Origin of the sequence: Tardiphaga sp. 841_E9_N1_2 (assembly GCF_051811065.1) — a bacterium.
Lineage (GTDB): Bacteria > Pseudomonadota > Alphaproteobacteria > Rhizobiales > Xanthobacteraceae > Tardiphaga > Tardiphaga robiniae.
This window is the reverse complement of sequence record NZ_JBPWQC010000001.1, coordinates 5861257-5915655: the sequence shown is the minus strand read 5'-3', so window position 1 is coordinate 5915655 and position 54399 is coordinate 5861257. Positions and strand designations below refer to the sequence as shown.

At 60.2% G+C, this 54399-nt stretch carries 58 protein-coding genes, 1 tRNA gene and 1 pseudogene (1 of these 60 only partly in view); 27 read left to right on the top strand and 33 right to left on the bottom strand.

From position 1 onward, the window contains the following. Nucleotides 1-105: 105 nt before the first annotated feature. Together AB8A50_RS28400 and AB8A50_RS28395 are read left to right on the top strand one after the other, a co-directional pair. Complete coding sequence (locus AB8A50_RS28400; RefSeq protein WP_439079675.1) at nt 106-891, top strand: outer membrane protein; 786 nt, start codon at nt 106-108, stop codon at nt 889-891. 521 nt (nt 892-1412) lie between these two features. Continuing rightward, nucleotides 1413-1604, top strand: a complete 192-nt coding sequence (locus AB8A50_RS28395; protein WP_439079674.1) for a hypothetical protein — start codon at nt 1413-1415, stop codon at nt 1602-1604. A 354-nt stretch (nt 1605-1958) separates the two neighbouring features. Here AB8A50_RS28395 and AB8A50_RS28390 read toward each other — a convergent pair whose 3' ends face one another. Then, nucleotides 1959-2213 carry a hypothetical protein gene (locus AB8A50_RS28390; protein WP_439079673.1) on the bottom strand — a complete coding sequence of 85 codons (255 nt, stop codon included), beginning with the start codon at nt 2211-2213 and terminating at the stop codon, nt 1959-1961. 403 nt (nt 2214-2616) lie between these two features. Between AB8A50_RS28390 and AB8A50_RS28385 the strand changes: the two are divergent. Continuing rightward, nucleotides 2617-2712 (top strand): annotated as a pseudogene (locus AB8A50_RS28385) (IS5/IS1182 family transposase); the annotation flags it as partial. 295 nt (nt 2713-3007) lie between these two features. Beyond that, nucleotides 3008-3184 (top strand): hypothetical protein, encoded by a 177-nt coding sequence (locus tag AB8A50_RS28380; protein WP_439079672.1) that lies wholly within the window; start codon nt 3008-3010, stop codon nt 3182-3184. A 96-nt stretch (nt 3185-3280) separates the two neighbouring features. Here the strand turns inward: AB8A50_RS28380 and AB8A50_RS28375 are convergent, their stop codons facing one another. From AB8A50_RS28375 to AB8A50_RS28365, 3 genes are all read right to left on the bottom strand, one after another. Continuing rightward, nucleotides 3281-4951: an adenylate/guanylate cyclase domain-containing protein gene (locus AB8A50_RS28375; RefSeq protein ID WP_439079671.1), complete on the bottom strand. Its 1671-nt coding sequence runs from the start codon at nt 4949-4951 to the stop codon at nt 3281-3283. A gap of 153 nt (nt 4952-5104) precedes the next feature. Next, nucleotides 5105-6508, bottom strand: coding sequence for an invasion associated locus B family protein (locus tag AB8A50_RS28370; RefSeq protein WP_439079670.1), 1404 nt, complete (start codon nt 6506-6508; stop codon nt 5105-5107). 71 nt (nt 6509-6579) lie between these two features. Continuing rightward, nucleotides 6580-7293, bottom strand: a complete 714-nt coding sequence (locus tag AB8A50_RS28365) for a hypothetical protein (protein ID WP_439079669.1) — start codon at nt 7291-7293, stop codon at nt 6580-6582. A 321-nt stretch (nt 7294-7614) separates the two neighbouring features. Here AB8A50_RS28365 and AB8A50_RS28360 point away from each other — a divergent pair, with 321 nt between their 5' ends. Next, complete coding sequence (locus AB8A50_RS28360) at nt 7615-8223, top strand: hypothetical protein (RefSeq protein ID WP_439079668.1); 609 nt, start codon at nt 7615-7617, stop codon at nt 8221-8223. A 549-nt stretch (nt 8224-8772) separates the two neighbouring features. Here AB8A50_RS28360 and AB8A50_RS28355 read toward each other — a convergent pair. After that, entirely contained in the window at nt 8773-8949 is a 177-nt protein-coding gene (locus AB8A50_RS28355; protein ID WP_439079667.1) for a hypothetical protein, read from the bottom strand. Nucleotides 8950-9387: 438 nt separating this feature from the next. Between AB8A50_RS28355 and AB8A50_RS28350 the strand changes: the two genes are divergently transcribed. Together AB8A50_RS28350 and AB8A50_RS28345 are read left to right on the top strand one after the other, a co-directional pair. Continuing rightward, on the top strand, nt 9388-10875 hold the full coding sequence (locus tag AB8A50_RS28350; RefSeq protein ID WP_439079666.1) for a DUF1254 domain-containing protein: 1488 nt from the start codon (nt 9388-9390) through the stop codon (nt 10873-10875). Between the two features lie 126 nt (nt 10876-11001). Beyond that, nucleotides 11002-11223 (top strand): PepSY domain-containing protein, encoded by a 222-nt coding sequence (locus AB8A50_RS28345; protein WP_439079665.1) that lies wholly within the window; start codon nt 11002-11004, stop codon nt 11221-11223. A 27-nt stretch (nt 11224-11250) separates the two neighbouring features. On the opposite strand, the gene AB8A50_RS28340 is transcribed toward AB8A50_RS28345, so the two are convergent. From AB8A50_RS28340 to AB8A50_RS28315, 6 genes are all read right to left on the bottom strand, one after another. Continuing rightward, the gene (locus tag AB8A50_RS28340; protein WP_439079664.1) at nt 11251-11418 is read right to left on the bottom strand and encodes a hypothetical protein; all 168 of its coding nucleotides are present in this window, start codon (nt 11416-11418) and stop codon (nt 11251-11253) included. After that, on the bottom strand, nt 11415-11684 hold the full coding sequence (locus AB8A50_RS28335) for a hypothetical protein (RefSeq protein ID WP_439079663.1): 270 nt from the start codon (nt 11682-11684) through the stop codon (nt 11415-11417). The genes AB8A50_RS28340 and AB8A50_RS28335 overlap by 4 nt, the downstream gene beginning before the upstream one ends. Nucleotides 11685-11695: 11 nt before the next feature. Further along, complete coding sequence (locus tag AB8A50_RS28330; RefSeq protein ID WP_439079662.1) at nt 11696-11941, bottom strand: hypothetical protein; 246 nt, start codon at nt 11939-11941, stop codon at nt 11696-11698. A 278-nt stretch (nt 11942-12219) separates the two neighbouring features. Beyond that, entirely contained in the window at nt 12220-14667 is a 2448-nt protein-coding gene (locus AB8A50_RS28325; protein ID WP_439079661.1) for an AAA family ATPase, read from the bottom strand. After that, nucleotides 14664-15251: a hypothetical protein gene (locus tag AB8A50_RS28320; RefSeq protein ID WP_439079660.1), complete on the bottom strand. Its 588-nt coding sequence runs from the start codon at nt 15249-15251 to the stop codon at nt 14664-14666. Before AB8A50_RS28320 ends, AB8A50_RS28325 begins: the two co-directional genes overlap by 4 nt. Beyond that, nucleotides 15248-16396, bottom strand: a complete 1149-nt coding sequence (locus AB8A50_RS28315; RefSeq protein ID WP_439079659.1) for a hypothetical protein — start codon at nt 16394-16396, stop codon at nt 15248-15250. The genes AB8A50_RS28320 and AB8A50_RS28315 overlap by 4 nt, the downstream gene beginning before the upstream one ends. 56 nt (nt 16397-16452) lie before the next feature. Here AB8A50_RS28315 and AB8A50_RS28310 point away from each other — a divergent pair, with 56 nt between their 5' ends. The 3 genes from AB8A50_RS28310 to AB8A50_RS28300 all read left to right on the top strand — a co-directional run bounded on the left by AB8A50_RS28310 (nt 16453) and on the right by AB8A50_RS28300 (nt 17884). Further along, a complete protein-coding gene (locus tag AB8A50_RS28310; protein ID WP_439079658.1) occupies nt 16453-16710 on the top strand; it encodes a BrnT family toxin in 258 nt (85 codons plus the stop codon). Continuing rightward, nucleotides 16700-17047 carry a BrnA antitoxin family protein gene (locus AB8A50_RS28305; protein WP_439079657.1) on the top strand — a complete coding sequence of 116 codons (348 nt, stop codon included), beginning with the start codon at nt 16700-16702 and terminating at the stop codon, nt 17045-17047. Before AB8A50_RS28310 ends, AB8A50_RS28305 begins: the two co-directional genes overlap by 11 nt. Before the next feature lie 300 nt (nt 17048-17347). Then, on the top strand, nt 17348-17884 hold the full coding sequence (locus AB8A50_RS28300; protein WP_439079656.1) for a hypothetical protein: 537 nt from the start codon (nt 17348-17350) through the stop codon (nt 17882-17884). Nucleotides 17885-17932: 48 nt separating this feature from the next. On the opposite strand, the gene AB8A50_RS28295 is transcribed toward AB8A50_RS28300, so the two are convergent. The 3 genes from AB8A50_RS28295 to AB8A50_RS28285 all read right to left on the bottom strand — a co-directional run bounded on the left by AB8A50_RS28295 (nt 17933) and on the right by AB8A50_RS28285 (nt 19920). Beyond that, nucleotides 17933-19264 (bottom strand): molecular chaperone, encoded by a 1332-nt coding sequence (locus AB8A50_RS28295; protein ID WP_439079655.1) that lies wholly within the window; start codon nt 19262-19264, stop codon nt 17933-17935. Between the two features lie 109 nt (nt 19265-19373). Beyond that, nucleotides 19374-19448 (bottom strand) — tRNA-Glu (locus AB8A50_RS28290). A 130-nt stretch (nt 19449-19578) separates the two neighbouring features. Beyond that, complete coding sequence (locus AB8A50_RS28285; protein WP_089261503.1) at nt 19579-19920, bottom strand: hypothetical protein; 342 nt, start codon at nt 19918-19920, stop codon at nt 19579-19581. Nucleotides 19921-19987: 67 nt separating this feature from the next. Between AB8A50_RS28285 and AB8A50_RS28280 the strand changes: the two genes are divergently transcribed. Together AB8A50_RS28280 and rpoH are read left to right on the top strand one after the other, a co-directional pair. Continuing rightward, a complete protein-coding gene (locus AB8A50_RS28280) occupies nt 19988-20998 on the top strand; it encodes an RluA family pseudouridine synthase (RefSeq protein ID WP_439079654.1) in 1011 nt (336 codons plus the stop codon). Nucleotides 20999-21211: 213 nt separating this feature from the next. Next, nucleotides 21212-22111: an RNA polymerase sigma factor RpoH gene (gene rpoH, locus AB8A50_RS28275; RefSeq protein ID WP_089261507.1), complete on the top strand. Its 900-nt coding sequence runs from the start codon at nt 21212-21214 to the stop codon at nt 22109-22111. A 64-nt stretch (nt 22112-22175) separates the two neighbouring features. Here the strand turns inward: rpoH and AB8A50_RS28270 are convergent, their stop codons facing one another. The 6 genes from AB8A50_RS28270 to ureC all read right to left on the bottom strand — a co-directional run bounded on the left by AB8A50_RS28270 (nt 22176) and on the right by ureC (nt 28583). Next, the gene (locus tag AB8A50_RS28270) at nt 22176-23825 is read right to left on the bottom strand and encodes a CHASE domain-containing protein (protein WP_089261509.1); all 1650 of its coding nucleotides are present in this window, start codon (nt 23823-23825) and stop codon (nt 22176-22178) included. A 257-nt stretch (nt 23826-24082) separates the two neighbouring features. Beyond that, nucleotides 24083-24712: an urease accessory protein UreG gene (ureG, locus tag AB8A50_RS28265; protein ID WP_068733948.1), complete on the bottom strand. Its 630-nt coding sequence runs from the start codon at nt 24710-24712 to the stop codon at nt 24083-24085. A 192-nt stretch (nt 24713-24904) separates the two neighbouring features. Beyond that, nucleotides 24905-25651: an urease accessory protein UreF gene (locus tag AB8A50_RS28260; protein ID WP_439080050.1), complete on the bottom strand. Its 747-nt coding sequence runs from the start codon at nt 25649-25651 to the stop codon at nt 24905-24907. Beyond that, nucleotides 25632-26291 (bottom strand): urease accessory protein UreE, encoded by a 660-nt coding sequence (locus tag AB8A50_RS28255; protein WP_439079653.1) that lies wholly within the window; start codon nt 26289-26291, stop codon nt 25632-25634. The genes AB8A50_RS28260 and AB8A50_RS28255 overlap by 20 nt, the downstream gene beginning before the upstream one ends. A gap of 17 nt (nt 26292-26308) precedes the next feature. Beyond that, entirely contained in the window at nt 26309-26608 is a 300-nt protein-coding gene (locus AB8A50_RS28250; protein WP_068733944.1) for a putative quinol monooxygenase, read from the bottom strand. A 262-nt stretch (nt 26609-26870) separates the two neighbouring features. After that, entirely contained in the window at nt 26871-28583 is a 1713-nt protein-coding gene (gene ureC, locus AB8A50_RS28245) for an urease subunit alpha (protein WP_439079652.1), read from the bottom strand. A gap of 190 nt (nt 28584-28773) precedes the next feature. Here ureC and AB8A50_RS28240 point away from each other — a divergent pair, with 190 nt between their 5' ends. Continuing rightward, nucleotides 28774-29103, top strand: coding sequence for a hypothetical protein (locus tag AB8A50_RS28240; protein ID WP_439079651.1), 330 nt, complete (start codon nt 28774-28776; stop codon nt 29101-29103). A gap of 4 nt (nt 29104-29107) precedes the next feature. On the opposite strand, the gene AB8A50_RS28235 is transcribed toward AB8A50_RS28240, so the two are convergent. The 8 genes from AB8A50_RS28235 to urtA form a co-directional block, all read right to left on the bottom strand. Beyond that, nucleotides 29108-29413 carry an urease subunit beta gene (locus AB8A50_RS28235; protein ID WP_116663917.1) on the bottom strand — a complete coding sequence of 102 codons (306 nt, stop codon included), beginning with the start codon at nt 29411-29413 and terminating at the stop codon, nt 29108-29110. Between the two features lie 109 nt (nt 29414-29522). Next, entirely contained in the window at nt 29523-29825 is a 303-nt protein-coding gene (locus AB8A50_RS28230) for an urease subunit gamma (protein WP_068733936.1), read from the bottom strand. 19 nt (nt 29826-29844) lie between these two features. Continuing rightward, nucleotides 29845-30699, bottom strand: a complete 855-nt coding sequence (locus tag AB8A50_RS28225) for an urease accessory protein UreD (protein WP_439079650.1) — start codon at nt 30697-30699, stop codon at nt 29845-29847. A gap of 23 nt (nt 30700-30722) precedes the next feature. Further along, complete coding sequence (gene urtE, locus AB8A50_RS28220; protein WP_068733931.1) at nt 30723-31418, bottom strand: urea ABC transporter ATP-binding subunit UrtE; 696 nt, start codon at nt 31416-31418, stop codon at nt 30723-30725. 142 nt (nt 31419-31560) lie between these two features. After that, nucleotides 31561-32409 carry an urea ABC transporter ATP-binding protein UrtD gene (gene urtD, locus AB8A50_RS28215; RefSeq protein WP_439079649.1) on the bottom strand — a complete coding sequence of 283 codons (849 nt, stop codon included), beginning with the start codon at nt 32407-32409 and terminating at the stop codon, nt 31561-31563. After that, on the bottom strand, nt 32409-33581 hold the full coding sequence (gene urtC, locus AB8A50_RS28210; protein ID WP_439079648.1) for an urea ABC transporter permease subunit UrtC: 1173 nt from the start codon (nt 33579-33581) through the stop codon (nt 32409-32411). Before urtC ends, urtD begins: the two co-directional genes overlap by 1 nt. Nucleotides 33582-33789: 208 nt before the next feature. Next, the gene (urtB, locus tag AB8A50_RS28205; protein WP_439079647.1) at nt 33790-35400 is read right to left on the bottom strand and encodes an urea ABC transporter permease subunit UrtB; all 1611 of its coding nucleotides are present in this window, start codon (nt 35398-35400) and stop codon (nt 33790-33792) included. A gap of 151 nt (nt 35401-35551) precedes the next feature. Next, a complete protein-coding gene (gene urtA, locus AB8A50_RS28200; protein ID WP_092149862.1) occupies nt 35552-36874 on the bottom strand; it encodes an urea ABC transporter substrate-binding protein in 1323 nt (440 codons plus the stop codon). A gap of 490 nt (nt 36875-37364) precedes the next feature. Here urtA and AB8A50_RS28195 point away from each other — a divergent pair, with 490 nt between their 5' ends. The 3 genes from AB8A50_RS28195 (at nt 37365) to AB8A50_RS28185 (ending at nt 39705) form a co-directional block, all read left to right on the top strand. Beyond that, nucleotides 37365-38882, top strand: coding sequence for a DEAD/DEAH box helicase (locus AB8A50_RS28195; protein ID WP_089261529.1), 1518 nt, complete (start codon nt 37365-37367; stop codon nt 38880-38882). Between the two features lie 24 nt (nt 38883-38906). Continuing rightward, on the top strand, nt 38907-39185 hold the full coding sequence (gene infA, locus AB8A50_RS28190) for a translation initiation factor IF-1 (protein ID WP_068733922.1): 279 nt from the start codon (nt 38907-38909) through the stop codon (nt 39183-39185). A gap of 307 nt (nt 39186-39492) precedes the next feature. Beyond that, on the top strand, nt 39493-39705 hold the full coding sequence (locus tag AB8A50_RS28185; RefSeq protein ID WP_011474122.1) for a cold-shock protein: 213 nt from the start codon (nt 39493-39495) through the stop codon (nt 39703-39705). Between the two features lie 149 nt (nt 39706-39854). Here AB8A50_RS28185 and AB8A50_RS28180 read toward each other — a convergent pair whose 3' ends face one another. The 4 genes from AB8A50_RS28180 to AB8A50_RS28165 all read right to left on the bottom strand — a co-directional run bounded on the left by AB8A50_RS28180 (nt 39855) and on the right by AB8A50_RS28165 (nt 43532). After that, nucleotides 39855-40484, bottom strand: coding sequence for a TadE/TadG family type IV pilus assembly protein (locus AB8A50_RS28180; protein ID WP_170849735.1), 630 nt, complete (start codon nt 40482-40484; stop codon nt 39855-39857). 17 nt (nt 40485-40501) lie between these two features. Further along, nucleotides 40502-41050, bottom strand: coding sequence for a TadE/TadG family type IV pilus assembly protein (locus AB8A50_RS28175; protein WP_439079646.1), 549 nt, complete (start codon nt 41048-41050; stop codon nt 40502-40504). 178 nt (nt 41051-41228) lie between these two features. Then, a complete protein-coding gene (locus AB8A50_RS28170; protein ID WP_089263570.1) occupies nt 41229-41726 on the bottom strand; it encodes a pilus assembly protein N-terminal domain-containing protein in 498 nt (165 codons plus the stop codon). A 978-nt stretch (nt 41727-42704) separates the two neighbouring features. After that, nucleotides 42705-43532 carry a sterol desaturase family protein gene (locus tag AB8A50_RS28165; protein WP_093759952.1) on the bottom strand — a complete coding sequence of 276 codons (828 nt, stop codon included), beginning with the start codon at nt 43530-43532 and terminating at the stop codon, nt 42705-42707. Nucleotides 43533-43817: 285 nt separating this feature from the next. Between AB8A50_RS28165 and AB8A50_RS28160 the strand changes: the two genes are divergently transcribed. The 10 genes from AB8A50_RS28160 to AB8A50_RS28115 all read left to right on the top strand — a co-directional run bounded on the left by AB8A50_RS28160 (nt 43818) and on the right by AB8A50_RS28115 (nt 52657). After that, complete coding sequence (locus AB8A50_RS28160; RefSeq protein ID WP_093759224.1) at nt 43818-43982, top strand: Flp family type IVb pilin; 165 nt, start codon at nt 43818-43820, stop codon at nt 43980-43982. Nucleotides 43983-44072: 90 nt separating this feature from the next. After that, nucleotides 44073-44207, top strand: coding sequence for a hypothetical protein (locus AB8A50_RS28155; RefSeq protein ID WP_283805505.1), 135 nt, complete (start codon nt 44073-44075; stop codon nt 44205-44207). 75 nt (nt 44208-44282) lie between these two features. Then, the gene (locus AB8A50_RS28150; protein WP_093759225.1) at nt 44283-44807 is read left to right on the top strand and encodes an A24 family peptidase; all 525 of its coding nucleotides are present in this window, start codon (nt 44283-44285) and stop codon (nt 44805-44807) included. A 120-nt stretch (nt 44808-44927) separates the two neighbouring features. Further along, the gene (gene cpaB / locus AB8A50_RS28145) at nt 44928-45713 is read left to right on the top strand and encodes a Flp pilus assembly protein CpaB (RefSeq protein ID WP_439079645.1); all 786 of its coding nucleotides are present in this window, start codon (nt 44928-44930) and stop codon (nt 45711-45713) included. A gap of 17 nt (nt 45714-45730) precedes the next feature. After that, nucleotides 45731-47185, top strand: coding sequence for a type II and III secretion system protein family protein (locus tag AB8A50_RS28140; RefSeq protein WP_439079644.1), 1455 nt, complete (start codon nt 45731-45733; stop codon nt 47183-47185). A gap of 23 nt (nt 47186-47208) precedes the next feature. Beyond that, nucleotides 47209-47943, top strand: a complete 735-nt coding sequence (locus tag AB8A50_RS28135) for a CpaD family pilus assembly protein (protein WP_439080049.1) — start codon at nt 47209-47211, stop codon at nt 47941-47943. Continuing rightward, entirely contained in the window at nt 47940-49208 is a 1269-nt protein-coding gene (locus AB8A50_RS28130) for an AAA family ATPase (protein ID WP_439079643.1), read from the top strand. The genes AB8A50_RS28135 and AB8A50_RS28130 overlap by 4 nt, the downstream gene beginning before the upstream one ends. A 21-nt stretch (nt 49209-49229) precedes the next feature. Beyond that, a complete protein-coding gene (locus AB8A50_RS28125) occupies nt 49230-50687 on the top strand; it encodes a CpaF family protein (RefSeq protein WP_120288696.1) in 1458 nt (485 codons plus the stop codon). A gap of 10 nt (nt 50688-50697) precedes the next feature. Next, complete coding sequence (locus tag AB8A50_RS28120) at nt 50698-51672, top strand: type II secretion system F family protein (RefSeq protein ID WP_439079642.1); 975 nt, start codon at nt 50698-50700, stop codon at nt 51670-51672. 10 nt (nt 51673-51682) lie between these two features. Further along, a complete protein-coding gene (locus tag AB8A50_RS28115; RefSeq protein ID WP_089261544.1) occupies nt 51683-52657 on the top strand; it encodes a type II secretion system F family protein in 975 nt (324 codons plus the stop codon). A gap of 54 nt (nt 52658-52711) precedes the next feature. Here the strand turns inward: AB8A50_RS28115 and AB8A50_RS28110 are convergent, their stop codons facing one another. Continuing rightward, complete coding sequence (locus tag AB8A50_RS28110) at nt 52712-53515, bottom strand: tetratricopeptide repeat protein (protein WP_089261546.1); 804 nt, start codon at nt 53513-53515, stop codon at nt 52712-52714. Nucleotides 53516-53688: 173 nt separating this feature from the next. Here AB8A50_RS28110 and AB8A50_RS28105 point away from each other — a divergent pair, with 173 nt between their 5' ends. Then, nucleotides 53689-54399: the 5' portion of a leucyl aminopeptidase family protein gene (locus tag AB8A50_RS28105; protein ID WP_439079641.1), read on the top strand. It continues 672 nt past the right edge of the window; only the first 711 of its 1383 coding nucleotides appear in the window; the start codon lies at nt 53689-53691; the stop codon falls past the right edge of the window.

Below are 54399 nucleotides of genomic sequence, written 5' to 3'. Positions count from 1 at the left end.
TGGCAGGACGAGCAGCAATTCAAAATCATCCACCGGAATAATAGTCTCGAGTGTTGCCATTCTGGCACGGGTCATCCAGCCCGCGGCGCCTATGTTGCGCGAACAATGACCCGTTCTTCTGAAGAAGTAAGGATGCAGATCATGAAAAGGCACTTACTAGCTACGATCGGTCTTATTGCGATGTCAGCACCTGCTATGGCCGCTGATCTTCCTGCGCGTGCGTACAAAGCACCACCGGTTCTCGTTGCCACCGTTTATGACTGGACCGGTTTTTATATCGGCATCAATGGCGGCTGGGGATCCAGTCGTAATTGCTGGGGTATCGTCCCATTGGCCGGTGCAACGATCGCAGACGGCTGTGCCGACCGCTCGGGAGGCGTTTTTGGTGGTCAGGTTGGCTATCGTTGGCAGTCCGGCCAGTTTGTCTTCGGCCTGGAAGGTCAGGGCGACTGGGCAGATCTCACCGGCTCCAGCGTTAGTAGGCTCAATCCTGTCTATTCAACCGGCGTCAAAGTGGATGCCCTCGGGCTCATTACAGGCCAGATCGGTTATGCTTGGAATGCCTCCCTCTTCTACCTGAAGGGCGGCGCTGCGACCGCAAGGAGCAGACTGGACGTATGGAATACGGCGAGCGGCATTAACGTGGCGTCGGCTAGCGCAACTCGATGGGGCGGCGTCGTTGGCGTCGGATGGGAATACGGCTTCGCGCCGAACTGGTCGTTCGGTATCGAATACGATCGTCTCTTCATGGGGGATGCAAATAACTCCTTCTCAGTGCCCAATCCCATTCTCGCCGGTGCAGCCAACCGAATCGGACAAGATATCGATCTGGTTACGCTCCGTATAAATTATCGCTTTGGCGGCCCCGGTAGTGTGGTTGCCAAATACTGAAGAACCGACACACAGATGCGCGGAGGGCCGGCCACACTCCGGCCCTCCATAACGTGAGCGTTGGACCGACGTATTCACGGCGATGAGTTACCCAGTTCCTTCTTGCCACAGAGCTGTGCCCATCTTTCAGATCAAAAGCTCTTGAGATTGGCCTATGCGTTGGGAAGAAGGCTCGGCCCGGCTCCGGTCTGTTACTTCTGCTGCGCAAGCTTACTGGCCAGTGCTGACACTAACCTGCTCGCCTCGCCATCCAACGAACCCACTGCAATGGTGAGGGTTTTAGGCCAGGTTTGCCAGTGCCAGGCGAACAAGCCAGCGCTCGCAATAAGAACGGCAGCGCCTGAGACCAAGATCATTCGTAACCAGATGGGCAGCCTAATCGCGTCCATGCTGCGTGTCTCGCCCCAAGAAATCTTCCGCTGCGGCAGAACAGAGAAATTGTGGCCGCCGATCGCTCGCAGGAGAGCGCGGGCCTGCGCCTAGCGGAGTCGCCGCCCAATTATAGTGCTTGAGGTGCCCTGATGTGCGACATCGAGATTGTTACCAAGGCGATGGAAGACGCTCAACTCGTGCTGCGAGATTATGCTCAGCTTGGACCGCGTGAAAAGCACGCCGTTCTGCAGCGTATGCTTGAGATAATGGAACACGAGCATGTCGTCGCGGCTCAGGCGAGGCTTCTGAAAGGCTACGGCCGGCTGAAGGCCGTTAGTTGACACTTGATGAGCTGCCCTCGCGTTACTCTCGACGAGAAAGCTCTGCGTCTAGCATCGGCGCGCTCGATAAATTCGCCAGCAGAGCCGACCTTGCTTTAAGAAAACGAGAGCTAAAACTATTGCGACTGGGACTAGCCCCCCACGATGACGAAGGCACTATGAAGGTGTTCTTTTGACATGGTGGTCCCGCCAGCTGAGACAGCATTTTATATGCCTGCCCACCGGGGAAGTCCTGTGCACTTTGTGCCAAAAATAAATCAGGCATGCTGCTTTCAAACCGGGCCACTAGGGGTTAACAGCCGGTACCAAATCTTACGGACCTCGCCATAATAGGAACGAGGCGAATGTCAGGGGCTATCGACGCACGCCTACGCGATTAACGCCGCCATTTAAATTGCCGCCGGCGTTATGACGGACTGCAGCGCGCGCCACCGGACGAGGCCTGAGCGCGACGCCGGCCCTCGCAACGCAGCTCGGCGGATAGCCAACGTACTGACAATACACGACCGCGGTGGCCGGCGCCGGACTAAGAGCGACACCAGCAAGCCCTAAAAAGGCACTGGCAGCAAACCCGGTAACGGTTGCAGACTTGATCGAAAGACCCTGCATGTCAGACTCCTCTTCGTGCTTGCGGACTGAAAGATGGCCGGAGCCGCCTTAGACGCGGCCGAGACCAACATGAGCGCGAAAGGATCAATTCCGTTGACCCACATCAACGGAATGTCTCCAAGCGACAAGCCGAGGGCCGTACGTCACCCTCGTCCCCTACCGGCCCGTTTCCAGCCTCAGAGGGTTATATTGAGAACGGCATTGGCTATGAATTATGTCGACTCCCGTACATGGGCTGGATTACGTTATGACCATCGCCGGCCATTCCTGGGCTCTTCCGGTGCCTAAGAGTGACGCTCCCGCCGCTAAGGGGGCCATGCCATGACAAAAGAGCACGTTTATAGCGCGTTCGTTATCCGCCATAAGCGGAACTAAATCCAGAGATTTAGCGGGTTCGCAATCAGCGACCCGATACGACAAACTCGCAGCTACCTATCTGGCGTTCATCAAACTCGCATCAGTCCGGATTTGGATGCGTGCTAATGAGTCCGCACCCTAGCCTTCATCAATCTGGGAGAAGTCGCGTGTTGCTCTGTACTAACGAGTCTACGCCCTAGACACATCGTCGCAGCTCATTTGCAGCAGGAGCAAAAGCTCCTGACTATGTCAACTATCAGGGCCTTCATTTCAACCGTCGGTCATCACCGCCAACGCGCAACACGCCGACGCATCGCGCTCCGCACGAACGATGGAATTTTCGTTCGCGAAATAAAATATAAAGCGCTGGCATTCGCACACGCAGAGCGCGAAAGTTCACAGCTGAAAAACTACAAGAAAATCACAGGTAAGACTTGATGAACTCTCTCGATCAGGCATCTTTGCTCCGAACCGAAGCTCGCATCATCGCTGAAGACGACACGCACGCGGTCGTCGCCCTACGTATCTCGAAAAAATGGATGGGCCGAAATCTACCGTTTTTAGCAGCGCTGGCTGAACTGACCGCAAACTTAAAGCAAAAGACCAAGGCTTGAAACGAAGTCACAAAGCCCGTGGCAGGAGAACAGCCGTCGCGGCCCTTACGCTGCTGTGCGCGCCGCGATCCAAATTGGAACAGTTTGGCTCATGGCTCACTTTTCGATGTGCCACGACCCATCCCAGTCGCGGGGAGGTGGGGTTGCTTTGAGACGCTCGATCCGCAGAAGAAAAGTCTGTGCTGGCCCGTCGCCGGGGGCTGCCTCAAGCGACATATTCATGGCAGCAACGGCATCGTCCCATCGCTGTTCCCGGTAGGCTGAAAGCCCTTTAACAAACTCGTCCCTCGACCCCAGTGACCGCGGCGTGGCATCAGCATTGCTGCCAACGATCTCGAACACCGTTTCGAAACGAGTATGGCCAGCCGCCACAATGCGGTCGATCTCGCGAACCTCAAACGATGGTCCCGCGGCCGCAATTGTTCTCTCAGAAACGAGGTTGCGGGTGCCATACACCTTGTTCGCGCCCTCGAGACGAGAAGCGAGGTTTACCACATCTCCCATGACGGTGTAGCTCATCATAACTTCGGATCCGATGCTGCCTACCAATGCCTCTCCCGTCGCAATACCGATTCTGAGGTCGCATTTTTCCATGGGAGTTGCGCGTACGCCGAGCAGCTCAGGAATCTCTCGGCGCAACATGTCGATCCGTTCGATCATTTCTAGGGCGGCGGAACATGCAAGCCGAGCATGATCGGCCTCATCGACGAAAGGAGGTCCCCAGTAGGCCATGATGCCGTCGCCGATATACTTGTCGATGATCCCTCGGTTATTTCGGATCGGTTCGGACATGACAGAAAGGTAACGGTTCATGACCTTCACTAAGCCTTGCGGCGTCATGCCTTCGCTGAGGCTTGTGAACCCCTTCAAATCGCAGAACAACACAGTCATCACCCGGCGCTGGCCTTCGGCGGCAGTTAAATTAGGGCGTTCGATCAATCCTTCAACGACACGAGGATCTATATACCTGCCAAAGGTTTCCTTGATGCGTTGGTTAGTGCGCAACTGCACGACCATTCGGTTGAAAGCGGCTGCCAATTGTCCGATTTCGTCGGCCGCCCTCACATCGATTGATTGATCGAGTTGGCCCGCTTCCACCGCCCGCGCCCCCTCTAGCAACTGACGGACAGAGCGAATGATGCCGCCGCTGACGAGGTTGGCGAAGATCAATCCTACGATCGCAGCCAGCAGCGTCACGACAGCCGAAATCGAAGCGACCTGACTCTGTTCCGACCTGATTTTTGCGATGGCCTCATCGCTGACGGTCATCATAGCCAGCCTGATAGCGTTGACCTTATCGTCCAATTCGTCGCGAGTTCCATCCGCCCGCGCGAGACTGCGTCTCACCGCTGCAAAGTCTCTGGCTTCGAGTTCCGAAATGAGCTCTCCCGTCTGCTGCTTCAATTGACGACGAGTATCGCTTAAATTCTCAATCCGGGTTTCGATGCGTGCGAGAGCGGCATTGTCCGAAGGTGTACTTGTGTCCACGATGATCGCATTGATCAGGTCGCGCGCAGCTTGTGCTTCACTTTCGACCTCGACCCCTTTCGCATTATACAACTCCAATCGGGACGTGTACCCGAGTATATCCGGCGGCTCCTGCATCTTCGCGATTACCATACGGCGAAGCGCGAGACCTCGTTCAAGGGATAGTGTATTGATTTGCGTGAGATGCGCGTTGATCGGCGAATACCGGGTAGAGAGCTCTTCCAGCAAATGGCCGACCCGTCGAACCATTACGATTGATAGGATGGATGTCGCAAGCATAAGGATGATCAATCCGACGGCGGTCGCAACAATCCGCCGACGTATCGACCGCTTAATCATCGATCCCGAAATTCTCTTCCATCTATTGAGTGCGCGAGTGTCTGAAATGTCTCGTGCTCCGGCCGGCCGAGTTAAGCGGTGAAAGAGCAACCTTCATTCATCATTCAAGCTAAAGTCAAAGGTTTGGGCGGGCGAGCCTTGGTGAACAACCATAAACTGGCTAAGGGGGACATTAAACACCACCGAAGAGGAATAAAGGTCAGTGAGTTCGAGTTTGAGCATTTGACCAGTTTCCATCTTCGAAGCGACAGTTGGCTCGATTCCGCGTGCCGCGATGCAGATATTAGTCAGACACCAATTAAAGGGAATCTGGACAAGGCTGCTATCATCTACCGTCAATTTTACGCCCTGCTGCAGATTTGCTCCTTGCGGAAGAAATAGCTGCAAGCGAGCCGGTCCGTCGGCTCGCTTGATAAGATCGACACGCACCACCACCTGACTGACGTCGTCCGTGCCGGTTGATGTCGTTCGGCATATCGTCGTTCTGTCGGATGAAGCGAAACAAAGTTTTTGCCAAGGTGAGTAGTGAATATTCTCAGGCAGACGTAGTCGCCGCGGGCTCGCCTGAAGCTCCTGCCGGGATGAAGAGTTGCTCACTTGTAGCTCTGGTGGCGTATCCCAATACTTCTCGAGAAATTGGGCTACCAAGGGCGACCAAATCGGCACTGCGTCCCCCGAGTCGATCATGAAGTGACCGTCACTTCCAAAGGGCGGCAGCATTCGATATTCAGCGTTGCCGCCCGCTTCGATAAACGCTCGATGCATTCGCTTCGTCAGGTCCGGTCCAAAATAGGAATCGTTTTCCGAATAGATCCAGAGCATCGGCACACGAGCAGTGCGTCCGAATTCGCCGGTAGCGGCAATAAGTTTCTCGGGAGCGCAATTGTTGTTCGCCTTGCCATCAATTCGCCCTCCACGACCAGCCGCAAAGGTAATGATGGCCTGAACGGATGATGGGTTCCGGCTTGCAAGAGCAATAGACCCCCATCCGCCACCCGACTGACCAACCACAATAACTTTACCCGGCTGGACCATCTTCCTCTTGCTCATGTATTCGATGACCCACTCATTCAGAGTGGCGATAGCTAGTCCGGGACCACGAAAGTTCGGATTGTCGCAGCTACCAACGTGACCAAAGACAGCACCGTAGAGCCCTAAATCTCTGTCATCGAGACTACTGGCCCCGTACCTGATAGGGGAGATGACCACATAACCACGCCGCGCAAACCAGCGTGCCGCATCCCGATATTCGATCATCGGAAACATCGTCCGCTGATCAGCGTCGAGCGAAATTCCGTGGTTCATGACCACCAGAGGGAACGGACCGTCTCCGACTGGCCGCACCAGGAAGGCAAGCACCGGTAGTGGAAATGGCAATGCCCATATTTCCTCCTGGATTGCATGTCCCCCACTTCGGTCATCTGCGATGGCATCAGAACGGAATGCCAACACAACACCGCCCAGCAATAGGACATATATCAGCAAGCCCTTCAGCATCTTTCGTCTCCGCCCTGCTCTAGTCTGACGCTAGGTCTGCGAGATAAGAAAGGGTTGATCTGGATCAATGATCAATCGGCAGTGCGTGTCCTAGCTAGGGACGCGGAAGCTGATTGCCCGGTGTCGATAGGCTTGCTCTTGCCATCCATTCCCCCGCGGCAATGGATTCCAAACATAGACACGGCCGCCCTCGACGCGACTGACGATGGCAACACGCGTTCGCGCTCCAAGCGATCAAGATACTTAAGCACATCGTCGTGGAACTCGCTGGTGCCTTTGCGGACAAACTCCTTGAGCACAATACGAACGATCCGCTCGTCCCAGCCGTATTTCAGCGATGCAGACGCGGCCTCGCCATCGACCGCACGATCGAAAGCGCTCTTCATCAACGCGACGGCTTCACGGCCGGCCTTGTCCACCTCGGACACCAGAGTCAGCTCCCGGCGGCGCTGCGCAAGATCCATTTCTCGCATCGCCGCATCGGCATTCGCCTTACGAGCGACGCCATCGGACTGCGAACCCGGAAAGCTACGCTGCGGCTTTGCCGCCAGCGGTAACCCAGGCGAAGCCGGCACCGCCTTCCGAAGCCGGACGTTCTCGGCGCGGTGAGCGGCAAGCGCGTTGTACTCAACCAGCTTGGATTTGCCGTCCGGCTTGGTCGCGATCGCTTCGGAATGCTGGCTCAAATAGCGCGAGAGCGTAGAACGATCGACGACATCGCCAGCGGCAGTGAGCTTCTCCGCAGCTACCGTGATCGAAATCCACTCCTCGCTACCGTCATCCATCCCGTGCTGATCCGTGCAACGACGCGTGCAGCACACGCGTTCGCGTGTACCGCTTTCACATCGATCTACTGGCGAAATTCCAGGGGCTGCGACCCCGTGTAAGGCGAAACACCTGGTTTACGGTCCCTAGACCGGGGGTCGCTGCGGACCAATAGGTCGACCACGCGGACATGGTCGCCGATCTTGTAGCCACTCACCATCACTCTGAGTTCCCTCGTCTGCTGTCCAGGTGCCGTCACGCCGCGGCGGCCAAGGCGCGGGCACACGCAAGACCTGTTTCCACTTGCGGAATGCGAAATTCGGACTGATCGCGGGGATGTCATGGCGCAACGGATCATGCGGCTCGGTCCAGACACGCTGCCCCTTGACCTCATCGCCGCCGAACACTTGCTGCAACCAGCCGCTCCACGCGGCAAACTGCGCCGATCCCTGCTCGACCTCGATCCATTCGCTCGCCCGCTGCCCTTGGAACGCAGCGAGCGCGACAAGGTCCGCCCGATGAGCCATCTGCGCCCAGAAGCCCGCGCCGCGTTCGGGGTCGATCGGAAATCTGCCCCGGCGATCCGCCATCACGCCGGCTACTTCCATGCCGACCAGTTCGTCACCGCACAGCCATCGTCGCACTGGCGGCGCCTGCGACTCGACGATCTTGGCGGTCGGGAATTCATCGAAACCGCGCCGCCGAGCCCACAAATGGAAATTCTCGCGGTGCTTGGTGCGTTGGCTTTTTTCGAGCGCGGTCTGATACGGAAAGATCGCTGCCCGGCAGAGACGCTGATCGCTGGCGGCCAATCGTCGGAACTCGTGAAGTGCGAGATCTCGCCGCATGACCTCATGGCCTCGCCACGCTGCCCAGGCGGGCGCAAAGTGCTCCGGTTCGCTTTCGACCCGATCAACTTCGCTGCTCTCTCGCCCCCTGGAAGGGGGTAAGGGGGAAGATTCAGGTTCAGGTTCAGAGATTAGGCCCTTGCTACAGTGCGAGGGCTGGCCGAGTCCTGGCCGAGGGCTAACGGTCTCTGGCTCCGAATTTAGCCCTTGTTGGCAGCTAGGGCTAAATGCCGTTGCTTCTGCCGCAGTGTCATCGTCGAAATCACCCACAGCGCGGGCTTCAATGATGGCAGTGTCTGCCTCGTATAGCAGCCGAATCAGGTCCGTCGTCCGCTTGCCTTTGCCGAGACTGTTGCGGTTGCCGTTCTCGTCAAGAAGCCGCTCTATTCTGTCTTCTTCTCGGCTGAAGACGTTAATCTTGATCTGCTTTGCAACGTTCCTCACCGCAATTATCGCGGTGAGGATCACACCGCCTACGCCGAGCAGAGCCGCTGTGAGCGTCTGCCATCGGGTAGCCATAGCGTGTTTAATTCTCGTCGTCGTGATGGCAGCCTTTTTCGTGGCCGACGTGCACACCTCCTGCAAACAAGAGCATGGGCCGGACTACAAGTGCTTTCCGGGCGGGCGCCGACTGGTTCGCTAGGTCCGGGCTCAACCCAGCGAGACATCGACCATGTCGTTATGCATGATTGTTTGAGGCCCGCGATTGTCCCACTTGATGACGACACCGCTCCAGGTGTTCTCGGCAACGGTGCCGGCGTCGCGTGCGTCGTCCCTCCAATGGACGCGATCACCAACTCTCAGCTTTCTCGATTCGTCGCCGGTCATCGACACAGCCTTTCAGTGAACGTCCTTCGCGCTTCTTCTTGATTGGCACCACATGCCCCGGACGCTGCGGCAGCACTGGCTGTTTAGGCTTCGGCGGATCGTCAGGAAAGAACCGCTTCTTGCTACAGGTCGCGTATCCGTAGAAATAGTCCACCAAACTTCAGCAGCGCTGGCGTCACCCCACGGCATAGGATCTGGCTCCCCGCTGTGCTGCTCCCATTAACTTCGTAGCGATCCATCGGCGGCCAGAACAAGATCGCCGAAATGAAAGAGGCCCACTGAGGTGGCCTGAAGCGACGACGCGACGTGCTAGCAGAGAACTCGCCCTTCGATGTGTCAGTCTTTCTGTCATTTTCAATTTGCCGCGCCCTCCTAGTATCGATTGATTCTCCTTCTTCCGTGTCCCAAGCTGTGGACCTCAAGTTGAGGAGACCCCCGATGACAATCGATTACTCCAATACAACGAGAGTTCGAGATAACTTTTCGAATAGGCGCATAGCTATTGGCCGTCGCGATCTCTTGCTGGGCGGTGGCTGTGTGCTCGCGGCGTCAGCCCTCATTGGCGAAGCATTGGTCCATGCAACGCCAGCCCGAGCGCAAGCGCTTTCGGCTCTTGCTTCGGATGAGATCGGCGAGGTGGCCATCAGCGCCTATATCTACGCCTATCCCTTGATCCTCATGGAAATAACGCGCCGGGTCAGCACCAATGTCGCCGATGCCAGCCATTTCGGTAAGGCGCCCATGAACCAGTTCGGGCATCTACCCGCATTCCCTGACGCCACCTTTACCGATGTCGTTCGTCCGAATGCTGACACTCTCTACTCGCTTATGTGGTTTGACGTGTCGGAAGCTCCGCTACTGATAAGCGTGCCTGACTCTGGCGGGCGTTACTATCTACTGCCAATGCTGGACATGTGGACCGACGTGTTTGAGTCCACTGGCAGCCGAACGACCGGCACAAGTGCACAATACCTTCGCATAACGGGGCCGGACTGGCGAGGCGACGTTCATCCCGAGGCCATCTCCATTCGAAGCCCGACCGCAATTGGCTGGATCATCGGGCGCACACAGACAAACGGCAAAGCCGATTACGACGCCGTGCATAAGTTTCAAGCCGGACTAGTCGCTACGCAGCCGGGGCGCTTCGCTAATCAACCGCCCGGCAAGATCAACCCCGATTGGGATATGAAGACGCCGCCCACGGAGCAAGTGGAGAAGATGACTCCAGCCACCTATTTTTCGTTGTTTACAGAGCTGGCGAGGACCAACCCGCCCCACGCGAACGACTATCCGATCCTTGACCAGATGCGGCGCATTGGAATCGAGCCGGGCAAACCCTTCGACTTCAAAAGCGCATCGCCCGAGGTTCAGCGCGCGTTAAGCGAAGCTGGCCCGGCAGCAACGAAAAAGATCAAAACACAATTTTTGCGCGCCGGCATGGCGAATGCGGGATGGCGCACAAACCTCTCGGCGGTCGGGACTTATGGCGCGGATTATCTCAGCCGGGCCGGAGTCGCTTTTGCCGGTCTCGGTGCCAACACTATCGAGGATGCCGTTTATCCAACGGCGCTCACCGATGCCGATGGTAAGTCGTTCAGCAGCGACAATCGATATGTCCTGCATTTTGAGAAGAACCAGCTTCCCGCAGTGCGTGGCTTTTGGTCCCTTACAATGTACAACGAAAAGCAAGCCTTCGCGGCCAATCCGATTGACCGCTACGCCATCGGAGATCGCGATAAACTTTCGTTCAATGCCGACGGCTCGCTCGACCTTTACATCCAACGTAAGACGCCCGGCAAAGAGAAGGAAACGAACTGGCTACCGGCACCTGCAAGTGGCCCATTCACAATGAATATGCGTCTCTATTGGCCGAAACCCGAGGTTCTCGACGGAAGCTGGCAACCGCCGGGCGTAAAGCGCATGTAAATAGGCCCATCCGCGCCCTGAGCCTTTCAAATCGCGGAACGATCTGACCGCATTTCGATTACCCTGCAAACAAGGGAGGTTGCGAGGAACAGGCTAGCTGCGGTTGCTCTCTGTGGATCCTTGCTAATGGGCGCATCGACCATGGCGAGAGCCGATCAGCCTGGACCGGACTGGATGCCGATGGAGCAAGTAAAGGCGAAGGTCCTGCAGTCCGGCTACTCGCAGGTTACCAAGCTGGAGGCCGACGATGGCCGCTGGGAGGGCGAAGGCATCAAGAACGGTCAGAAGATGGACTTCCACGCCGATCCGAAGACTGGCGTGATCATCTCTGAGAAGCTTGATGACTAACCTGCGCAGCAGAGGCTATGGCGGAAGCTATTTCTTCATCTTCTCTTTTTTCTTTTCAGCTTTCAACGCATCGGCTTGCGCGCGGAATGCTTCAGCCAGATTCCGCATTCGCTCTGCATGCTCGGCATCTTCCGAGTGCTGAGCTACGGCTTCAGCTTTCTCAGCCTGCTTCCTAAGTGACTTCGTTGGCTTCATGCCGACGGCTCACGGAATCCGACGCAAAGACTATGAGGCTTTGCGTGAAAATACTGTGTGTCACCGGTAATCGCACCGGCCATCTCGTCGATTGCCTTTTGCAAAGCGCGAGCAGCAACCGAGTGCGGATTATCATAGATCGCACCATAGGTGTGCGGTCGAAGCTGATGCATCAATTCAAGCATTATTACGTCGTGCGGATGTGGCTTGGCCGCCTCTTCCTCTCTGCGTCGTCGTCGCTCATCCCGCGACCACTGCGAAATCATGTCGCCTCTCTTTAATTCTCTGGCCGCCACAAATGCGCGTGCACCCACCTGCCCTCGAACGTACTACGCAGCGCTTCTGCATCTCCATGATAGGTGAAGCAAAAAACTGCCCACCATCGACCTTCATGCACCACGCTGGCGCCGCGCACCCGCAGCGACAGCTGCTTGCGTGAACAGAAGCTCGTGGCCTTAACGCAAGTCTCTTCGTCGTCAGGAATAGCGATCTGAAACGGCCAGTTGCCGTAGGTATCGGCCATCGCTCATGATAAGAACATTTAGAGAACGCCGTCAAGTCTTGACCGCCGCATTCGGAATCGGATCGAACGGCTACGCGCCAATTTTGGAGCGGCTAGAACACGAGCTGGAATTGATCCGCCGCAAAGACGACGTCCCCGCGCACGGCGGAATGTTGAGCTGCGCAACCAGCGTGTCGCCGAAGTGCGTCCGTAGCGCAGTATCTCGCTTCAGTGAGGGATAGAAGCACTTTGCTCTGACGGTCCAGCCGAATTGAGCCACATGCCGCCCTGCATCCCATCTACGCTGCGAAGGCGCGATCCTCTTCAAAAGCGAATGCGCGTGGGGTCGCTACTGCTTCGCCGTTGAAATTGCGAGTGATCTCGACCGCGATCAGGCTGTCGCCGGGGAATGCCGGGCTAAGCTCCAGCGTCAGATAGTCAAACAGGGCACGCTCGTGAACGGCAATGACGATCTGGCGGTTCATTCCCTTCGATAAGGTACGCAGGAGCGCGGCGAATTGTGCGGTATGGACGTCGTCCATCGACTGTACAGGGTCATCAAGAATAAGCCATGGCATGCGCACCGGCACCGACAGGTGGAGCGCGAGAAACAGCGTCAGCGCTGCGGTATTGAGATTTCCTTGACTCAGCATCGCTCCTGGGGAGCCAGAGGCCTTGCCTGAACGGTGTAGCGTCTCCAGCACAGCCTCGACCTTGCCTACATCACCGGAAGGCAGCTTGAAAGCCGGCACGAACTGCTCTGAAGGCGCTAACCGTACGAACAAGTCGCGCCACGTTTTGTTGAGCGAGGTGTTAAAGACCGCTTTGACGATATCCGAGCGCACCTTGTTCGCACTGTCGGATATTCTTTTAGCGCACTCACGAGACTGATCGACCTGCTTCACGGCCTTCACTATATCAGCAAGAGTCGTCGCAAGCCGGGCGCGCTCAGTCCTAAGCTTCTCGATTTGGGCGAGTTCGCGCGCACGCACATCGATGTCCGAAACAGCGCGAATGCGTAGCGAGACGAGGCGCTCGGCCTCAGTCACTCGCGTATCGATAGCGCGGCCGGCCTCTGCAAGCGCCTCATTAAAGTCGTTAAAGCTGCTCGCGCGCCGTCGAAGAACAGTCTGCACGAGAGACTCTATCTCAGGCATCAATGAATTCGACAGTTCGTCGCGGCGGCGTGAAAGAAGCAACAATTCGCGCGCTCGGACGGCCTGAGCCGTTAGGCGCACACCTTCGTTGGCAACCATCTGGAGGTGCTGCAGACGCTGTTCGGCGTCGACCATCTGCGCCTTGCGGACCGTCAAATCTGCCACCTCTTCACCGCCAAGCCGTCCAGTGCCTGCACCTAGAAGATCACGTTGCGCGGTCGTGAGGCGTGTACTCTCTTCAGCGCGCTCAGTTGCGAGCGCCTGCAGACGCCCAGCTTCACTTGTCAGAGCAGCGATCTTGGCAGCAATGTGTGCCGTGAGCGGCTCGGCACTAGCTTCGCTAAAATCGCGATCACAGACGGGGCATATGTCGCCCTCTACATGCGGTGCAATCCCGGCGAGAGCATTCGCTATCGACTTCGCATCTCGGGCACCCGCGACCAAATCCCTATCCAATTCTTGAATGCGCGCGGTAGCGCGCTGCACTACCGCGTTAAGAATGCCAATTCGTTCAACCGCGGCGGCGTTTGCGACCAGCGTCTGGTCGCAGCGGCTCACTTCGGCTTGAGCGCGCCGCAGTGCTTCCATGCGACTCTTCTCGGGGCCGTCGTCGAGCGCCACAACATCCGAGAATAGCATGCGCACCATGCCGATTGCGTCTTCCAACGGCTTGGCGGCAGAGGAGCGCCAAGCAAGAAGTGCCTGCGCCGCAGCCTGTTCAAATTGCTCCTTTCCCGCCTGATCATGACTTGCGTCGTCGGCGGGGAGTGACCGCCAGCGTTCGGCTAGCCCTTTGATCTCAGATCGGAGTCGACTGAGCTCGCTGAGCCTGCTCTCCGCCTCCCGATCAGCGTAAAGCTGATGTCTGAGAGCTGTAAGGTCGGTTTCCTCCGACACGAGAGGTATTTCTGCCGAAAGATCGGAAAGCGTCTGATTCAACTGCACAATTCGATCGTAGTCCAACTTCACCGCTTCAGCGATGCTGAGATTTATGCGATCGATGTCTGATTGGAACGAGGCCCGCCGGTCTTCGAGCCGCCGATACTCGGAGACAAGGTTTCGCACGCGAGACACGTTGAAGGCTGGGTACAGCCCGTCGACAAGTGCATCGAGCGGATCGAGCCCCAGCAGCTCCTTCACGAAAAGCGTCAGTGGCGAGGTAGTAGTAGTTTTCTGGTCATCGTAAATTTCAAGGAGCCGCCCAAGCGTAGCCTGGGGTAGGTAACAGCGCTCGGCAAAGAAGCGCGCGTCGTGAGTATCGAGGAGTGGATTTGGTTTGAAAGCTCCATCGCCAAACGCCAACGAACCGGAGACAGAAGCATCCTCACGATGCGGTGCGGTCGTTGTCAGCGAGATCGAACCTCCATCTGTATCTAGCGTGGTCAGATATGAGCGATAGCCATTCCCGTCGGCAGCAAGATGCGAAATCTTGCCCGTCAATCCAAGCTCGAGCGCTGACAGTACGCTCGTCTTTCCCATGCCGTTCGTGCCGTGGATTAAGACCACCTGCGCATCCAGCGGGATAACGATTTTCCCGCGCAAGCTGCGGAAATTCTCAACCACTAGAGTTTTAAGGCGTGCACCAGTCATTGGTCGTCCTCATTTTCACTGAGCGCGCTCTGCACCGAAGCGACAATTTCCCGCGCGAGCACCGCTTCGACCGCCGCCTTCCCCTTTGGCGCCACCTCGATCAGCGCGTCCATGAGAACGCCTTTCGCAGCGTCGGGCGTGGTGCGCCTCAGATCTCCTTCCCAGTCAAGCAAGGTGTCGACAGCAGAAGGCTCGGTCAGCGGCAGAAGTACCGATAACCAATCGCGAACAGCGTCGACCGCATGCGGACCAACCGGTGCTCCGATGGGTAATACCCGGCAAACCTTACTGATCGACTGCACGGTTTCCGACCGCGGCTGGCCGGATGTTAGGATGGCTGTTACAGGCCGTTTAGATCGCATGACGTCAAGCGCCCGAGTGAGCGCAAGTACCTTTCGCACAATCGCATCGTCGACGGTGCCACCCTTGAGCTCGATAACGATAACGAGATCATTTGCCCTTTCACCGGCAACTAAAGCATGCGTGAACTCAAACGAAAGCGACCCGACCTTGAAGGGCCTGGGCAGCTCTCGATAGCCGCCCTCTTTAACCAGGATGTCGACGACACGGTCGCTTGTAGTCATATCGAAACCTCTTCGCGGAACCGATCGCGTAGATCATCGAGGCTGGCCGCGTCAGCAAGCATTGGACCGAAAGCGAGATATCGCGGTCCGAACGAGCCGTCTCGCCGGCCGCCGCTCGGGCTGCGCTGTTGGCGTCCGGCGATACGGCCAGAACATATCACGACGGCGTCGTCGTCGTCTTCATTGAATGCGCCGCATTCGAGCAGGTTGGTCACCACCCCGTCGTTGGCAGCAAGAAAGATTCGCGCGCTCGCTGTCGGGGACGTGACACGCAGCGCACCGGAACGTGCGTCGGCTGCATCATCGATTGAGCTCGTCCAACTGCCAGTTTGCTCATCGAGTCCTATCAGGCCGAGCGCCACGGCGGCCTCGCGTTGGCCCGAGCTCTTGAGTCCCAGCTTACCCTTCATGAGATGAGCGGGATCGCCGTCGATAGGAAAGTAACTCTGGATTCCGAACGCGCTCGTGCCGTTCTGCAGCTGATGGCGGGCGCGAGCGAGGCCGGACGCGATAGCCCGGGCGAGCAAAAGTCTGTCGCTATTTCCTGCAACTGCCACACGGTCGCGAAGGAAACGAAGCCCACGAACAATGGCAGTGCGGCCAGATGCGTCCAAGTTAGCTGCGGGCGCATCGTCAACGAGCACCTCAAGCTTGCTAGTCAGCACATGGAGCAAAAGCGCGACGAGTAGCGGCTTAGCATAAGCCTGGAGGCGCGCAGCCTCGCAAATCTCCGCGCGATGTGCTTCGTAATCGGCTTCACCATAGGCGACGATCAGAAGATTCTTCTGATCGTCACCGAGGTCTTGCGCCGAGAACACAATGGGTGTGGGACTGTTGGACCATTTCCACCCCTTCTGAGCATTCATCGTTGCGAAAAGATCTTTGATATTTTCGTCCTGCGCAGACATCCCGATCATCAAAGTGCAGCTGCGCTGGACGAGCGCGCCCAGTTGGTCGCGCACGATCTTGAAGGTGTCGTTACTCTTCCAACCTGTGATCTGCGCCGAGCGCGCGACTAGAAGCGGACGATAAAGAGCTTTGACGACCCCATTCTTGGCATATGAAAGGGTGGGCGAATAAGCTCTCCGAACGAGACCTGATGCGCTGATCGCAAAGAGGGCGGAGCTTGTCGGAAGCTCCATCATTTTTTGTACACCCAAAAACAGTTGACGTCCGGACTTCTTGGGTGTACGTTATTCCCATGAGCGAGCCATACGACGAAGCTAAAGACGCCCTCAACATCGCCAACCACGGCATTTCGCTGGCCCGTGCGACCGACATGGTGATCGCCCGCTTTATCGTCGATGACCGCTTTGATTACGGCGAAACGCGCTATCGCGCTTGGGGCGATATTGACGGCCAACCTTACTTCCTTGCTTTCACAATCCGCGATGGCAAGGTGCGCCCCATCAGCCTGCGCCGCGCCCATGCAAAGGAGATGAAACGAAATGTCCGCTAAAAAGAAAACACCACCAGCCACCTACGACGACAACCCGGAATGGACGGAGGCCGACTTCGCCGCCTCGCGCCCTGCCGAAGAACTGCCGCCGGATATTCTTGCCCAATTCAAGAACAAGCCCGGTCGGCCGCGCGTGGAAAATCCGAAGGTTCCCGTGAAGATCCGTCTCGACGACGACGTCGTCACGGCGCTGCGAGCGACGGGCCCAGGCTGGCAGACGCGCATCAATGACATGCTGAAGTCGCGGATCAAGCGCGGCAAGATTGAGTTTGTTGTGCCCGGCGACAAGCCGAAGCCTCGTGCAACGATTGGATCTGCAAAGCGCAGGCGCGCGTGACACAAGAGAGGCCCCGCATGATCGCATCAGCGCGGCGCCCAACCATCGCCGATTGCACGGCATCACTAACTGATGTCAGCCCAACGATGGAAGACTCCGCCAAATCACTGCGAAATAGCCCGGCCGTAGCAGCTCGCGGGCGTAGCGCTCTTGGAGCAGGAGCGCACCGGCATCAGGTACAAACGCCGACCTGTGTGCTATATTTTTTGGCGCGCAGAGATCAGCAGATTAGATATGACATCTAAGAGAATGACTCCATCGAGGCTTCTCCACGATCTGATGAAGCTGCCTGGCAGGCCGATGGACATTCTGGGCGACATTGCGCTTGTCGCCACGGACGATCTCAATGGCCGCATCGCAAGGCTTCTAACGGACAGCCCGCAATATGACGATCGAAGCGCTGCTTTGGTATTCACATCTCTGCTGGAGCACAGTCTAGAAAACGCGCTCGCCACGCACTTCGTAATTCCCGAGGACAAAATTACTAAACTCTTCTCGTATCCGAATGGGCCTATGTCCAATTTCTCGGCAAAGATCGCCATGGGTTACGCACTTGGAATCTACGACGAAGATATGCAGCACGATTTAAATATGATCCGCGAGATCAGGAATGCCTTTGCTCATGCTAGAGTGGAGGTCACATTCTCGACTCCCGCCGTTGCGACAGCTTGCAGCGAACTACGATACCAGGGCGGATACGCTCCGCCACGCGCCAAATTTTCCGCTTGTGCTGGCGGCATCTCGTGGGGACTTCGCGGGTCGTTCGGCGGCACACCCGTGCGACTAATTGGGTCTCATATTTATCGGGAGATGTACGGCGCGCGACAGGGATCTTGATGTTGAGGCGTTACATCCCGCGCTCACGAAAAAAGCATGAGAACCACGTCAACCGACGGCCTTCAACATCACGCTCGCTTCGGCCGGCGCCAACGCGATCATCTGGAGATACTTAAGTTTCAACTTCAGGCCGTGTCCGTCACCGTATTTCGGCTTGCCGCTGGCGTGGCCCATCAGCTCGTCGGTGAGCTCGTCCGGACATTCGATATCGCGCAGCCGATCCTTCAGGCTGTGGCGCAGCGAGTAGAGCGTGTGCATCTTGGACAACCACATGCCGTTCTCTTCGAAATACTTGTTCACGGTCGCCGACAGCGTGTCGCCGTTGTCGGCATATTGCGCGAAGCCGCTGGGGAATTCGCGCATCGCATCCAGCGAGATGCCGACCAGCGGCACATCGCGCTCCGAGGCCTCCGATTTCAGCACACGGCCGAACGGCTTTACCCGTACATGCGGGATCGCCGCATCTAGCACGATAAAACCGGGGGTGAGGTTGACGATCTCGACCGGCCGCATGCCGGTATTGACCATGATGCGCACCACGGCCCGCGCTTGGTCGTTGAGGTCATCGAGCGCGCCGGGCCGAAGGATGACGCCCGTGATGAATGGGATCGGATAGGGTTTGCGGCTGCGATCCTTGCCGCCGCGCAGCCGCAGGCCGGCGACGATGGTTTCCTTGTCGAGATTGTGCCGCATGCTCACCTCGCGGACCATGCGCGTGATGTGACTGATGTTCTTATTGGCGGTCCGCACCTGGATGCCCTCATCCTTCACGCGCTTCGACCAGTGGTCGCGCAGCTTCAGCATCTTCTCGCGGATCAGATCGTTCACCGTGCCATCGCCAACGACCTCGATCAGGATCTCGATCGCGCGCTCTTTGGCGGCCTTGAATTTCTTCAGCTGGCGCGGAGAGTACCCTAACCGCTCTGTGGCGGTCGCTAGGTCGAATTCGGCGTAGAGCCCGGAGAGCTTGATGGTCGGCGCGGCCACTGCACCCAGAACGGCCGCACGCGTTTCGGGATCGTGCACCCGATCGCCGGTGCCCAGCGCATCGATCCGGCGAATGAGATCGGCCGGCGCTTCCTTGGCGATGGCGGCCGCCGGCAAATATGGCAGGTCGAGGATCAGCGAGCGTTTGACGGCCGCGTCGTAATCGAGCTTCGCTTGCGCCGCGTTCCCGCCAGCGCACATGCGCCAGTACGCTTCGGTGTCGAGGTTGAGCCGGCCAGCGATATCAATTGCCTTGCGTCCGCGCTTGTCGTCCACGACCTTGATGCCGGTCGTCAGCCGAACGGGTGCCCGCTTGTCGAAGGCCGCATATTCCTCCGGCACACGCCGTTGATAATGCCAGACCCCGTTCCGCTTCGTCAGATACTCACTCACGCTGGACCCATGTAGGACGCCTTGTAGGACGAAACCGTCGCAACAAGGGCCTGAAGAGTCAACGAAATTGGGAAAAAGGCTTGTTTATAAGGGTTTTGCGCCGAAGGCGTGGCGCTCCGTAAGGGAATCGAACCCTTATTTTAGCCTTGAGAGGGCCATGTCCTAACCGTTAGACGAACGGAGCGTGCGCGGAGGGGATAGCCGGGAATGGCGGTGGCTGCAAGATGCTGCCGCCCCCTCGCCCACTTATATGGTTATGGTTCGCAGGCGAACCCTTGGGGTTTTGGCGAGCCCTTGGGGTTCGCAAACGAACCTCAGGGCTCGCTGGCGAATTTCAGCGTTCCCGCGGGTTTCAGGCTCTTGGCGTCGAAAGTGCGGATTTCGGTGCTGCCGCCGACGTCCAGCGTCAGCACGATCCGGTCGCCGGCTACCCCCGTGGAGAGGATTTTGGCGCCTTTCGGCAGAGTCGCGGTCGTCGCCGACGTCACAGTGCTTCCATCCGTGCGGAAAAGGCGGTAGCCGATCACGACGAGCAGCGCGCCGACGCCCAAGGCGGTGGTCAGGCCCGCGATCAGCATCATGCGGCGGACGCGCGCGATCATGGCGGCCTGTTCAAGGGTCGGTTCGGGCGCGCTATCGGCGGCGGGCTGGGTCATGCAAACACTCGTCTCTTAATTCACGGCTCTCGAAGCAACACGCTTCTGTCAGGTAAGGCTTTACGGAATGAACGATCAACGGCTGGATGTCACGGTGCAGGGCGACGAAGGCTCGACCCGGCTCGATCGCGTGCTCGCCGTGCGCAGCCCGGCTTTGTCGCGGTCGCGGCTGAAGGCGCTGATCCTCGCCGGCCAGGTGACGATCACCCGGTCTTCGCAAGACCCCAGCCCCGTGCGCGACCCCGCTTATCATGTCGCTGCCGGCGATACGATCACAATCGACGTCCCGCCGGCCATCGCGCCGGAGCCCGAAGGCGAGGATATCGCCCTCGATATCGTATTCGAGGACGAGGACATCATCGTCATCAACAAGCCGAAGGGCCTCGTCGTACATCCCGCCGCCGGCCATGAGACCGGCACGCTGGTGAATGCGCTGATCGCCCATTGCGGCGCGTCGCTGTCGGGGATCGGCGGCGTCAAGCGGCCGGGCATCGTGCACCGGCTGGACAAGGACACCACCGGCCTGATGGTGGTCGCCAAGAACGACGCCGCCCATGCGTCGCTGACCGCGCAATTCGCCGATCACGGCCGCACCAACGAGATGCGGCGCGGCTATATGGCCTTTGCCTGGGGCATTCCGAACCGGCCGCGCGGCACGGTGGAAGCGCCGATCGACCGGCACCCCCATGCCCGCGAGAAAATGGCCGTCCGCGAAGGCGGCCGCGATGCCGTCACCCATTGGGAAGTGCTGCAGGAATTCCCCGACCGCCACGGCAAACCGATCGCGTCCCTGTTGGCTTGTCAGCTCGAGACCGGGCGGACGCACCAGATCCGCGTGCATCTGGCGCATATCCAGCATCCGCTGATGGGGGATTCGGTCTATGGCTCGCATTTCAAGACCAAGGCGTCGTCGCTGGGTGTAAAGAGCCGCGCGGCGCTGGAAGCGCTCGACCGGCAGGCGCTTCACGCCTATTTGCTGGCTCTGGAGCACCCTCGCACGGGCGAGATTCTGGAGTGGACCAGCGAGCTTCCTCACGATTTGGCGGTTCTGAGAGCCCATATGGCCGTGCCAGAATGACGCAGATGCATATAAAAAAGTAAGCCTTTCCAAACGCTTATATTGGCCCCACGGGAACGTGACAGGGAATTCACTTTCAATACGCTTGTAGTAGGGTGTATGTTGCACCTGCGTCAAATGAGACGCGGAACATCGCAGCCAGGGCGGCTTTAACAAAGCGCTCGCTGCCTGGCCCGCCGCTATCGGGGGTCTGAACCACTGGAGGGCATCATAATGGCCCGTACAGCTACCCTTCCGGTTCTCAATGGAGAATCCGGCCTCTCGCATTACCTCGCCGAGATCCGCAAGTTTCCGATGTTGGAACCTCAGCAGGAATATATGTTTGCCAAGCGTTGGCGCGAGCACGACGATCGCGACGCGGCACATCACCTTGTGACCAGCCATCTGCGACTCGTCGCCAAGATCGCCATGGGCTATCGCGGCTACGGTCTGCCGATCTCCGAAGTTGTCTCGGAAGGCAACGTCGGTCTGATGCAGGCTGTGAAACGCTTCGAGCCGGAGAAAGGCTTCCGCCTGGCCACCTACGCCATGTGGTGGATCAAGGCGTCGATTCAAGAGTACATCCTGCGTTCGTGGTCGCTCGTGAAGATGGGCACCACCGCGAACCAGAAGAAGCTGTTCTTCAACCTGCGTAAGGCGAAGAGCAAGATTTCCGCCCTGGACGAAGGTGATCTTCGCCCCGACCAGGTGAAGCTTATCGCCACGCGTCTCGGCGTGACGGAACAGGACGTGATCGACATGAACCGCCGCCTCGGTGGCGACGCGTCGCTCAACGCACCGATCCGTGACGACGGCGAAGCCGGCGAATGGCAGGACTGGTTGGTCGATAACTCGCCCAATCAGGAAACCATCATGGCGGAGCACGAGGAGTTCGATCATCGCCGTCAGGCGCTGAACGGCGCCATCGGTGTCCTCAACCCGCGCGAACGGCGCATCTTCGAGGCGCGTCGCCTCGCCGATGAACCGATGACGCTGGAAGATCTCGCCTCGGAGTTCGGCGTCTCGCGCGAGCGTGTCCGTCAGATCGAAGTCCGCGCCTTTGAAAAGGTGCAGACCGCGGTCAAGGGCACCATCGCCAAGGCGGAAGCTGCCGCTCTGGAAGCTGCGCACTAACAGGCGCAGCGGATACAACGAATACGAAAGCCGGCGGAAACGCCGGCTTTTTTGTTGGGCTCAATTATCTGATCGGCTTCGCCAGCGCCTCAGTCCGGTCGCGCTCGGTCATGTCGATCACCGTTTCGACGGGTGCCGTCAGTTCATAGACGTAGGACACATCGGTGAAGTAGCGCTTCGCCGTACCGCCCAGCGCTTCCGGCGCCACGCGATCGAGCAGCACCAGACCGAAATCGCTGTCCGGCCGCCGCGTTGCTTCGCTGGTGTTGAACTCTTCCCAGCGGAAGTTGAACAGCCCATCCGGCTCGCTGCCCGTAATCTCCCAATGCGCAACAATATGCGGATGCTTGCCGACCAAAGACAGGCCCTCGTCGGAATGCGAGGCCAGTTCAAAGAACAGCAGCGACAGGCTCTGCGCGGCGCGCGCGCTGACAATAATATCCGGACCTTCCAGTGCGATACGGTCGGCATGCGGGATCGCTCGCGCCTCGAACAGGCCCTTGAGCTGCACGCCCTGCCACTGGCTCTCGCTCAGCAGCGACACAACATTCGACATCGCGTGAATACGGCCGATCAGGAGATCGCGCGCGTTGTCCACATCGGAGCCGTGGCGCAGCGTGCGTGTCACGATGGACTGGATCACCGCCAGGATGTTCTTCACGCGATGATTGAGCTCGTCGATGACGGCGGTCAGGCGACGTTCGAAGCCGATGCGTATCTCCACCTCGCGCCGCAGCCGCAGATTGGCGTAGGAGACATAGCCGAACAGCCCGCAAACAATGGCCGTCAGCGCGAGGCCGAACCCACCGACAATGATCGCGGTGCGCTGCGCGCGCAGCTCGGTATTGACCTTCGGATAATAGCCCAGCGACCAGTCACGCCCGCCGAACGAAACCGTGCGCAGGACTGCCAGCGCAGGACCATTCGCCACCAGCGGGCGCGCCGTTACCCTGCCATCGTCGTCGGCGACGATTTCGCCGTCAGCAACGCGCGGATCTTTCAGCGCCACCGAGAACAATGACATCTCGTCATTGGCCAACATCAACGGCCCAAGTTCATAGGAGAACGACACGAAGCCGGCCGGCGCGGGATCGCCTTCGGGCACAACTGGCGTCACCAGTACCAATCCCAGCGGTCCATCGGGCTGCTGCAGCGGCGTGGGGCTGGAGGCGACCGGCTTGCCCTCGTTCACGGCGCGCACCAGCGTTGGCCCTGTGACGGGAGAGAAATTCAGGGCGCGACCGGCAAAGCCTTCGGTGACGGAATTGCGCGGCTCCACATCCATCAGCACGTCGAGCGGCTGCCCCAGCGCCCTGGCATCCAGGCGATCGTCGTTGTAGCTGCGGATCGTAGGATTGCGGTAGCCGGCGCTGGCCAGCTCCGCGCTGGCGGCCGCGAATTCGTTCGGCTGCAGGCGAGCGATCCAGGCGGCAATCGCGAAATCGGTCTTGAAGGCGTAGATCGAGGCCCGCAGCGGCTGCAGCATATTGGCCTTCATGACCGTCGGCGCACGAAACAGCCCGGCTGCGACGCGCGCCAGCAATTCGCGCTCGGTCAACCGCTCCTGCACCAGGCTGGCATGGATATCCACGGCCCGACCCAGCGCGATATTCTCGATCGCCAGCTCCTGGTCATGCACGCGATAGGCCGCAAGGCCGGAGAGCAGAGCTCCGACCAGTGCCAGTAATGCGATGATGAAACCAAGCCGGACCACACGGATACTCGGGAAATTAGGACGTTGCTGCCGGGTCAGCGGCTCAGGAGTATGCCAATCACGCCGGAACAATTTGGTTCCAGCCCGATAGAAATTATTTCCGGACCGGACAAATCTTGAAAAACAGGCTTAACGCAATATCACACGACACATTGGCCGACGGGCGTCGACCAGCCCGTCGTTATAGCCAACCCAATATGAACGCCTCAAGTCGAAGCCCACTGGTGAGACTACGGCAGAGGCCTTGTTCACAAGTCTCAGGCGACTGCCTTGGCCTTAAGGCCGCCCTTGCTCTCAATGAATGAGATAATCCGGTCGAGACCTTCCTGCGTCTTCATATTGGTCATCACGAAGGGCCTGACCCCGCGCATCCGTTTGGCGTCGACGTCCATCTTCTCGAGCGAAGCCCCGACATAGGGCGCCAGATCGATCTTGTTGATCACCAGCAGGTCGGAGCGCGTGATACCCGGCCCCCCCTTGGAGGGGATCTTGTCGCCGGCCGCAACGTCGATGACATAGATGGTGATATCGGCCAGTTCCGGCGAGAAGGTCGCCGCGAGGTTGTCGCCGCCGGACTCGATCAGCACCATGTCGAGATCGGGAAACTTGACGCGCATGTCGGCAACGGCGGCGAGGTTCATCGAGGCGTCCTCGCGGATCGCCGTATGCGGACAGCCGCCAGTTTCGACGCCAGCAATGCGATCCGCCGTCAACGAGCCCGAGCGCACCAGATATTCGGCATCCCACTTCGTGTAGATGTCATTGGTTATCGCCGCGATGTCGTAGCGCTCGCGCATGGTCTTGCACAGCAGATCCATCAGCGCGGTCTTGCCGGAGCCGACGGGACCACCAATGCCGACGCGGAGCGGACCGTGAAAACTGGACATGTCAGGGGTGCTTTCGGTTGAGGATGAAGCGACGGCCCTCATCCTGAGGAGCGGCGGCTTCGCCGCGTCTCGAAGGATGTGCCAAGCAACTCATGGTTCGAGACGCGCGCCAAGCGGCGCGCTCCTCCAGCCGGAACGCGATTGCGTTCAGGCGACCATGAGGGGTCTGGTGTGTGATTTGAGCTGGAGCCATCATGACCTGAACAACCGCGTATACTGCGTCTCGTGACGCATGCTGGCGATATCAGAGCGGAATGTCGCGCCGCCGAGATCGTCGAGGGATGCAGCCATAGCGCGTTGGCCAGTGGTCACGACGACGGGCTCCAGCGCTGCAAGTACGCGCTGGCTGTCGGTCTGACCGAGCGGCACCAGCCTCGCGCCAGCGGAAATCCAGTTCGAGACCACCGCGTGGAAAAAACCATGCATCGTTGCCGACAGCGGCACACCATGGGCGGCGCTCACAAGTCCGACGGCGACGGGATAGACAATCGGACTGTCGCATATCCCGATCAGCCGCTCCATAGCCTCATGCGACCAGGCATTGCGCGCGATCTCGATGAAGGCCTTGCCTTGCGTGGTGGTCTCCAGCTGACGTTCCCTTGATGGCGCGAAGGCGCTGGCGAGTTCGGCAACCTCGCGCAATGCCTTGTCGTCGCCGTCAGATGCTGCGCGGTGCACATGAGCGAGAAACACGCCATCGCAAAACCCTGCGCCATCGGACAGCATCGCCGACAACCAGTCCTGCAGGCTGGCAGCATCGGTGATGTCGCCTGCTTCCACCGCCCATTCGATACCGCTGGAATAGGAAAACGCGCCGACAGGAAAAGCCGGCGACAGCCAGGTCATCAGCCGGTACAGCGCAGCGCCTTCGTCGGCAGACAAGGCGGGAGAGTCGCTCAGCGAACTATTGTCCGCCGGTCTATTTGTGGTCATGAGCATGGGAGTGACGATGGTGGTCGTGCTTGCTGTCGTGATCATGATGATGATCGTGATGATCGTGATCGTGACCGCAATGCTCGTCATGGACATGCTGGTCATGGCCATGACCGGCATGACCGTGCGCGTCATGGCTGTGGCCATGGTGGTCGTGCCCATGATCGTCGTGACTGTGTCCATGATCATGATGTCCATGACCCGCCGGCTCATGCGCAGCGGCATAGGCGCCGCCTTCGGGATCGAACGGTGCCTCGATCTCGATCACCTTGGCGCCGAGGCCCTTCACCATCTCCTCGATGACGTGGTCGCTGCGGATGCGCAGTCCCTTGGCCATGATCTGCGTCGGCAGATGGCGGTTGCCGAGATGCCAGGCGAGCCGCACCAGATGGCCGGGATCGGTACCCCGGATTTCGATCAGCGGCTCCGGCGCTGCGACCACCTCGATCAGGCGGCCGTCTTCCAGCACCAAAGCGTCGCCGCCCCGCAGGGCGACGGCGTTTTCGAGATCGAGCAGGAATTCCAGTCCGCGCGTCCCCGTCATCGCCATGCGGCGACGATGACGATCGTCGAAGTCGAGAACGACGGTATCTGCCGCCGCCTCTTTCCAGTTGTATTGGCCTTTGACCTCAGTCGCGCGGATCATGAACTCTCTCGTCTGGTTTAACGCACCACGACGTCAGCCGGGGTGATGATTTCGATCTTCGGAGGCGCGCTGAAGCATTTCACCGCGACGCGGCCGAAAGTCTTCATATGTTCCTGCGTCCGGTGCGGCACCAGTGCCTCGGCATTCTCCCACTGCTCGACGAACACCATACGGGTCGGATCGGTGACGCTCTCGTGCAGATCATAGGCGATATTGCCCGCTTCCTTGCGGGTCTCGGCGATACAAGCCTTGGCAGCTTCGATCAGTTCGGCGCGGGCTTCGGGTTTCACGGACAAAGTGGCAACGACGTAGATCAAGGGGAGTCCTCCCGGTTTGTTGTTGTGGCTAAGAATGCCGGGACGGACATTAGGGGGGAATGCGAGGGGGAGGAAGGGGGGCACCTTTCATCTCACCGCCTCTACTCGTCATTCCGGGGCGCGTCGAAGGCGCAGCCAGCGACGCGAGCCCGGAATCCCGACATGGTGAAGCGCCGTCGTGCCCCAGCGCGAGATTCCGGGTTCGCCGACCGTCGCCTGCGGCGCCGGTTCGGCGCCCCGGAATGACGAGCGATAGCGCACCTCAATACATAAAGTACCTCTGCGCCATCGGCAGCATTTCTGCCGGCTCGCAGGTCAAAAGCTCGCCATCCGCCCTCACCTCATAGGTCTCCGAGTCCACCTCGATCTTCGGCGTCGCGCCGTTGTGGATCATGCTCTTCTTCGAGATGCCGTCGCGGACATTTTCCACCGCATAGAGCGACTTCTGAATGCCGAGCTTCTTGGCGAGACCGCCCGCCACCGCCGCACCCGATGTGAACACCACCGACGACTGGGTCAGCGCGCGGCCGAAGGCGCCGAACATCGGCTGATAATGCACGGGCTGCGGCGTCGGGATCGATGCGTTCGGATCGCCCATCGGCGCCGCGACGATGGAGCCGCCCTTGATGACGAGATCCGGCTTGACGCCAAAGAAGGCCGGCGACCACAGCACCAGATCCGCCATCTTGCCCTTCTCCACCGAGCCGATCAGCTTCGAGACACCATGGGCGATAGCGGGGTTGATCGTGTATTTCGCGATGTAGCGCTTGACGCGGAAATTGTCGTTGTTGCCCTTGTCTTCCTTCAGCGAGCCGCGCTGCTTCTTCATCTTGTCGGCGGTCTGCCACGTCCGGATGATGACTTCGCCAAGCCGGCCCATGGCCTGACTGTCTGACGACATCATCGAGAGCGCGCCGAGATCGTGCAGGATGTCTTCGGCGGCGATGGTCTCCTTGCGGATACGGCTTTCGGCAAAGGCCAGATCTTCCGCAATCGACGGATCGAGATGGTGGCAGACCATCAGCATGTCCAGATGCTCATCGATGGTGTTGCGCGTGAATGGCCGTGTCGGATTGGTCGATGACGGCAACACGTTCTTGAGGCCCGCGACCTTGATGATATCGGGCGCATGGCCGCCGCCGGCACCTTCGGTGTGGAAGGCGTGGATGGTACGACCCTTGAAGGCCTTGATGGTGTCCTCGACGAAGCCAGACTCGTTCAGCGTGTCGGAATGCAGCATCACCTGCACGTCGTAGTCGTCGGCGACGCTGAGGCAGTTGTCGATCGCGGCGGGCGTGGTGCCCCAGTCCTCGTGCAGCTTCAGCGCACAGGCGCCGGCATTGATCATTTCCACCAGCGGCGCGGGCTTCGAGGCATTGCCCTTGCCGGAAATGCCGAGATTGACCGGGAACGCATCGAAGGACTGGATCATCCGCGCAATGTGCCATGGACCGGGCGTACAGGTCGTCGCGAAGGTGCCGTGCGACGGGCCGGTGCCGCCCCCGAGCATCGAGGTGACGCCGGACATCAGCGCGTGTTCGATCTGCTGCGGGCAGATGAAATGGATATGGCTGTCGAAACCGCCGGCAGTGAGGATCTTGCCCTCGCCCGCGATGACATCGGTGCCCGGACCGACATTGATGGTCACGCCCGGCTGGATATCGGGATTGCCGGCCTTGCCGATGGCGTGGACCATGCCGCCCTTGAGTGCCACGTCGGCTTTCACGATGCCCCAGTGATCGACGATCAGCACGTTGGTGATGACCGTGTCGACGGCGCCCTGCGCGCGTGTCGCCTGCGACTGCCCCATGCCGTCGCGGATCACCTTGCCGCCGCCGAACTTCACTTCCTCGCCATAGATGGTGAAGTCCTTCTCCACCTCGATGATCAGATCGGTGTCGGCGAGCCGCACGCGATCGCCGGTGGTCGGGCCGAACATGTCGGCATAGACGGAGCGTTTGATTTTCACGGGCATGAGATCGGGCCTTCCCAACGGTGGAAGATGAGGAGAGTGGATTCGAACGCAACGATGCCGCGGGGGACGCAGACGTCCCGATCAGTGCGCAGCCTGCGCCTTCGTTCATTGACGGCGTGGCCCGCCACTTCCATAGCTTGGCACCCCAACGAGGCGCGCGGCGTCGGGATCTGAGACGGAGACCGATATCGTGAGATGGAAGAACGTCTATCCATTTGTCGCGGCGTGCCTGCTGTTCGCGCTGACGTCCTGGCTATACATGACCCGCGTCATGTGGCTCGGATTTCCGGACGGCTTCATTCCCGAACTGGACGCCGCTGAAGCGATCCTCGTCACCTGGTTCAACTGGTTCAGCATCGCTCTGGGCATCTGGTTCGTGATCCTTGGCATCCGATCGTTCCGTGACGATGTCGGACGTTGGTCATTGTACAGCTGTCTTCTGTTCGTCTCGGTCGTCCTGATATCGCTGGCCATCGATCGATACTTCCGCTCGTTCATGATGGACAGCGCCGGCGGCTAGGCGCTCAGAGCTTCCCCATCACATCGCCGCGGAAGCCGTAAACCGTGCGCTTGCCAGCGAGTTCTACCAGTTGCACGTCGCGGGTCTGGCCAGGCTCGAAACGCACCGCAGTGCCTGCGGCGATGTCAAGGCGCATGCCGCGGGCCTTCTTGCGGTCGAATTTCAGCGCGGGATTGGTTTCAAAAAAGTGGTAGTGCGAGCCGACCTGGATCGGCCGATCGCCGGAATTTGCCACCGTCAGCGTGACGGTCTTGCGGCCGGCATTGAGCTCGATCTCGCCGTCCTGGATGAAGAGTTCGCCGGGGATCATGTGACCTCTCGATTTTCTCGGTGTCATGGCCGGGCTTGACTTGGCCATCCACGCCTTAGAGCGCTGAAAATGGATGCGCGGGTCAAGCCCGGGCATGACGGAGTTTGAACTAGCGGATCGGTTCGTGCACCGTGACGAGCTTCGTCCCGTCGGGGAATGTCGCTTCCACCTGAATGTCGTGGATCATCTCGGCGATCCCATCCATGCATTGCGCGCGGGTGATGACCTCGGCGCCGGATTTCATCAGCTCGGCAACGGTGCGGCCGTCGCGCGCGCCCTCGACGATGAAATCGGAGATGATGGCGATGGCTTCGGGATGGTTGAGCTTGACGCCGCGTTCCAGCCGGCGGCGCGCCACGATGGCGGCCATCGATATCAGCAGCTTGTCTTTTTCGCGGGGAGACAGGTTCATTGCAGGTCTCTGAATAAGTTTAGTTGAGCCACATGCGCGGCAGCATCGCGCCTGATCGTCCAAGCACCGCCATCATGTCGGTGCGCAGCTTCGCCGCATCTTGTGCACAGAAGCGGGCCATTGCAAAGCCGTTCCAGCAGGAGATACCAACTTCACCGCCAGCGCCATCCGTGGCTTCGCGTAGCCGCTCAATGAGCGCCTCGTCGCCCGGCACGATCAGCGCCGTGCCGATGGCCACCGCGCCATTGCCGATTGCCGGTCTGGCCAGTTTCGCGGCGATATCGCCATCCAGCCGCACGTTTTCCGCGAACACCAGCCTGCCACCGCGACGCAGGCGCCAGCGGTCGACGAAAGACCCCGTCTGCATCACCTCACCCATCGCCGCACGACCGAACACCACGATCTCGCAAAGCAAAAGCGTCGCGCGATCAGCCAGATCGATATCGATGCGCCTGATGGTGCGGGCCTGGTCGAACAGGATGGTTTCCTGCGGCAGCCAGGACAGATGCGCGCCGGCCTCGGCCTTCAGCGCGATGTTGATTTCGGCGGCGGGACCATGGGAGCGATAGACCTTCTCGGCGGCCGCCGTGGTCACTGTCAGGCTGGTGCCCTCGCCGGCCGTGATGTCAATATCGAAACGGTCGCCGCCCGCCGCGCCGCCAGCGGTGTTGACGAACATCGCCGACAAGCCGTGATCTTCGGGGGACGGGAAACGCACGCGCAGCGAGCCGGATTCATGCAGCTGGCGGCGGCGCGTCTTGCCCTCCGCCAGATGCACGTCGAACTTGACCGCACCGCGGGCACGATTAGCGGCAAAGATCGCCGAGGACGATGAGATCGCCGATGACGACAGCGTGGTGTTGTCAGCCTGCATGCACTCTCCGGCTTTGAGCCGCGCTACAGCGCCATCTGGCGGCTGATCTCGGCGGGATCGAGCGTCGAGCGGTCGCAGGTGTATTTCACCGCGCCGCGATCCATCACGGCGAAGTTGTCGCCGAGTTCGCAGGCAAAGTCGAGATACTGCTCCACGAGGACGATGGCAATATTGCCGAGCGAGCGCAGATAGGAAATCGCGCGGCCGATATCCTTGATGATCGAGGGCTGGATGCCTTCGGTCGGCTCATCCAGCAGCAGGAGCTTCGGTCGCATCACCAGCGCGCGGCCGATGGCGAGCTGCTGCTGCTGGCCGCCGGAGAGATCACCGCCGCGGCGGCCGAGCATCGAGTTCAGCACCGGAAACAGCGAGAACACGTCGTCGGGAATGTTGCGGTCGGCGCGCTTCAGCGGCGCATAGCCGGTCTTGAGGTTTTCTTCCACCGTGAGCAGCGGAAATATCTCGCGCCCCTGCGGTACGAAAGAAATGCCGCGCCGCGCCCGCTCGAACGGCTTCAGCGTCGAGATATCCTGACCGTCAAACGTAATCGAACCGCTTGAAATCGCCTGCTGGCCGACCATGGCGCGCAACAGCGACGTCTTGCCGACGCCATTGCGGCCGAGCACGCAGGTCACCTTGCCGGGTTCGGCCGAAACGGTGACACCGCGCAGCGCTTGGGCTGCACCGTAATAGAGGCTGATGTTATCGACTTTCAGCATGGTGATGCCTCAGGCATTCGCGATTTTACTCCGTCATGGCCGGGCCTGTCCCGGCCATCCACGCCTTGGGTGTTAGCAGAAAAGACGTGGATGCCCGGGACAAGCCCGGGCATGACGGCGTGTGTGGTGAAGCGCTGCATCATCACCGCCCCAAATAAACTTCGACCACGCGGTCATTGGTCGACACCTGATCGATGGTGCCTTCGGCCAGCACCGTGCCTTCGTGCAGACAGGTCACCTTGACGCCGAGTTCGCGCACGAAGGTCATGTCATGCTCGACCACCATGACGGTCTTGTTGTCGCGGTTGATCGCCTTCAGCAATTCGGCGGTCTGATGCGTTTCGACGTCGGTCATGCCCGCGACGGGCTCGTCCACCAGCAGCAATTTCGGATCTTGCGCCAGCAGCATGCCTATTTCGAGCCACTGCTTCTGGCCATGGGAGAGATTGCCGGCAAGACGATAACGCGAGTCCGTGAGGCGGATGGTCTCCAGCACCTTGTCGATGCGCTCGGACTCGGCGCCGCTGCCACGCCAGAACAGCGTGCCGCGCACGGAGTGATCGACATTCAATGCCAGCAGCAGATTGTCGTAAATCGTCTGGCTCTCGAACACCGTCGGCTTCTGGAATTTACGGCCGATGCCGAGCTCGGCGATCTTGGTTTCGTCCAGCAGCGTGAGATCATGGGTGCCGTCAAAATAGACGTCGCCCTCGTCCGGCTTAGTCTTGCCGGTGATGATGTCCATCATCGTGGTCTTGCCGGCGCCGTTCGGGCCGATGATGGCACGCATCTCGCCGGGCGCCAGCACCATCGACAGGTTGTTGATGGCATGGAAGCCATCGAAAGAGACATGAACGCCGTCAAGATAGAGCTGCGCCGAGGTGATGCGCTTCTGCCGCGCTTCCGCCTCGCGCGCTGCGACCACGGGATCGATCACGGCAGGCGCGTGGGAGGCCGGCGTCGTGGGGGCTGGCGTTTCAATCACGGTCATCACGCCTTCTCCGCCAGATGAGGTTTGGTAACGCCATCTTCCGCTGCGGCACTATCGGCATTGGCATTGCTGCTCGCCTTGCGGGACTCCGACCACGCATTGAAGGTGCCGATGATGCCCTTGGGCAGCAACAGCGTCACGAGAATGAACAGCGCACCGAGCATGAACAGCCAGTAGGGAGCAAGCGCGCCCGATGTGAACACCGTCTTGGCGTAGTTGACCACAACCGCGCCGAGCGCCGCACCGACCAGCGTGCCACGACCACCGACCGCGACCCAGATGACTGCTTCAATCGAGTTCGCCGGGGCGAATTCACCGGGATTGATGATGCCCACCTGCGGCACATAGAGCGCACCCGCAACACCGGCCATGCAGGCCGACAGCGTGAACACGAACAGCTTGTAGGATTCGACGCGGTAGCCCAAGAATCTCGTGCGGGATTCCGCGTCACGTATGGCGATCAGCACCTTGCCGAGTTTCGAGGTGACGATGGCGCGGCAGACGAGGAAGCCGACGATTAGCGCCAGACAGCTCAGCGCAAACAGCGCCGCCCGGGTGCCGTCGGCTTGCACGTTGAATCCGAGGATATCCTTGAAATCGGTCAGGCCGTTATTGCCGCCGAAGCCGAAATCGTTGCGGAAGAAGGCCAGCAGCAGCGCATAGGTCATCGCCTGGGTGATGATCGACAGATACACGCCAGACACGCGCGAGCGGAAGGTGAGCCAGCCGAACACGAAAGCCAGGATGCCCGGCGCGATCAGCACCATCGCAGCGGCGAACCAGAACATGTCGAAGCCGTACCAGTACCACGGCAGCGCCTTGTAATTCAGGAACACCATGAAGTCCGGCAGGATCGGATTGCCATAGACGCCGCGCGAACCGATCTGGCGCATCAGATACATGCCCATGGCGTAACCGCCGAGCGCGAAGAAGGCACCGTGACCGAGCGAGAGAATGCCGCAATAGCCCCAGATCAGATCAATCGAGAGCGCGAGAATGGCGTAGCAGACATATTTGCCGAACAGCGCCATCAGATAGGTCGGCACCTGCAGCGGCGAGTCCGCCGGCAGCAACAGGTTCGACAGCGGAATAAGAATGCCGACGGCGGCGACGATCAGCAGGAAGATCGTGGCGCTGCGGTCCAGCGTTCGGGTGAGGAAATGCGGCGTCATGAGATGGCTCCGCAGTATGCCCAATTGTAGCTAGCACCGGCGCCAATGGTCCCCTCCCCCCTTGCGGGGGAGGGTGGCGCGTTAGCGCCGGGAGGGGGGTAGCCGCAAGCGCCGGAGCTTGGGGTTACCCCCCTCCCCGACCCTCCCCCGCAAGGGGGGAGGGAGAACATCAGCGCGTCGCGGCAAACTTTCATTTCTGAGGCCGTCATCATGCTTCGATCGCCCTGCCCTTGAGCGCGAACAGACCGCGCGGCCGTTTCTGGATGAACAGGATGATCAGCACCAGGATGGCGATCTTGCCAAGCACGGCGCCTGCAACCGGCTCGAGGAACTTGTTGGCGATGCCAAGCGAGAATGCACCGACCAGCGTGCCCCAGAGATTGCCGACGCCGCCGAACACCACGACCATGAATGAGTCGATAATGTAGCTCTGGCCGAGATTGGGCGAGACGTTGTCGATCTGCGACAGCGCCACGCCAGCAATGCCCGCGATGCCGGAGCCGAGACCGAAGGTCAGAGCATCGACACGCGAGGTCGCGATGCCCATGGACGCCGCCATGCGGCGGTTCTGGGTGACGGCGCGCATCTCGAGTCCGATCGAGGTGTAGCGCAACATCGCCAGCAGGATCGCGAACACAGCGAGCGTGAAGCACAGGATCCAGAGCCGGTTGTAGGTGATGGTGAGCTGACCCAGCTCGAATGCGCCGGACATCCAGGAGGGATTACCGACCTCACGATTGGTCGGGCCGAACATGGTGCGCACCGCCTGCTGCAGCACCAGCGACAGGCCCCAGGTCGCCAGCAGCGTTTCCAGCGGACGGCCATAGAGGAAGCGGATGATGGTGCGCTCGATGACGATGCCGAGGAGACCAGCGACGATGAAGGCCAGCGGCACCGCCATCAGCAGCGAGTAGTCGAACAGACCGGGATAGCTGGTGCGGATCACGTCCTGCACCACGAAGGTGACATAGGCGCCGATCATCACCATCTCGCCATGCGCCATGTTGATGACGCCCATCACGCCGAAAGTGATGGCCAGACCAATGGCGGCGAGCAGGAGAACCGAGCCGAGCGACAATCCATACCAGGCGTTCTGACCGATCGACCACAGTGTCTGCCGGCTGTTGATCGCCGTGACGGCGCTGGCCGCGCTGCGCGCGACACCAACGGTCTGATCGGCCGGCAGACTGGTGAGCAGCGCCAGCGCGTCCTGATCGCCGCGGCCCTTGATGATCGCGATGGATTCGATCTTCTCGGCCTCGGTCGCGTCTTCCTTGTAGAGCAGGATCGCGGCGCGGGCTTCGGTGAAGGCCTGCTTGGCGGATTTGTTGGTTTCCTTTTCCAGCGCAGCCTCGATCACCGGCAGCATCGCGGTTTCGTGGCTTTTGAACACCGATTGCGCCGAGGCGATGCGCTTGGCGGGATCCGGCGACATCAGCGTGAGCCCGCCCAGTGCAGATTCGATATTGCGGCGCAGGCGGTTGTTGAGGCGCACAGCGGCGGCGCTGGCCGGCACTTCTGCGACGGCTTCACCGGTCGCAGCATCGGTGACCTTGCCGTCGGTGCCAGTGAGATAAACCTTCTTGCTGTCGGGATCGGCGGAGAGGCGGCCTTCCTGCAGCGCGGTGATCACAGCGAAAGCCTGCGGATTGCCGGAGGTGGCAATGATGCCCACGGCCTCGTCGCTGTCGGAGAAATCATCATTGGCGAATTTGGCGACGGCATCCTCGAAAGGACCCGCAAAGGCCGGAATGGCGGTCGCGACGATCAGCAGAAATGCAACAGCGATCGCGCGGAAACGATAAAGGAGATCAGTCACTGGAAAACCCCGGCCGAAGAAAAAAGAGAAGGCGACGGATTCACCGCCTTCTCCAGTTTTGGGAGTCTCGTGTCAGAAGAGTCTCGGGAGGATCATCATTGCGGGCGGAAAATGCCCGCAATGATGGAGAACACAGAACCTCAGAGCGAGATCAGGAACCCTGACCGCCGCACTTGTTGGTCTTGGTGTTGAAGTTGCCGCACTTCTTGCCGACCCAGTCGCCGATCAGGTCCTTGGAGCCGTCGAGCTCCTTCGACCATGCATCGCCAGCCACCAGCGCCGGGGTCTTCCAGACCACGTCGAACTGGCCATTGGCCTTGATCTCGCCAATGAACACCGGCTTGGTGATGTGGTGGTTCGGCAGCATCTTCGAGGTACCGCCGGTCAGGTTCTTGGCTTCGATGCCGGGCAGTGCGTCGATGACCTTGTCGGCTTCGATCGACTTGGCCTTCTCGACCGCCTTCACCCACATGTTGAAGCCGATCACGGTGGCTTCCATCGGGTCGTTGGTCACGCGCTTCGGATTCTTGGTGAAGGCCTGCCATTCCTTGATGAACTTCTCGTTCTCGGGGCTCTTGATCGACTGGAAGTAGTTCCAGGCCGCGAGATGGCCGAGCAGCGGCTTGGTGTCGATGCCGGCGAGTTCTTCTTCACCCACCGAGAACGCAACCACCGGAATGTCGGTCGCCTTGATGCCCTGGTTGCCGAGTTCCTTGTAGAATGGAACATTGGCATCGCCGTTGATGGTCGAGACCACGGCGGTCTTCTTGCCGGCCGAACCGAACTTCTTGATGTCGGCCACGATCGTCTGCCAGTCACTATGACCAAACGGCGTGTAGTTGATCATGATGTCTTCCTGCTTGACGCCCTTCGACTTCAAGTAGGCTTCGAGAATCTTGTTGGTGGTGCGCGGATAGACGTAGTCGGTGCCGGCCAGCACCCAGCGCTTCACCTTCTCGTCCTTCATCAGGTAGTCGACGGCCGGGATCGCCTGCTGGTTCGGAGCAGCACCCGTGTAGAACACGTTACGCTCGGACTCTTCGCCCTCGTACTGCACGGGATAGAACAGGATGTTGTTCAGTTCTTTGAACACCGGGAGAACCGACTTGCGCGACACCGAGGTCCAGCAGCCGAACACGACGGCAACCTTGTCCTTGGTGATCAGCTCGCGCGCCTTTTCGGCGAACAGCGGCCAGTTCGATGCCGGATCGACCACCACGGCTTCGAGCTTCTTGCCGTTCACGCCGCCCTTCTTGTTCTGCTGATCGATCATGAACAGCACGGTGTCCTTCAGCGTGGTCTCGGAAATCGCCATGGTGCCCGACAGCGAGTGCAGGACGCCGACCTTGATGGTGTCGTCTGCGGCTTTGGCCGGCGAAAATGCCGACAGGCCCAGAGCCAGACCCGTTGCCGCGGCCATCAGGCTGCGACGCGAGATCGGCTTGGCTATTGCGTGAGTCAAATTGGTAATCATGTGCGGTCTCTCCCTGACGCAGACGAAATCAATGCGGAACGGCCCCACGGCCGGCGCGTTAAGGAGATCGCAAGAAGTGTGCCAGCCCTCGAACACACGTTAAGCTATTGGGATTACTCGCATGTTTCCGATTTTCGGAAAGCGCTGAGGTTTTCTTGTTTATTTATTGTGCAGAAAAATTGATCATGCACACGGCAAACAGCTTAAATAATCGCCAAAAATTGCCTCATGTCTAAATTTCATGCAGCGGTATTTTGTCGCTGGTTTTAACCCTCGCACCGATTGACCTTGAATCCGCCGCCTTGCTGTTCCATATCAATCAAACGACCTTGAGAATCATCAGGTCCTTGCGAGCCGCGTGTTCTGATCCCGTCTTTACTCTGATCTCCTCAGGGCAGTTCGACGGTTTCTGGCTTGCCCCTTCAGCTAACCAGAACTGACGCCCCAAACACGCGGGTGTCCCAGACACACTCGCGCGCTCCCTGGCCCCATGGTCTTTGAATCATGGCCGGGCGCCTGCTTTCACTTTGGAAAGATTAATCTTTTGACCACCTTTCAGGAATTCGGCCTCGCCGATCCCATCACCCGTGCGCTTAAAGAAGAAAACTACACCACCCCGACCCCGATCCAGGCCCAGACCATCCCGATTGCCATCACCGGCAAGGATGTGATCGGTATCGCCCAGACCGGCACCGGCAAGACCGCTTCCTTCGCGCTTCCCATCCTTCACCGCCTGCTCGAGAACCGCATCAAGCCGCAGCCCAAGACCTGCCGCGTGCTGGTGCTGAGCCCGACCCGCGAACTCTCCGGCCAGATCCTCGACAGTTTCAACGCCTATGGGCGCCATATGCACCTCGCATCGGCGCTGGCCATTGGCGGCGTGCCGATGGGCCGTCAGGTCCGTTCGCTGATGCAGGGCGTCGACGTCCTCGTCGCCACCCCGGGCCGTCTGCTCGATCTCGTGCAGAGCAACGGCCTGAAGCTCAACATGGTTGAGTTCCTGGTGCTCGACGAAGCCGACCGCATGCTCGATATGGGCTTCATCAACGACATCCGCAAAGTCGTCGCCAAGCTCCCGATCAAGCGCCAGACGCTGTTCTTCTCGGCCACCATGCCGAAGGACATCGCCGATCTTGCCGAGGCAATGCTCAAGGATCCGGCCCGCGTTGCGGTGACCCCGGTCGCCTCCACCGTGGAGCGCATCAGCCAGCGGATCATGCTGGTCGATCACTCCGCCAAGCCGACGATCCTCGCCCAGATCCTCAAGACCGAGACGGTTGACCGCGCCCTTGTGTTCACCCGCACCAAGCACGGCGCCGACAAGGTCGTGAAGGGGCTCGAGCGCGCCGGCATCGCCGCCGCCGCGATCCACGGCAACAAGTCGCAGAACCACCGCGAGCGCACGCTGGCCCAGTTCCGCACCGGCGAAATCCGCACCTTGGTGGCCACCGACATCGCCGCCCGCGGCATCGACGTCGACGGCATCACCCATGTGGTGAACTTCGACCTGCCGAATATCCCGGAAACCTATGTCCACCGAATCGGCCGTACGGCCCGTGCCGGACGCGAAGGCATCGCAATCTCGCTTTGCGCGGGCGAGGAAATGGCGTATCTGCGCGATATTGAAAAGCTGATCCGCATTTCGCTTCCGAAGGAAGACCGCCGCACCCCAGGCCGCAACGACGTGGGGCCGTCGCCTTCCCAGAACCGTGGCGGTCAGCGCAACGGTCGCTCCGCCCCGCACGCACCACGCAGCAATGACGGAGCGCCCGGCAAGAACGCGCGCAATCGTCGTCGTCCGCATGGCGGCAACGGCGGCGCATCGCAACCGAACCGCGATCATGGTCGGAACGAGAATGCGAGACACGAGAATGCACGGCATGAGCCGATCTCACGTCCGGCCAACCAGGCTGGAACTGCGACTAAAGAAGGGATGCAGGGCGTTGCCTTCCTGCACCGCGAAAGCCGACCGAATACAACCCCGAACCGCACCCAGCGGCCACGCTAACAGCCGATCGATCTGGAGCTAACAATGGCCAAAGAAGAGCTGATCCAGTTCGAAGGACTGGTGACCGAAATCCTCCCCGATGCACGCTATCGCGTGCAATTGGACGCAGGACACGAAATCGTCGCCTACACCGCCGGCAAGATGAAGAAGAACCGCATCAAGACGCTGGCCGGCGACCGCGTGACCATCGAGATGTCGCCCTACGATCTCGAAAAGGGTCGTCTGATTTTCCGCCACAAGGACGAGCGTCCCGGCGGTCCTCCGCGTGGCGCACCGCCGCGCGGTCAGTTCCGTCGCCGCTAAGCGCATCCCGCGTTTAAACTGTCGACAGTTTAAATCGCAACGACAACCCATCCGCGCATCGGATCACTCGCGATCCCGCGGATGGGTAAGCGTTCCTGACCGTTCGTGCGCAATCAAAAAATCGTGCGCGTCAGGATTGTTTTGAGGGGGCGCTTCCCCTAATATGAGTTAATCGATTTTCGGCCGGACGACATTATCTATCCCCCGGTGCAGCCGGTCTAGACTGACGACCCTTCCAAAAATTCGATGTCACCAGCCCACATCTGTTGCGTGGGCTACACTATATCTTTGAGAAGGGACTACCCCCATGAGCATGGGAACAGTGAAGTGGTTTAACGCGACCAAGGGCTTCGGCTTCATTCAGCCGGACGATGGTGGCAACGACGTGTTCGTTCACATCAGCGCCGTTGAGCGTGCCGGTCTCGGCACCCTGCGTGAAGGCCAGAAGATCAGCTACGAAATCGTTGCTGACCGTCGTTCCGGCAAGTCGTCGGCCGACAATCTCCGCGCCGCAGGCTAAACGATCATTCGCAAGCTTGATGCTTGCGAATTGATCGACTGAATACGAAAAGGCCGCGCTCTTGAGCGCGGCCTTTTTGCTGAAGCATGATCCGAGAAAGTGGACCGACGTTCGTTCGCTGCAACTACAAATACGCAGCGATTGGTCAGTTACGGCGGCGTGCAGCTTGTCACCATCACGACGCACGACGTTTGCCGCGGTCGCGTGTACATCGCATTCATCAATGGGACCCCGCCCTTCGACGTGACCCAGCCGATCGTCGGCACGTATTTATAGTTGGCCTCGCCGAGGATCAGATACTGGTTCGGCAGATAGTTCCCGTTGGCGTCCTTGACGATCAGGTCGGTGGGAACCGATACGATGTCGTTCACTTTCCTGAGCACAGGATTGCCCTTCGCATCTGTCGCGATGGGAAAATCGCCGCGCGTCCACACCACCTTGGCGGTCTTGCTCGTCGGGTCGATATAGACCTGACTGATCGACGCTTGGAGCGGCGCCTTGTCATAGGGCGTCAGCATCGTATCGGCGATGATGAAGAAATTCGAGACATCGGTTTCCGCCAGCGTCGTGTAACGCGACGCCAGGTCGGCGATGCCCTGTGAGATCTGGCTGACCTTGCGCTTGACGGCAAAACCGTTGGTAAGATCCAGCATGCCGAAGAACATCAGAAACATCAGCGGGAGGATCATCGCGAACTCGACCGCGGAGACGCCTCTCGTGTCGTCTCGCAACAGCAAGGCCCGTCGCCAGGCTGCCAGTGCCGCCATGCGCACGCGCATTGTCCCGATCCCTGCCATCACTGCGGCCCGGTCGCCGCTGTCGCGGCCAGCAGGCGCTTGCTGCTCGTCGTTCCGCGACCGATATTGGCGATGTTGTAGCCGAGGCCGGTCACATAGAGCGGCCACTGATAGAAGCCCCGCACGACCACTGTCTTGGTGGTCGGACAGGCCGGCGGCTGGTAGACGAGATTTATCGATGAATAGTTGCCGCTGGAGTCGATCGGATCCGAAATCGTGATCGCTGTGCCGGGATCGTAGGAGCGCACATCGATATCGATCTTGGCGCAATCCATCAGTGCCCATGTGCGCGCGCAAATCGGCGTTTTGAAATCGACGACTTTAGCTGCAGTGGAACACGTATAGACCGACCTCGCACCGTCCTCGACGGCGGTGTCAAGGACCTGGCCGGCGAAGAACACCATCCCGGTCTCCATGATGGCAAAAATCAGCGCGAAGAAGACGGGCGCGATGAATGCGAATTCGACCGCGGCCGAGCCGCTGCTGTTGCGGCCGAAGCGGCGGAGCCGCCTGGCGAGCATCGCCATCGAAATCAGCGGTAACAGCATCTGCAAGTGCCTCGGTGATAGGAAATAGCTACCGCCGAGATGTATCGGAAACAGATTGTTGAAGTGTTTCGCCGGATCGAGACAAGACGGCTCGATGGGTTAACCCGCAATTAACCATGTGGCAGGACGCTTGCGACGGTGTCCGGCGGGATTGGTCTGACCGACGAAAAGTGGTGGCTTAGTTGTTCCTCGCCCCGATCGTCGCGGCCTGACTGCCGATGGCGCCGGCCTGATCCATCGTCGACTTGAAGAAGGTTTCCCCGTCACCCAGCGTCAAACGCCGCTCGCAATTCGCTGCGCAGCTATAGGTCTCCCGGCTCATACCGCGATAGACCGTCACGACCTTGTCGGTCGGCCCTTCCACCTGAATAACGCGGTCCATCAGCACGGAGCCCTGGCGATCAATGGCAATCACATTGGTGGCGCCATAGCTCTTGCCGGTGACGACAACCATGCCGCCGGCCTGCAGCGTCACATCGGCGATCAAGGGGTTGCCGACCACGATGGTCGCGATCTTCTCGGGAAATTTGACGAGCCTGGCCTGATCGACGCTGACTGCGATCAGATCATTCGCAGGGGCCGCAAGACCGCCCACCGGCAACAGCATGGTCCCTGCCGCCAGAGCACGGGCCACAAACACCGCGCGCATCCGCGCGCGCTTCGACTGAAACGACATCCTGTACTCCGGGACGATACAAGCCGACAAAAGCAGATACGCAGCGGTGCCGGCGCCCGACATGGCAAATGTGCCGTTAATTGATGAAGGAACTGGAAACGGCGGTGGCAGGGTGCATGATGGACGCGGGGCGACGCTCACTGCCAGCCCAGGCGATCGTCTTGGCTCGTCATTCCGGCGCGCGCGTCGCCGGTGAAGCCGCTGAAGTGCGAACCTCAGCCACTCCAATTGGCGTGGCGGGGAATCCCGATGTGTTTGGCACGATCGGAGACTCCCATGTCGGGATTCCGGGCTCGGTCCCGTCGCCTGCGGCGCCGGTCCCGCCCCGGAATGACAGCTTGGGGCGCTCCGAACATATTTTCCTATCTCCCATTGACAACATCCCTATCGGGTTTATATTCCCCTCCGTCCTGCCCCGATGAGAGGGGCGAGCGCGATCGTCACGTTCGCGGGGCAGGATGCGGTGGACGCCGGAGATGCGGCGTCACGCGGTTTGGGGGTGACGTCTGTCTTCGGGCAGGACGGAGCTGCGCCAGCACTGCCACTGGCAAGGAGACGGCCGACCTTCGGATGGATAACCCCCTGGACAGTGTGACGGACGACCAAGTCAAAACGCGTTCGGCTTACTCGCTTGAGGCTCCCTTCCCATCGCCTTGGGACTTTAATTCGCGATCGGAGCGTTCGTCGAGGCAAAGTGCAAGCAACCGAAAGTCCTGATGCACACTCAATTGCGGAAGACCGCATCGCATCAGGCCCAAGGGTGCATCGGGCACCTGGCGTTCCGCACGCCCTCTCACAAGGGGGCGGGAATGCAAAGCACGACGGCGCCCCCGCGCCGCAAACAATGGGGGCGATGACGCATGTCTGAAGAGCAGTGGCTGTTTGACAGTTGAATCAGCGATGACGCACAGGCGCCAGAGGCATCCCTCCCCCAAGCGCGGTTACGCCGCGCTTGGGGGAGGGAAAAGATAGAGCGCGCTACTGCTTGAACGGATAGGCGAGTTGCCCGGTGAATTCGGTCGGCAAAGGCTCGCCGTCGACACCGTAATTGTCCGGCAGTTCACCCTTCGGCATGCGGAAGGTCCCGAACATGATGTCCCAGATCGGAAACGTGCCGGCGAAATTGGTGTTGCCGCCGCGCTCCTGCGAGGTGTGGTGCCAGCGGTGAAACACCGGCGTCGCCAGCACATATTTGAACGGCCCGAGGGTCCAGTTCAGATTGGCATGCACGAAAGCCGAGTGGAAGGTCGTGAACGGTCCGACCCACAGCATGATGTTCGGCGAGATACCCGCCATCAATAGCAGCACGTCGACCGCGACGGTGCCGAGAAACAGATTGACCGGATGAAACCGTGCCGCGGAGATCCAGTCCACCTCTTCCGACGAGTGATGGATCGCGTGGTATTTCCAGAAGCCGCCACCGTGATACATCCGGTGCAGCCAGTACAGCATGAAGTCGGACACCACGAGGAAGAAGAGCGCCTGTACCCAGAGCGGCATCTGCGCCAGCGGCCCGTGTCCGTTATCGTAGAAGGCGATCAATTCATCGGCATCGTGAATATTGAAGATGACGGCAGCGCCGAGCACGAGGAGTCCGATCCGCACGACGCGGGTGATCAGCGGCACGAAGAACCAGTAGACCACGTCGGTCACGATCTCCGTCTTGCGCCACCAGTGCTTGCCGGGATTGCAGGCCCAGAAATGCGTCAGCACCGTAAAGACTACGGCCAGAGCCAGTGTGATCGGGACCACCTTCATGATGGTCTCACCGAACATATTCAGGATATCGAAGGGGAGTGTCGTCATCGCGGCCTCGCGGTATTCGAAGGCCAAGAGTTACCGCGGTATGCTTAAGGAGCAATGAAGCGAAAAGGACACGCGTGGCATCATCAAACCCAAGTCATTCTAAAATCGTCTTAAGTAGGTATTTACCGTGCAAAAGAAGAGACAAATGCGACCGACTTTCATCAATCGAATTAACCGCACTGCAATTCCCCACTCCTAGTGTTCCCTCATGGTCACGGTGCTGAGAACGCCGGGGAGACCAGGCATCACGATCGACAGCCACGTGCACATATGGAGTTTTGTATTATGAAGAACCTCGTTTCGCGTTTCATGAAGGATGAGTCCGGCGCCACCGCTATCGAATACGGCCTGATTGCTGCCGGCATCTCGCTGGCCATCATCGCAGTCGTTAACGGCCTCGGCACCAAGCTGAACGGCAAGTTCGCCGATATCAACACCTCGCTCAAGTAAGCGACTGTTACGAGTGCATCGAAGGCTCCGGTTTCCGGAGCCTTTTTTGTTTTGGAATGTTGCTCACCGGTCGTCCCGAGTATTGTGCGTATGAGACATCCCGACATTCCACGCTCTGTCCTGCAGGGGGTTCAGCTCACGCTGCGCGATCCGGCAGGCCTGATCTGCACGGCGCTGATCCTCGCCCTGATTGCGGTCGCGATCCGCATCGCCAGCGTTTGGTAAATCATTTCTTGTTGTCCGATTGTTCATTTCTGCTGGCTAGATTTTCCGTTGTCGCCACAACGGGCCTTTGACGCCATGATCCTCGATTTAGTACGCCTTCTGTTGCTCCCGGGCCTGATGGCCTATGCGGCGATCAGCGACCTTTTCACGATGACCATTTCGAACCGCATCTCGCTGCTGCTGGTGGCGGGCTTCGCCGTATTGGCGATCTTCGGCGGAATGGGTCTTCACGATGCGATGTCGCATCTCGGCGCGGGGGCATTGGTGCTGGTGGTCGCTTTCGCCTGTTTCGCGTTCGGCTGGGTCGGCGGCGGCGATGCCAAGCTCGCCGCGGCGGCAGGACTGTGGTTCGGCTTCGATCATCTCCTGAACTACCTCGTTTACGCCTCGCTGTTCGGCGGCGCGCTCACGTTGCTGCTGCTCCAGTTCCGGCAGTGGCCGCTGCCCTATGCGCTCGGCAGCCAGGCCTGGCTGATGCGTCTGCATCACAAGGAAACCGGCATCCCCTACGGTATTGCCCTCGCCCTCGGCGCGCTGCTCGTTTACCCCGACACCGGATGGGTGAAGACGATCGACCTGGCGCGTTTCGCGCTTCACTAAAATCAAAACTTTCTATTAACGCGATTTAGATACCGCTCATTAACCATGCTTTGACGAATAACTGGTCAACTCCCGTTACAGCGGCGGCAGCGTCGCGGCGTAATGTGGAAAGTGAAGCGTATGAATACCGCACGCATTGTGGTCCTCGCCATTGCACTCGGCGCTGGCAGTGTGGCGCTATATCTTGCGAGCACATCGGACACGCCGCCGCCCCCTCAGGTCGCCGAGGCCCCGACAACTGACGTTCTCGTTGCCAAGGCCGATATCGCGCTCGGCCAGGCGCTCGGTCCCGATGATGTCCAGTGGCAGTCCTGGCCCGCATCAGCGGCGAGCACTAACGTCATCAGCCGTAACAGCCGCCCGGACGCGGCGACGCAAATCGCCGGCTCCATCGCGCGTTCGGCCTTTATTGCCGGCGAACCGATCCGCGAACCGAAACTTGTGCGCGCCAATGGCGCTGGCTTCATGGCCGCCGTTCTGCCGACCGGCATGCGTGCCGTCTCCACCGAAATTTCGCCGGAAACGGGCGCCGGCGGCTTCATCCTGCCAAACGACCGCGTCGACGTGATCCAGTCGAAGCGCGAACGCGGCGGTGATCGCGGCGGCACGGAGGCCATAAGCTCCGAGATCATCCTGAACAATATCCGCGTTCTCGCCATCGATCAGGCGCCCAAGGAAAAGGACGGTCAGAATTCGGTCGTCGGCAAGACCGCAACGCTCGAATTGAAGCCCGAACAGGCCGAGTTGCTCGCCCGCGCGCGGCAGAGCGGCACGATCTCGCTGGCATTGCGGGCCCTGGTCGACGCCAACGCGCCTGCGCCGGTTGAAGATCCCAATGGCGGCAAGCGCGACAGCATTAGCATCGTGCGTTACGGCATCCCGTCGACCGCGACCATAACGAAGTGATCGAGAGGACGCAGGCGATGAAGCGCATCACAACAGGCGGATCGATGCGGGCCCTTGCAGCCCGCGCGCTGTCGCTCACCACCATCACGGCGCTCACGATCAATCCCGTATTGACGCCAGTTTTCGCGGCCGACTCCGCGTCCATGCAAGCCGGCAGCGCCGGCGCCCTGAACGCGAAATTCCTGCCGCTCGGCATCGGCAAGTCGATCGTCATCGACCTGCCGCGCGACATCAAGGATGTGCTGGTCGCCGATCCCAAGATCGCCAACGCCGTCATACGTTCGGCGCAGCGCGCCTACATCATCGGTGCGACCGTAGGCCAGACCAACATCGTATTCTTCGACGTCAGCGGCCAGCAGATCGCCGCCTATGATATCGCCGTCACGCGCGACCTGAACGGTATTCGGGCCGCGCTCAAGCAGACCATGCCCAATGCCGATATTCGCATCGAAGGTCTCGGCGATAGCGTGATGCTGTCGGGTACGGCATCGAGCCAGGTCGAAGCGCAGCAGGCCGCGGACCTCGCGGCGCGCCTCGTCGGCGGCATGGACAAGGTCGTGAACAGCATCTCGGTGCGCGGGCGTGATCAGGTCATGCTCAAGGTCACCGTTGCGGAAGTCCAGCGCAACATCGTCAAGCAGCTCGGCGTCGATCTGTCGGCATCGATGAGCTACGGCACGTCCGTCGTCAACTTCAACAATAGCAACCCGTTCACGGCGCGCGGCAGCAGCCTGGTCTCCGATAATGCCCTCAAGGCATCCTTCGGATCGACGCCATCCGTCACGGCGACGCTGAAAGCGATGGAAAACGCCGGCGTCATCCGGACGCTCGCCGAGCCCACGCTGACCGCGATCTCCGGCGAGACCGCCAATTTCCTTGCGGGCGGTGAATTCCCGGTCCCCGGCGGCAATACCTGCGATCCCACGACGCGGATCTGTACGACGCAGATCACCTTCAAGAAATTCGGTATTTCGCTGGGCTTTACGCCGGTGGTTCTGAGCGAAGGTCGTATCAGTCTGCGTGTCGGCACCGAAGTCTCCGAGCTGTCGCAGGAAAATTCCGTCACGATCAGCGGGACGTCGATCCCGGCGATCAAGGTCAACCGCGCGGACACCACGCTTGAGATTCCGTCCGGCGGTTCGATGGTAATGGCCGGCCTTATCAAGCAGCAGACCAAAGCGGCCATCAGTGGCCTGCCGGGCATGTCGCAATTGCCTGTGCTGGGCACGCTGTTCCGCAGCCGGGATTACGTCAACAACAACACCGAGCTGATGGTCCTGGTCACGCCCTATGTGGTTCGCGCCGTCGCGCAGAAGGATCTCTCGCGTCCGGATGACGGCTTCGTGGATGCATCCGATCCGCAGGCCGATCTGCTCGGCAACGTCAACCGCATCTATGGCGCACCGCACCGCACCGAGCCGACCCAACCGACGCGCAGCTATCGCGGCGTTTTCGGCTTCATCACGGATTGAGACGGGGCAAGTATCCGATGACCATGAACAATCACACAGCGATACACTCTTCGCGCACACGGACCGCCACTGGCGCGCTGCTGTTCCTGGCGCTTGCGCTTGGCGGCTGCAAGACCGTTGCGCAGGACACCACGTCGAGCATACCGGACGATTACCGGCTGCGGCATCCCATCGTTGTCGAAGAACGGGCCAAGACCACCGAGGTCTTCGTCGGTAGCCAGCGCGGCGGCCTGTCGGCCACCCAGCGCGCGGATGTCGTATCGCTTGGTCAGGACTGGTTGCGCGAAGGCACCGGCGTCATCACCGCGGAGGTGCCGGTCAATACACCGAATGCACGCGCCGCCAAAGAGTCTTATCGTGAGGTTCATTCACTCCTGATGGCGATCGGTGTGCCGCAGAACGGCGTCCTGATGCGCAGCTATCAGCCGAGTGATCCGCGTATGTTGCCGACCATCCGCGTCAGCTACCCGCTGATCGCGGCTTCGGCCGGTCCGTGCGGCACCTGGCCCGACGACCTTGCGTCGTCGATCAAGAACAAGGGCTATCTCGCGAACAAGCCGTACTACAATCTCGGCTGTGCACAACAACGCAATCTCGCCGCCATGGTCGCCAATCCTTCGGATCTGGTTCAGCCGCGCGCCGAAACCCCTGTCTATGCCGGCCGACGTACGTTCGTGTTGGACAAGTATCGCAAGGGTGAGAGCACCGCGACGACCTATCCCGAAGACAAGACCAAAATCAGCAATGTGGGCCAATGATTAGCTACGCGCAGAAAACCGCAGACGAGCAGCCCTCCACCGCAACGCCCGCGGCAGAGGAGCATATTGCGCCGGCACCGCGGGTGTCGGTGCAGGCGTTCTGCGAGACCGTGGAAACCGCTGCCGCTGTGCAGGCCGCCGCGGAGGACAGGCGCCTGGGCAAAGCTCACATCAAGATCCAGATGGGCGGCATGCCTGCGGCCATCGAGGCCTATCGATCGGCACCGACGCCGAACGTCATTGTTCTCGAGACCGAACCGCGCGGCGACATTCTCGTTGGCCTGGATCAACTGGCGACGGTTTGCGATTCCGGCACCCGCGTGGTGGTGATCGGCAAGGTCAACGATGTCACGCTCTACCGCGAGCTCGTTCGTCGCGGCGTCAGCGACTATGTGATCGCGCCTGTTGCGACTATCGACGTCGTTCGTTCGATCTGCGGACTGTTCTCGGCGCCGGAAGCCAAGGCGGTCGGCCGTATCATTGCCGTAGTCGGCGCCAAGGGCGGCGTCGGCGCGTCCACCATCGCTCACAACGTCGCCTGGGCGATCGCGCGCGATCTGGCGCTGGACTCCGTTGTCGCCGACCTCGATCTTGCCTTTGGAACCGCCGGGCTGGACTACAACCAGGACCCGCCGCAAGGCATCGCCGACGCAGTGTTTTCGCCGGATCGTGTCGACACCGCCTTCATCGACCGTCTGCTGTCGAAGTGCACCGACCATCTCAGCCTGCTGGCTGCCCCCGCCACGCTGGACCGCGTCTATGATTTTGGCGCCGAGGCCTTCGACTCGATCTTTGACACGCTGCGGTCGACAATGCCCTGCATCGTGCTCGACGTGCCGCATCAATGGTCGGGCTGGACCAAGCGGGCCCTGATCGGCGCGGACGACATCCTGATCGTTGCAGCACCGGATCTCGCCAACCTGCGCAATACCAAGAACATGTACGATCTGATCAAGGCCTCGCGCCCCAATGATCGCGCACCGCTGTACTGCCTTAATCAGGTCGGCGTTCCAAAGCGGCCCGAAATCAGCGCCAGCGAATTCGCCAAGGCCATCGAGACACCGCCGATCGTCACGATCCCGTTCGATCCACAGATGTTCGGCTCGGCCGCCAATAATGGTCAGATGATTGCCGAGATTGCGGCCAGCCATCGCACTACCGAACTCTTTCTGCAAATTGCGCAGCGGCTGACGGGCCGCGGCGAGGCCAAGAAGCCACGAGGATCCTTCCTGGGTCCGTTCCTGGAGAAGTTGCGGTCGAAATAATCCGCCGCATGGAGTGTTGTCGTGTTTGGTAAGCGTAGCGGAACAGATACCGATGTCCGGGCCGTCAAGCCCGCCAGCGCGCCGGAGCCCTCTCCCGGCGCGATGGCTGCGTCTGCGCCACCGGCTGTGTCATCGCCTCCGCTGTCACCCGCGCGTGCTGCACCAGCGGCCCCCGTCATCGCAGAGCGTCGCTCCGAAAATTACTATCAGGTCAAAGCCACGATTTTCGGCGCCCTGATCGAGGCGATCGACCTCGCGCAGCTCGCCAAGCTCGACGGCGAATCCGCGCGCGAGGAAATCCGCGACATCGTTAACGAGATCATCGCGATCAAGAACATCGTGATGTCCATTGCCGAGCAGGAAGAACTACTCGACGATATCTGCAACGACGTGCTCGGTTACGGGCCGCTCGAGCCGCTTCTGGCGCGCGACGACATCGCCGACATCATGGTCAATGGCGCCGGCACGGTGTTCATCGAAGTTGCCGGCAAGATCCAGAAGACCGGCATCCGTTTCCGCGACAATCAGCAGCTGCTGAATATCTGCCAGCGCATCGTCAGCCAGGTCGGCCGCCGCGTCGACGAATCCTCACCGATCTGCGACGCTCGTCTTGCCGACGGTTCGCGCGTCAACGCCATCGTGCCGCCGCTGGCCATCGATGGTCCCGCGCTGACGATTCGTAAGTTCAAGAAGGACAAGCTGACGCTCGAGCAGCTGGTCAAATTCGGCGCGATCTCGCCGGACGGCGCCCAGATCCTTCAGATCATCGGCCGCTGCCGCGCCAACGTGCTGATCTCTGGCGGTACCGGTTCGGGCAAGACCACGCTGCTGAACTGCCTCACCAACTATATCGACGACGACGAGCGCATCATCACCTGCGAAGACGCCGCTGAACTTCAGCTGCAGCAGCCCCACGTGGTGCGGCTCGAAACCAGGCCGCCGAACATCGAGGGCGAAGGTCAGGTCACGATGCGCGAACTGGTGCGTAACTGTCTGCGTATGCGCCCGGAGCGGATCATCGTCGGCGAAGTCCGCGGACCCGAGGCATTCGACCTGTTACAGGCGATGAATACCGGCCATGACGGCTCGATGGGCACCCTCCACGCCAACAATCCACGTGAAGCGCTGTCGCGCTGCGAATCCATGATCACCATGGGTGGTTTCTCGCTGCCCTCGCGCACCATTCGCGAAATGATCTGCGCATCGATCGACGTCATCGTACAGGCCGCCCGTCTGCGCGACGGTTCGCGCCGCATCACGCACATCACCGAGGTGATGGGCATGGAAGGCGACACCATCATTACGCAAGACCTGTTCGTCTACGACATGGTCGGTGAAGACGCCAACGGCAATATCATCGGACGGCACCGCTCGACCGGCATTGGCCGCCCGCGGTTCTGGGATCGTGCCCGCTATTACGGCGAGGAGAAGCGGCTCGCGGCGGCGCTCGATGCTGCCGAAGTCATTGCGCCGAACTGAGGAGCGAGTGATGAACATGCAGGCGCTCGCATTGGCATTCATGGCCAGCATCGCTGTCGGCGGTCTGGCCTGGGTGTTTCTTTATCCGCTCTTGTCCGGCCAGAAGAAGGCCGAAACCCGCCGTGCATCGGTCGCGCGGACGGAGCCCGTGGCGCGCCAGGTCGACAGAAACCAGCGCTCCCGGCGCGAGCAGGTCGAAGGATCGCTCAAGGAAGTCGAAGCACGCCTTCAGAAGGAAAAGAAGATCCCGCTCGGAATCCGGATCGCGCAGGCCGGCCTCGACTGGAGCGACCAGAAATTCATGGTGATCTCCGGCATTCTGGGAGGCGGAAGCTTCCTAATGACCATGATGTTTGGCGGCGGTCTGCTCGCGGCCGCCGGTCTCGGATTCGCCGCCGGCTTCGGCCTGCCGCGCTGGATCCTCAGCTTTCTCAAGAAGCGGCGCGAGGCGGCCTTCCTCAAAGCGCTTCCAGATGCCGTCGACGTCATCGTTCGCGGTATCAAGGCCGGTCTGCCGCTATTCGACTCGATCAAGGTTGTCGCCGCCGACGCATCGGAACCCCTACGCAGCGAATTTCTTGCCATCATCGAAACTCAGACGATCGGTATGCCGCTCGGCGAGGCTTGTGCGCGGCTCTATGAGCGCATGCCGCTTCCGGAGGCCAACTTCTTCGGCATCGTCATCGCGATTCAGCAGAAGTCGGGTGGCAACCTCTCGGAAGCTCTTGGCAATCTCTCCAAGGTGCTGCGCGACCGCAAGAAGATGGCCGAGAAAATCCAGGCCATGTCGATGGAAGCCAAGGCGTCCGCCGGCATCATCGGCTCGCTGCCGCCGATCGTGATGTTGCTCGTCTATCTCAGCACGCCTGAATATATTTCGCTGCTGTGGACCCATCCGACAGGCCGCCTGATGCTGGCGGCCTGCGTGGTCTGGATGTCCTGCGGCATCTACGTCATGAAGCGCATGATCAACTTCGACTTCTGATGGTGCTGGCATGCTCGATCTCCTGATAGCAAAGCTTCACGACATCCGTTTCATGACGATGCTGCTTGCCGCGATCGCGGTTGCAGCAACAGCCTACAGCCTGCTTACGCCGTTGTTCGCCGGCGACGGTCTCGCCAAGCGGATGAAAGCGGTCGCCAGCGAGCGGGAGCGGCTGCGGCAGCGCGAGCGGGACCGCATGGCCAAAGGCGAGAGAGTGTCGCTGCGCCAGACGCCGAAGCAACTCGTCTCCAAGGTTGTAACCGACTTCAACCTCAGCAAATGGCTGGCGCAGGAAGCCGCGCTCGACAAGCTGGTCATGGCCGGCTATCGCGGCCAAGCGCCTTATATCACCTTCCTGTTCTTCCGCGCCGTCACGCCGATCGTGTTCCTCGTCTTCGCGATCCTCTATGTGTTCGTCATCTCGCGCATGGAACAGTCGATGCCCATCAAGATCGGCATGTGCCTCGGTGCCGCCTATCTTGGCCTGCAAGCGCCGATGATCTTTCTCAAGAATGCAATCACCAAACGCCAGCTTTCGATCCGCCGCGCGTTTCCGGACGCTCTCGATCTGCTGCTGATCTGTATCGAATCCGGCATGTCCATCGAAGTCGCGTTTCGCCGCGTGTCCATCGAGATCGGAACGCAGTCGGTGGCGCTGGCCGAGGAATTCACACTGACCACGGCCGAACTGTCCTATCTGCAGGATCGCAAGGTTGCATATGAGAACCTCGCAAAGCGTACCGGATTGGAGGGCGTCAAATCAGTCTGTCTGGCGCTGATGCAGTCGGAACGCTACGGCACTCCGCTCGGTCAGAGCCTTCGCGTGATGGCGCAGGAAAACCGCGACATGCGCATGAACGAAGCCGAGAAGAAGGCCGCCGCGCTGCCGCCAAAGCTGACGGTGCCGATGATCCTGTTCTTCCTGCCGGTTCTGTTCGTCGTCATTCTCGGCCCAACGGGCATCAAGGTCGCAGCGATGCAGTGACGCCGGTGAGCTTGGCCTTGCTCAACGTCATTGCGAAATTTGACCTGCGAGAAATTACGACCGACGCGGTGCGTCGTCGTCCCGGGCGCCCAGGCGGGGCTGACCTTTACTGCTCAGCATCTGCTTGAGATAGGCGACATTCGCCGCTGCTTCGTCTGGCGGCAGGTCAGCCCTCACGATGGATTCCGCTTCACCGAACCGGCCTTGCAGGCCAACCACGAGACCGAGATTCTGGCGAACGCGCGGATCGACATTGCCGCGGCCCTGCGCGCGGCGCAGCGTCGCCTCGGCCTGCGGCAGATCCTTCGAAAGCATGTAGGACAGACCGAGATTGGAGAGCACGGACGGCTCCTCCGGCCTGATCTTCAGCGCACTGTCGTAGTAACGGCGGGCTTCGTCATGCCTCCCCATCTGGTCAAGGACGGCGCCTTGTGCCGACAGGATACGCCAGTCCGGATTGGCTGGGCTATGTGCGGTGGTCAGCACATCGAAGGCGCGCTGGAAGCTGCCGGCGTCGGCCAGCGCGCGGCCGTAGCCTGCCAGCAGCGGCCTGTTGCCGGGATTCGTCAGCGTCGCCTGTTCGAACACCGAAACGGCCTGGGCCCGCTGGCCGTTGGCCCGGAGCGCCTGGCCGTAACGCAGGGCAGCGTCAGCATCCTTGGGATTGGCGCGATAGCGTTCGCCATAGACTTCGGCCGCACGGGCGGGATCGGCATCGGCTGGTGCTTCCGCCCGAGCGCCAAGGGAACCGGTGATATCGGACATGCCCGCCGTCTTGCAGCCGGCAAGGCCGCTGGCCAGGATTGCCGTCATTGCCGCGGTCGTCAAAAGCCGGGCAAGACAAGGGGGCTGACGCATGGCACTTTGACTCAACAATGGAGCGGACGGACGAGCCGGATGCCTTCAGCAATAGAGTGTTAACCCTAATGGCTGGTTAATCGGCGCGGGCCACGCCATATCCTCCAATACCGTCGCTTGACGCCCTTTGCGCTTCAGGTGTCATTGCCGCTCCCTTTCGCGAGATTCTGCATATGCATTCCGCCTTCGAGACCGCTGCCGCCGCATCCACCATTCCGATCACCTTCGCAACCAAGACGACCTGGCCCGAAATCAGCGCAGCACTCCCCGCGCGGGCGAGAGCTTTCGCCATGGCCCACGGTTTTGCGGCGAAGCCCGGCGCCTGGCTGGCGCTGCCAGCAGACGATGGCGCCATCGCCCAGGTCATCTTCGGGCTGGAAGACGACAGCGCGACCTACCGTGACCTGTTTCGCCCCGGACAGTTGCCCGGCCTGCTGCCACCGGGCACCTATCATTTCGCCAACGCACCCCACGACACCCGCCTCGCCGTGCTCGCTTTCGCCCTCGGCAGCTATCGTTTCCGCCGTTATCGCAAGAATGATGAGCCCAAGGTGAAGCTGGTGCCGCCTGAGGGCGTCGATGTCGCCGAGATCAGCCGTATCGCCGAGGCTGCAGCGCTGGCGCGCGATCTCATCAATACGCCGTCGAACGATATGGGACCGGAAGAACTCGCCGCGGCCGCCAGGGATCTCGCCACGCGTTTTGGTGCAGACTTCAACTGCATCATGGGCGACGACCTCGTGCAACAGAATTTCCCACTGATCCACGCCGTGGGCATGGCCTCGACACGTGCGCCACGACTGATCGATTTCTCCTGGGGTGATCCGTCGCATCCGAAGGTGACGCTGGTCGGCAAAGGCGTTTGCTTCGACACGGGCGGCCTC

What these genes read in the sequence shown, in the direction of transcription:
- AB8A50_RS28400 (WP_439079675.1), top strand. Translation starts at nt 106, where the DNA reads ATGACCCGTTCTTCTGAAGAAGTAAGGATGCAGATCATGAAAAGGCAC.
- AB8A50_RS28395 (WP_439079674.1), top strand. Translation starts at nt 1,413, where the DNA reads ATGTGCGACATCGAGATTGTTACCAAGGCGATGGAAGACGCTCAACTC.
- AB8A50_RS28390 (WP_439079673.1), bottom strand. Translation starts at nt 2,213, where the DNA reads ATGCAGGGTCTTTCGATCAAGTCTGCAACCGTTACCGGGTTTGCTGCC.
- AB8A50_RS28380 (WP_439079672.1), top strand. Translation starts at nt 3,008, where the DNA reads ATGAACTCTCTCGATCAGGCATCTTTGCTCCGAACCGAAGCTCGCATC.
- AB8A50_RS28375 (WP_439079671.1), bottom strand. Translation starts at nt 4,951, where the DNA reads ATGCTTGCGACATCCATCCTATCAATCGTAATGGTTCGACGGGTCGGC.
- AB8A50_RS28370 (WP_439079670.1), bottom strand. Translation starts at nt 6,508, where the DNA reads ATGCTGAAGGGCTTGCTGATATATGTCCTATTGCTGGGCGGTGTTGTG.
- AB8A50_RS28365 (WP_439079669.1), bottom strand. Translation starts at nt 7,293, where the DNA reads ATGGATGACGGTAGCGAGGAGTGGATTTCGATCACGGTAGCTGCGGAG.
- AB8A50_RS28360 (WP_439079668.1), top strand. Translation starts at nt 7,615, where the DNA reads ATGGCGCAACGGATCATGCGGCTCGGTCCAGACACGCTGCCCCTTGAC.
- AB8A50_RS28355 (WP_439079667.1), bottom strand. Translation starts at nt 8,949, where the DNA reads ATGACCGGCGACGAATCGAGAAAGCTGAGAGTTGGTGATCGCGTCCAT.
- AB8A50_RS28350 (WP_439079666.1), top strand. Translation starts at nt 9,388, where the DNA reads ATGACAATCGATTACTCCAATACAACGAGAGTTCGAGATAACTTTTCG.
- AB8A50_RS28345 (WP_439079665.1), top strand. Translation starts at nt 11,002, where the DNA reads ATGGGCGCATCGACCATGGCGAGAGCCGATCAGCCTGGACCGGACTGG.
- AB8A50_RS28340 (WP_439079664.1), bottom strand. Translation starts at nt 11,418, where the DNA reads ATGAAGCCAACGAAGTCACTTAGGAAGCAGGCTGAGAAAGCTGAAGCC.
- AB8A50_RS28335 (WP_439079663.1), bottom strand. Translation starts at nt 11,684, where the DNA reads ATGATTTCGCAGTGGTCGCGGGATGAGCGACGACGACGCAGAGAGGAA.
- AB8A50_RS28330 (WP_439079662.1), bottom strand. Translation starts at nt 11,941, where the DNA reads ATGGCCGATACCTACGGCAACTGGCCGTTTCAGATCGCTATTCCTGAC.
- AB8A50_RS28325 (WP_439079661.1), bottom strand. Translation starts at nt 14,667, where the DNA reads ATGACTGGTGCACGCCTTAAAACTCTAGTGGTTGAGAATTTCCGCAGC.
- AB8A50_RS28320 (WP_439079660.1), bottom strand. Translation starts at nt 15,251, where the DNA reads ATGACTACAAGCGACCGTGTCGTCGACATCCTGGTTAAAGAGGGCGGC.
- AB8A50_RS28315 (WP_439079659.1), bottom strand. Translation starts at nt 16,396, where the DNA reads ATGATGGAGCTTCCGACAAGCTCCGCCCTCTTTGCGATCAGCGCATCA.
- AB8A50_RS28310 (WP_439079658.1), top strand. Translation starts at nt 16,453, where the DNA reads ATGAGCGAGCCATACGACGAAGCTAAAGACGCCCTCAACATCGCCAAC.
- AB8A50_RS28305 (WP_439079657.1), top strand. Translation starts at nt 16,700, where the DNA reads ATGTCCGCTAAAAAGAAAACACCACCAGCCACCTACGACGACAACCCG.
- AB8A50_RS28300 (WP_439079656.1), top strand. Translation starts at nt 17,348, where the DNA reads ATGGACATTCTGGGCGACATTGCGCTTGTCGCCACGGACGATCTCAAT.
- AB8A50_RS28285 (WP_089261503.1), bottom strand. Translation starts at nt 19,920, where the DNA reads ATGACCCAGCCCGCCGCCGATAGCGCGCCCGAACCGACCCTTGAACAG.
- AB8A50_RS28280 (WP_439079654.1), top strand. Translation starts at nt 19,988, where the DNA reads ATGAACGATCAACGGCTGGATGTCACGGTGCAGGGCGACGAAGGCTCG.
- rpoH (WP_089261507.1), top strand. Translation starts at nt 21,212, where the DNA reads ATGGCCCGTACAGCTACCCTTCCGGTTCTCAATGGAGAATCCGGCCTC.
- ureG (WP_068733948.1), bottom strand. Translation starts at nt 24,712, where the DNA reads ATGTCCAGTTTTCACGGTCCGCTCCGCGTCGGCATTGGTGGTCCCGTC.
- AB8A50_RS28260 (WP_439080050.1), bottom strand. Translation starts at nt 25,651, where the DNA reads ATGCTCATGACCACAAATAGACCGGCGGACAATAGTTCGCTGAGCGAC.
- AB8A50_RS28255 (WP_439079653.1), bottom strand. Translation starts at nt 26,291, where the DNA reads ATGATCCGCGCGACTGAGGTCAAAGGCCAATACAACTGGAAAGAGGCG.
- ureC (WP_439079652.1), bottom strand. Translation starts at nt 28,583, where the DNA reads ATGCCCGTGAAAATCAAACGCTCCGTCTATGCCGACATGTTCGGCCCG.
- AB8A50_RS28235 (WP_116663917.1), bottom strand. Translation starts at nt 29,413, where the DNA reads ATGATCCCCGGCGAACTCTTCATCCAGGACGGCGAGATCGAGCTCAAT.
- AB8A50_RS28230 (WP_068733936.1), bottom strand. Translation starts at nt 29,825, where the DNA reads ATGAACCTGTCTCCCCGCGAAAAAGACAAGCTGCTGATATCGATGGCC.
- AB8A50_RS28225 (WP_439079650.1), bottom strand. Translation starts at nt 30,699, where the DNA reads ATGCAGGCTGACAACACCACGCTGTCGTCATCGGCGATCTCATCGTCC.
- urtE (WP_068733931.1), bottom strand. Translation starts at nt 31,418, where the DNA reads ATGCTGAAAGTCGATAACATCAGCCTCTATTACGGTGCAGCCCAAGCG.
- urtD (WP_439079649.1), bottom strand. Translation starts at nt 32,409, where the DNA reads ATGACCGTGATTGAAACGCCAGCCCCCACGACGCCGGCCTCCCACGCG.
- urtC (WP_439079648.1), bottom strand. Translation starts at nt 33,581, where the DNA reads ATGACGCCGCATTTCCTCACCCGAACGCTGGACCGCAGCGCCACGATC.
- urtA (WP_092149862.1), bottom strand. Translation starts at nt 36,874, where the DNA reads ATGATTACCAATTTGACTCACGCAATAGCCAAGCCGATCTCGCGTCGC.
- AB8A50_RS28195 (WP_089261529.1), top strand. Translation starts at nt 37,365, where the DNA reads ATGGTCTTTGAATCATGGCCGGGCGCCTGCTTTCACTTTGGAAAGATT.
- infA (WP_068733922.1), top strand. Translation starts at nt 38,907, where the DNA reads ATGGCCAAAGAAGAGCTGATCCAGTTCGAAGGACTGGTGACCGAAATC.
- AB8A50_RS28185 (WP_011474122.1), top strand. Translation starts at nt 39,493, where the DNA reads ATGAGCATGGGAACAGTGAAGTGGTTTAACGCGACCAAGGGCTTCGGC.
- AB8A50_RS28180 (WP_170849735.1), bottom strand. Translation starts at nt 40,484, where the DNA reads ATGCGCGTGCGCATGGCGGCACTGGCAGCCTGGCGACGGGCCTTGCTG.
- AB8A50_RS28175 (WP_439079646.1), bottom strand. Translation starts at nt 41,050, where the DNA reads ATGCTGTTACCGCTGATTTCGATGGCGATGCTCGCCAGGCGGCTCCGC.
- AB8A50_RS28170 (WP_089263570.1), bottom strand. Translation starts at nt 41,726, where the DNA reads ATGTCGTTTCAGTCGAAGCGCGCGCGGATGCGCGCGGTGTTTGTGGCC.
- AB8A50_RS28165 (WP_093759952.1), bottom strand. Translation starts at nt 43,532, where the DNA reads ATGACGACACTCCCCTTCGATATCCTGAATATGTTCGGTGAGACCATC.
- AB8A50_RS28160 (WP_093759224.1), top strand. Translation starts at nt 43,818, where the DNA reads ATGAAGAACCTCGTTTCGCGTTTCATGAAGGATGAGTCCGGCGCCACC.
- AB8A50_RS28155 (WP_283805505.1), top strand. Translation starts at nt 44,073, where the DNA reads ATGAGACATCCCGACATTCCACGCTCTGTCCTGCAGGGGGTTCAGCTC.
- AB8A50_RS28150 (WP_093759225.1), top strand. Translation starts at nt 44,283, where the DNA reads ATGATCCTCGATTTAGTACGCCTTCTGTTGCTCCCGGGCCTGATGGCC.
- cpaB (WP_439079645.1), top strand. Translation starts at nt 44,928, where the DNA reads ATGAATACCGCACGCATTGTGGTCCTCGCCATTGCACTCGGCGCTGGC.
- AB8A50_RS28140 (WP_439079644.1), top strand. Translation starts at nt 45,731, where the DNA reads ATGAAGCGCATCACAACAGGCGGATCGATGCGGGCCCTTGCAGCCCGC.
- AB8A50_RS28135 (WP_439080049.1), top strand. Translation starts at nt 47,209, where the DNA reads ATGAACAATCACACAGCGATACACTCTTCGCGCACACGGACCGCCACT.
- AB8A50_RS28130 (WP_439079643.1), top strand. Translation starts at nt 47,940, where the DNA reads ATGATTAGCTACGCGCAGAAAACCGCAGACGAGCAGCCCTCCACCGCA.
- AB8A50_RS28120 (WP_439079642.1), top strand. Translation starts at nt 50,698, where the DNA reads ATGAACATGCAGGCGCTCGCATTGGCATTCATGGCCAGCATCGCTGTC.
- AB8A50_RS28115 (WP_089261544.1), top strand. Translation starts at nt 51,683, where the DNA reads ATGCTCGATCTCCTGATAGCAAAGCTTCACGACATCCGTTTCATGACG.
- AB8A50_RS28110 (WP_089261546.1), bottom strand. Translation starts at nt 53,515, where the DNA reads ATGCGTCAGCCCCCTTGTCTTGCCCGGCTTTTGACGACCGCGGCAATG.